A 55,571-nucleotide genomic window follows, 5' to 3' on the forward strand; every position below is an offset into this window, starting at 1 on the left:
AGCCGGATGAACATCCCCATCGCCGGCCGGCGCGCCGCCGATTTCCACTCGCCGTTCGCCCCGTCCGGGCGCCTGGAACAACTCGCGATCGAGCACCTCGAAGTGTTCGACGCCGAGGACCGGTTCTGGCATCAGTATCAGATCGACGGCGATGCACGGCATTTCGGCGCGGAATGGGCCGCGTTCATGCGAGCGGCGGTGTTCCCGGCGCTGACCGGGGTGCTACCGGCGGACCGCCGGTTGGTCTTCGCCGACGCGCTGGAGGCCGGCGTCGCGGCCCGGCTGGCGGCGGCACCCGAGCAGATCCGGATCCCGCTGGCCGTGGTGGTGCTGCACAAGCGGCCGAAGACGTACTAGCCCCAGGCGGGAATCGCCGCATCGATGAGATGCGGTCCGGGTTCGGCCACCGCGGCCCGGAACTGGTCGGCCAGTTCCTCGGCGGTGCTCGCGCGGCTGGCGGGTACGCCAAATCCTGTTGCGAGGGCGACGAAGTCGATATCCGGATTGCCCAGATCCAGTAGCGACCGTGACTGCGGCCCGGTGGCCGCCGACCCCACTCGCGCCAGCTCCAGCTGCAGGATCGCGTAGGCATGGTTGTTCAGGATCACCACGGTGATGTCGAGCCGTTCACGCGCCATCGTCCACAGCGCCGAAATCGTATACAGCGCACTGCCATCGGCTTGCAGCGCGACGACCGGCCGGTCCGGGGCGGCGACCGCAGCCCCGACCGCCACCGGCAGTCCCTGCCCGATCGCGCCGCCGGTCAACGTGAGCACGTCGTGACGCGGGGACGCCGCGGTCGCCGCGGGCAGCAGCACCCCACTGGTGTTCGCCTCGTCGACGATGACGGCGTTGTCGGGGAGCAGCGCCCCGATGACCTGGGCCCAGTTGGCGACATTGAGCGGGCCGCTGGGCAACGCCGGTGGCTCCTGCACGGCGGGCGGGAGCGCGGGTGCGGCGAGCGCGTCGGCGAGCCGGTCCAGGTCGGCCGGCTCCAGCGTCTGGATCTGCGTGCCGCGGGGTACCAGTCCGCTCGCCTTACCCGGATAGGCGAAGAACGCGACCGGGGAACGGGCACCCACCAGGATCAGATGGGTGATCCCGGAGAGCTGTTGCTCGGCTTGCTCAGCCAGGTAGGCCAGCCGCTCGATCGGTGGGACACCGGCCCCGCGGGTCAGTCTCGCCGGGAATGTCTCGACCAGTGCCCTGGCCCCGACCGCGGCCGAAATACGCGCCGCCGCAACGAGTCCGGCCTCCGTGGTCGCCGCGCCCCCGAGCAGCAACGCCGCGCCGGGACCGCTGGTCCGCAGCAGTTCGGCCACGGGCTCGATATCGGCGGCGACGTCGTCGCCGGTGGGCGCCTCGGGTGTCGTGACCACCGGGACCTCGGCGGTACTCCAGGAATAGTCGGCGGGCAGGATCACGGTGGCCACCCGCCCGGGCGGCCCCGCCGCGGCCGTGATCGCCTCATCCACCGATACCGCCAGGGCGTCCGCGGCGGCGGGCCGGAACACCAGACCTTCCGGCCACCGGGCGAGCGCCTCGATATCGGATTCCAACGGTGCGTCGAACTCCTTGTGATACGTGGCGTGATCCCCGACGATGTTGACCACCGGGCTGTGCGCGCGCCGTGCGTTGTGCAGATTCGCCAGGCCGTTGGCCAATCCTGGCCCCAGGTGCAGCAACGTGGCCGCCGGTGTGCCGGTGATCCGGGCATAACCGTCGGCGGCACCGGTGGCCACCCCCTCGAACAGGCACAGCACCGCGCGCATCGCGGGAGTGTGATCGAGCGCCGCCACGAAATGCATCTCCGAGGTCCCGGGATTGGCGAAACAGACCTCGACTCCGCCGGCCAGCAATCGGCCGATCACCACATCGGCACCGGTGTTCACCGGCTCCACCCTAGTGCGGAAGCGCTTGCCCCGGTTGCGGAATGAACGGCGGCAGGCCGGGGATCGTGGGGATCGGTGGAATGGTCGGGATCGTCGGGATGACCGGCGGCTGCGTCACCGGCGCCTCGGTGGTCGGCTCGGGTGACGGTGCCGGCGGCGGGGCCGCACTGGTGGTCTCCGGTGCCGGCGTCTCGGTGCTGGGCTGCGACGGCTCCTGCGTCACCGGTGCCTGCCGGGTGACGGTCCGGGTCTGCGCCGGCGCCTCGGTTGCCGGCGCGGGCACCTCCGCGGGCGTCGGCTCCGACGGGGCCGCCGACTGCGTGGCCGGGTTCGCCGTCGCCGTGGCCGTCGTGGTCTGGGGGGCGGGCGTCTGCGCCTGATCGGTGCGCATCACGAAGACGACCGCGGCCACACACACCGCCAGCACGACGGCGGCCCCGGTGCCCAGCAGCAGCGCGGGCCGCCGGTACCAGGGATCCGGTTCGGCGGCCGGTTCCTCATGGTCGGTGAAATGCACCTCGGGCCTGGGCGGGATCGGGTTGTCGACGACGAACGGCTCCGGGTCGGGAATTTCGTCGGTGTCCTGGGACCAGGCCAAGGCGCGGAACGTACTCGACATCGCCGGGTCCCCCACCGGCGGCGGCGCCATCGCCGCCAGGGGTGCCACCGCGGTCGCGCCGTCATCGGCGGGTCCGCGGGCGGCCCGGATACCGGCCCCGATCGCGGCCGCCAACTCGGGTTGTGGCATCGTCACCACCGGCGCCCGGAACCGTTCGGACAGGGCCGCCGTGACCGCGGGAATGCGCGCACCACCGCCCACCGAGGCCACGGCCACCAACTCTGCCGGCCGGATCCCGCTGCGTTGCAACGTGTCCTGCAGGACGGCGAGAAAGTCGGCCAACGGTGCGCGCAGCACCGCGTCCAGCTCGTCCCTGGTGATCCGCACCTGGGTGCGATGGCCGGGCAGATCCACCGCGACCGAGGCCGCTGCGGCACCGGAGAGTTGTTCCTTGGCCGCCCGGCATGCCATCCGCAGCTTGGTCAACGAGCCGATCGCCGACGTTCCGGCGGCATCGACCGCGCCGGGCACGCCGGCGAGCACCTGGGTGAGCAACATCTGGTCGATCAGCGCACCGGACAACTCGGAGTGGCGGACCGTCGGGGCGATCGGCTGATAACCATGGGCGGCGTCGGCCACCGTGATGCTGGTGCCCGTGCCGCCGAAGTCGCAGAGCACCACCACCCCGCGCGCCGGCAACCCCGGATTGTCGGCCAACGCGGTCAGTGCCGTGCCGGCATCGGAGAACAGCGGTGCCGTCCGCAGTTCAGGGGCAGCGGCCAGCGCGGCCCGCAGCGCGTCGACCTGTCGGTCCTGCCAGTGCGCCGGGTGACTGATACCGGTGTGCCCGCCGGCGGGGACCGCCGCACGCAGGGCGCGCAGGGCCTCGGTGAGCACCGCCTCCGCGCGGTGGGTGGATCCGTCGGCGGCCACCAATCCCACCGGATCGCCGACCCGGTCCACGAAATCGGTGAACACCGGACCCCGCTCGCGCGTCAGCACGGCCGGCCGCGTCACCGCGGCCCGACCCACCGCCACCGCCGCCAGATTGGTGGCACCAACCGACAGCCCAACCGACTCCGTCATCACACCTACCTTCGGCAAACCCTATCGGGTTGTCCATCCGGATTTGCCGGGACAGCGTTACTCGGTGCTGGTCAGCGGATGGTGCCGGCCCCTGGAATCAGCGGAAGGTCCAGCGCCGTGACCCAACCCGGCGGCAGCGCGTTCACCGCGGGAACGGCGTTGAGCGCGCGCAGACCGGTTGCCAGACAACCCGCGGCCGCCGCATCGCGACCGGAGCCGTCGGTGAACCGGAACGCGGTCTCCTGCGAGATGCTGGGCGTGCCCTCGATGTCCACCCGGTAGACGTCGTTGTCGTTACCCGTCGGCCAGTCCGGTGCCGCGTCCAGGCCGATCCGGTTGACGTGCTCGAGCTGGATACGAGTGTCACCGCGGTATCGGCCGTTGATGGTGAATCGGACCGCCGCGACGTTGCCGGCCTGGATGATCGCCTTGGCGGACTTGCGGTCCTCGGGGGTCACCCACTTCTCCCAGGTGGTGGTGATCTCGTCCAAGGTGATGCCCGCCGCATGGGCGATCATCGGCACCGTGGCACCCCAGGACATGACGAGGATGTCGCGGTGTTCCAGCAGCGGTGTGTAGTCCGGTGACTTGCCGATACCCATCTCGAATTCGTAGTCACCGGTGTAGTTGGTGTAGTCGAGCAGTTCGGAGGCCCGCACCGTGCGCACCTCCGAACACAGGCCCATCAGGGTCATCGGGAACAGGTCGTTGGCGAATCCGGGATCGATCCCGGTGGTGAAACACGATGCCGCGCCGGCCGCGCACGCCTCGTCGATCGGTGTGATCCACGACGGCGGGTTGAGCCGCATGTGCGGCCACACCCACGGTGTCATCGCCGTCGAGCACACGTCGATACCGGCCCGCAGGAAACGGGTGATGAGGTCGATATTGGCGTCGGCCTGCGCGGCGGTCGGCCCGTAGTGCACCAGTGCGTCGGGTGCCAGTGCGATCAGCGCATCGACATCGTCGGTGGCGGTCAGCCCGATCGGGGTGCCCAGCCCGCAGATCTCACCGACATCGCGGCCCACTTTTTCCGGGTTGCTCACCCCGACCCCGACGAGTTCGAACAACGGGTGCTTGACGATCTCCGCGATCACCATGCTGCCGACGAAACCGGTACCCCACACCACGATTCGCTTCATCGCGTCCTCTCTATTTCCCGTCGCTTCGCTCGCCCCGGTCCCTATTCCCCGTCGCTTCGCTCGCCCCGGTCCCTATTCCCCGTCGCTTCGCTCGCCCCGGTCCCTATTCCCCGTCAATCACCGTCGCTGCGCATCGCGTCCCGCATCTTGCGGATCTCCTCCCGGAGCTCCTCGATATGCGCGGCGGTCGCCGCCTGGTTGGCGGTGTCCTCCTCGGCCACCTTCTCCACGATCCACGACGCGAGCGTCGCGGTGACGACACCGAGCAGGCTGATCCCGGCGATCATCAGCGCGACGGCGATCAACCGCCCACTCAAGGTCACCGGCGTCAGGTCGCCGTAGCCGACGGTGGTCACCGTACTGACCGCCCACCACACCGCGTCGCCGAATGAGGTGATCTGGGCGTGCGGCGCATGACGTTCCACGTCGAGGACGGCCAAGGACGCGGCGTAGACGATCATCACCACCCCGCCCGCGGTGTACGCCGCGACGCGGCCCCGGATGCTGTGGCCCACGGCGCGCTGCAACACCTCCAGCACCACCGCCAGGCTCAGCAGGCGCAGTGGGCGGAACATCGGCAGCACGACGATCGCGAGGTCGACGAGATTGCGCAGGAACCACCGACCGCGTGGCTCGGCAAGGTAGAAGCGCGCCAGATAATCGGCGACGAAAACCAGGTACAGACCGGCCATCACGGCCCGCATCGCCATGTCGGAGAAGCCGTGCGGCTCGGCGAGCACCTGCACCGAATAGCAGCCGAGGAACATCAGCGCCACGGCGGCCATCAGCCATTCGGTCCGCTGTTCGAAGCGCTCCAGCCGGGTTTGATCAGACATCGTGCCGGTGAGCGTAGTCCCGCAGGTCAGAAGCAGCGGCGCAAGCCACCCGGCTCACAGATCAGCGGGTACTGCTCGATCGGGATCGGTAGCGGGCCCTGGTACGTCAAAGTGAACGGCTTCTTGTCCAGGGTCGCGGGCAGTCCGCAGATCTGGTTGTGCGAAATGATGCGCGTCCCGGTCAGCGTGTTGCTGTCGAACCGGAACGTCTCCATCAGCGCTTGCTGGCTGCCGTCCGGACACGTCAATCCGTCCACGGAGCTGATGTTGTAGGCCCACAGCCCATCGGTGAGCACCGCATCGCCACCCTTGGCCACCACGTTCGGGGACGAGCTGACGTGCAGGCGGCACGCGACCGGGTCGTGGATCTCGGCGCGGAGATCGCCGACCACCGGCACGCAGGACGGATAGATCGACCATTGCGCGTCCGGCAGGCCTTCCTGATGGAAGGTGTAGACACCCTGCATCACCTGCTGGTCCGCCCGCGCCGGGCCGGCAAATCCCACCAGCGCCGCGCAGAGCAGAACTGCACCGACCAATCCGGAAAAGTACTTGCTCACCGACGCAGTATTACAGGGCGCTTATGGCACGTCTCGGGTTTGTCCCGTGAGAGAGTGCCGGGCATGAGTCAGCTGAGCGGCAAAGTGGCGTTGGTGACCGGAGCGTCGTCCGGTCTGGGTGCGGCGACGGCGAAGGTGTTCGCCGAGCGCGGCGCGACGGTGTTCGGTATCGCGCGCGACACCGACCGGCTCGCCGAGGTGTTCACCGAGGTGCCCGGTGGCCGGTACGCATCGGTGGACATCGCCTCCCCACAGGAGTGCCGGCAGGCGGTCGCGGATTGCGTCGCCGCGTTCGGCCGGCTGGATGTGCTGGCCAACGTGGCCGGGTTCCACCAGATGCGCCGCACCGTCACGCTGACCGACGAGGAGTGGGACCACGATCTCGCAGTCAACCTGAACGGCCCGTTCTTTCTCTGCCGCGCCGCGCTGCCGCATCTACTGGAAACCGGCGGCAATATCGTCAACGTCGCCTCCGTCGCGGGCGTCGAGGGTGAGGTCTACTCGGCGGGCTACTGCGCGGCCAAGCACGGGCTGGTCGGCCTCACCCGGGCGCTGGCAGTCGAATTCACCAAGGAGAAGCTGCGCGTCAACGCGGTCTGTCCGGGCGGAATGCTCACCCCGCAGGTGACCGAGTTCGCCGCCCCCGAGGATGCGGACTGGGATCTGATCATGCGGATCGCCGCCCCGCGCGGTTTCATGGACCCGGTGGACGTCGCCAAGACCATCGCCTTCCTGGCCAGTGATGACGCGGCGGCCATCCACGGCGGGGTGTACCGCGTGGACAACGGAAAGGGTGCGGACTAGTGAAGACCCCGGCGAACGTATCTCCTGACGGCAACGCCGTCGTCGAGGATTCCCTCGGCACCGTCGGCAGTGTCGCGGTGGACGCCTCCATCGGCACCGTCGGCAGCGCCGCCGTGGCCGGATCCATCGCAACGCTCGGCAGCGCGGCCGTGGCGGGCTCGATCGCCACCGTCAACAGCGCGGGCGTCGCCGGATCGATCGCCACCGGCGCAAGTGCCGGTGTGGCAGGCAGTTTCGCCGTGTTCGGCAGTGCCTTCACCATCCTGTGCGTGGCGCTCATCGGCTGCGCGGCGTGCCTGGGCTGCGTCGCGTGCCGGCGATGCCGGGCCTGCGTGGGGTGCGTGGCATGTGCCGACTGCGTCGGCTGCATCGGATGCGTGAACTGCTCGGGCCTGCGCGGCGCCGTCGGTCTGCGCGACGTGCACGCCTGAGCGGGCGCTACATTCCGCGCCGGCGGCCCATCAGAACCACCAGCCCGACCGCACCCAGGCTCAGCACCGAGCACGCCACCGCGGCCGCGATCAGGTAGACCTGGTTGCGATCCAGAGCGCTCTCGGCCGCACTGGCGGTGTCGGCGGTACTCCCCGAGACGAGCTGCATCCGGTAGTCACCCGGCAGCGGCGCCTCCCGCGGATCGTCGAGCCCGGGGAACTGCTGGGTGCGGTGCACCTCGAATTGGCGCTCCCCACTACCGGACTGGGTCCACACACCCCAGGCGGGTGTCACGCCGTCGAGCAGGACCTTGCGCTCGCCGTAGCGGGTGTCGTCGCCGACGTCGACGACGCGCTGCACCCGGAACGGCTCGTACACCGCCGATGAGTACCGCACCTGGACGGGCACGTTGTCATACCGCAGCACCGGTGGCGGAGGCGGCGGGGGCGCCAGCCCGACCGCGGGAATGTATCCGCCCCCGAGGAAGCTGCCGACCGCGACATTGACCGCCGTGTTCAGCGCGTTGACCACCACCGCGGTGAAGCTGTATGCGGCCAGGTCTGCGGCGTACATGATGACCCGCTGCAAAGGGTTGATCTGCACGATCCGCGGCGAGTTCTGGTAGATGTACACGACGCGTACCGGATCCCGGTAGGGGTTGAAGATCATCGGACGGTAGTACTCGTCGTACTGCACCCAGTCCGGCCGCCATTGCCGCACCTTGCGGTCCCATTTCAGCCCGTCGTCGTGGCGACTGTCGCCCCGTGGCTGGAAATCCGGGCGATTCCAGTCCCGGTTGTCCACCCTGCTGTCGTCCCGATCGGTCACCTTCAGCGCCACCGCGAGTGCGGCGACATCGTGCTGCGGGGCGGGTGCCGGCTTCTCCTCGACGGGCGTGGCGTGACGCGCCAACTCGACATCGGACTCGGGGGCATCCAGCGTCTGCGGGCGCAGGGTCTCGATGGGTCGGGCGACCTTGGCGACGGTCGACGACGTCTCGGTTTCGGTGGGCTTGCCGGTCGCGGTCGGGGTGGCCTCCACCGCGGCGGGCAGCGTGGTCTCGGGCGCCGGAACCTGCGCGGTCGGCGTGACGGCGTCGGGCGTGGGCGGCTCGGTCACCCGATCGACCGGCGCCGGGCGGTCCTCCGTGCGCGACACCGGGGGTACGGAGGTGGGCTCGACCGCCGTCTCGCTCGCCGTCGGCGTCGGGGTGCGCGTCGGCTTTGAGGTCGAGGTCGAGGTCGAGGTCGAGGTCGGGGTGGGTTCGGCGACCGTGGTGGTGCTGGGCTTGGGCGCGACGGTGGTCTGCGGAGTCGGAGCCACGGTGACGGGGGCCGGCGCGACGGTCGGCGACGGCTCCTGGACCGGCGTCTGCACGACGGGGGCGGGCGGGGTGGTCGTCACCTCGGGAGTCCGCGCCGGCTTGGGTGCCGGTTGTGTTGCGGCCGTGGGCACTTCGGCCTCGACCGTGGGTTGCTGCGAGGGGGTGTCCCGAGGCACGGGTACCTCGGCGACCGTGGTCGTCGGCGCCGACGGGTCTGCCACCGCGGGCGCCAGTCCCGAGGTCAATGCGGTCAGCGATATGACCACGGTCGAAGCCACTCCGGCGACCACGTGCCGTCGGGGCAGAAATTCGCGCGTTGCACCCACCGTGCATCCACTCCTCTGAAGGTCCAGGGAGCGTGGCATTCCAGCCACAGCTGCCATGTTGCAGCCATCTCCCCCGACACTGGCCCGGGGCCAGCAGCTGTCTCGCATGGTTCATCGCCGCGCACGAGGATGCGTTACACCGGCTACGTCACAGTGCCGACTCGACCCGGCGGGAACAAACGCACAATGCAGACTGTTGGCGCGCGGGCGCATAAACTCAGGCTGTGCGGACAGGCAGACTACCTGCGCCAGTGACGATTTCCGCTGCGATTCTGCTGGCGAGCTGTGGCGCGCACCCCACCGCGGCACCACCGGCCCCGACCACCGCCGATACGCCGACATCGCACTCCGCGCCGGTGCCGGCGCCGGCACCACGCACGCTGCCGTGGTTCAACCTCCAGGTCGGCGACTGTGTGGACCAGATCCCCGCCGTGGACGAAGGCGCGGTCGAGGTGACGCTGGTGGACTGCGCGGCACCGCATCGAGCCGAGGTGTACCAGCGCGCGCCCATCCCGGTCGACGCTGCTGTCACCGAGGTGGCGAATCAACGCTGTAACGACGCCCTCACCGCGTACACCGGGGCGTCCGGCGGCTATACCGTCAGTTACCTCATCGACTCGAATCAGGACCGTACCGCCGACAATCCCCTGCCGAGCATCGTCATCTGCCTGCTGCAGGATGCCGGCGGCGGCGCGCTGACCCGATCGGCACACGGCCGCTGAGCGTCACTCCTTACCGATCTTCTTCTTGACCACCAGCAGCGGCAACAGCAGCGTGGCGACGGCCGTCACCAACCACACCACCACCGTCGCGGCGACCCACGAGCCGGCACCACGGATGCTCAGACCGTGGGTCAGCACCGAGGCCAGCAACAACGCGACAAATGTTGACACCAGGCCGATTCCGCCGAGAAACGCCGAGGCGTACCGGGATGCCATCTTGGCGATGAACGGCGACAGCACCGCCTGCGCCAAGGCGAAGACCACCACCGCGACGACGAATCCACGCCACGACACCGATACCCCGGACACCAGCCGGTCCGCGGCCAGCAAACCGATCGCCGCCGAACCCAGGAAGACCAGCGTGTTCAGCAGTAGTCGCACCATGTCGACGATGGTAAGGGGCCCCGCGGCTTTCGGAGTGAAGATAGGTCCCCGTTCCGGTAATTGACGCCTATGCTGCCCGACATGGCCGACTTCGCCCCCTCCCTCGCCCCGGATCTGGACCAGATTCCCTCCGCCGAGGGACCGCTGCCCAGCGCGGACGATCTGGCGGGACGGCCGTACGCGCTACCCGTCGATATCCTCGGTGAACTGCACGGGCCGCTGTTCTACGCCGACTACAGCGGCTTCCGAAAGCTGTACGCGTGCTCGACGGCGTTGGTCGAGGAACTCTGCGATGAGGGACGGTTCGCCAAGAATCTGACCCCGTCACTGGCCCGGGTCCGTCCACTGGCCGGCGACGGTCTGTTCACCGCGTTCTACGCCGAGCCGAATTGGCAGAAGGCACATGACGTTCTGCTACCCGGGTTCAGCTACGCCGGACTACGCAACTACCACGAGGCGATGCTCGACATCAACCGCCGGATGATCACCGGTTGGGACGCGCAGGCCGGGCGGCAATCGGTGAACGTCTCCGATGACCTGCAGAAGCTCGCGATGGACACGGTGGCGCTCGCCGGCTTCGGAGCCCGTTTCGATTCCTTCGACCACGACGGCCTGGCGCCCATCCCGCAGAGTTTCACCGCTGCGCTCGGCGAACTCGGAAAGGGCGGAGACACACCGCGATTCGAGGCCGAGCTGACCACCCTGCACACCTACTTCGACGAGTTGATCGAGGCGCACCGCAACGGCGGTGAAGACGCCGCCGACGATCTGCTCTACCTGATGCTCGGCCGCGGACCCGGCAGCGAACCCGTGCTGGACCAACAGAACATCCGAAACCAGATCATGACGTTTCTCATCGCCGGACAGTTGACGACATCGGAACTGATGCCCAACACGCTCTACAACCTGGTGCACCACCCGGCGGTGCTCGGCCGGGTCCAGGCCGAGGTCGATGCGGTGTTCGGTCCCGACGACGACTACCTGCCGACCTACGACGATATCGGCAGGTTCGGCTATCTCCGGCAGGTCATCAACGAGACACTGCGGTTGTCGCCGCCGGTGCTCAGCTTCGATCGGATGGCGCTGGCCGACACCGTCATCGGCGGCAGGTATCCGATCAAGAAGGGCGAAGCCGTCAGCGTGCTCACCGGGGCGTTGCACCGGCAACCGCAATGGGGCGACAACGTCGAACTGTTCGACCCCGACCGGTTCGAATCCGACCGTGCCGCCGCGCGTCCGGCCGCGCTGTTCAAACCGTTCGGCACCGGAGCCCGGTCGTGCATCGGGCGCCAGTTCGCGCTGCACGAGGCCACCATGACCATCGCGCGGATCGTGCACCGCTACCGGCTCATCGATTCCGCGCACTATGTGCTGCGCTGGGACGGCCCGCTGAGCCGCCGGCCGGCCGGTTTCCGGCTCGACCTGGTGCGACGCACCCCCGCCGACCGCAAGCCCGCCACCGCGGCTGACGTCCAGGACACCGTCCAGCGCACGACGACCGGTTCGGTATCGGCCCTCAAAGCCGGTACCACCGTGGCCGTGCTGCACGGCTCCAATCTCGGCACCTGCCGCGCACTGGCCAAACAGCTGGCCGAGGAGGGCACCGATATCGGTTGTGCCACAACGTTCGGCCCACTCGATGATGCCACCGGCGGGCTGCCCGAAGCCGACGCGGTGGTGATCGTCGCCTCGTCGTACAACGGTCAGCCGACCGACGACGCACGCGAGTTCCTTGCCTGGCTCACCGGGCCGGACGCCGCGATCGACGGCGCCCCCTACTTCGCGGTGCTCGGCGTCGGCGATCACAACTGGGCCGACACCTATCAGGCCGTGCCGAAACGGATCAACGAACGCCTGACCGAACTGGGCGGCACGTCCCTGGTGCCGTTCGCAGCGGCGGACACCTCCGGTGACCTCAACGGCACGCTGGAAGAGTTCTCGACTGCGCTGTGGTCGTCCATGTCCGCGCTGTTCGGGGACCCGGATGCGGTGGCGGTGACCGACAGCGAGGAACCGCTCTACGATCTGCACCTCATCGTCGGCCCGGTCACCGCCGCCATCGACACCCGCTTCGGCGTGTGCCCCATGACCGTCTTGGAGAACACCGAACTGGTCAGCGACGAGACCGCACAGGGGCACGCCAAACACTTTGTCCGCGTTGCCCTGCCCGAGGACGTCGAATACCACACCGGCGACCACCTGACGGTGCTGGCGGACAATCCACCCGAACTGGTCGACACCGTGCTGGACCAACTGGATATCGACCCGGGGTTACGCCTCTCCATCAACCCGCGCCGGACCTCGCGGCGGCTCATCGCCCTCGACCGTGAGGTGAGCGTGCGTGAACTACTCACCCACTTCGTCGAACTGCGCAAGCCGGCGACGCGCAGCCAGTTGCGCCGGCTCGCGGCCGCCAACCCGTGCGTCCCCGAACGCCGGCGTCTCGAAGAACTCGCCGAGGCGACCGAACCGTGCGCCCTGAGCCCGATCGAATGCCTCCTGGAATTCCCGGCCTGCACGCTGACCGGTGCCGACCTGCTGGAACTGCTGGAGCCGATGACACCGCGGCACTACTCCATCGCCTCGTCGTCGCGGCTCTCCCCGAAAGTCGTGGCGCTGGTGGTCAGCGTCCTCGACGCCCCGGCTCGATCCGGGCGTGGACTGTTCAAAGGCGTCGCGTCGAACCACCTGGCCACGCTGGGTTCGGGGGCACAGATCCGCGCCCGCGTCGATCAGGCCCGGCAGGCCTTCCGGGCCGGTGCCGACCCGGCCAAGAACGTCATCCTGGTGAGTGCGGGGACCGGCGTCGCACCGTTTCGCGGGTTCCTGGGCGATCGGCTGGCCGCCCGTCAGGTCGGCGACCCGTATGCACCGGCTTTGTGCTTCTTCGGAGTTCGCGATCCTGACGTGGACTACATCTTCCGCGAGCAGTTCGACATCGCCGAAGACCTGGGAATCGTGCGGATGCGCCCGGCCTTCTCCCGGGCACCGGAGAACGGCGTCCGCTATGTCCAGGACCGGATCGCCGCCGACGCCGACGAGGTGTGGGACCTGCTCGGCGATCCCGCCAAGGACACCCACGTCTACATCTGCGGCGACGGTGCCCGGATGGCCCCGGCCGTACGGCAGGCGTTTCTCGACATCTATTGCGCGCGTACCGGTGCCGACGAGAGCGCGGCGCGCGACTGGCTCATCGGCCTCGTCGAGTCCGACCGCTACGTCGAGGATGTCTGGGCGGGCTGAGCATCACAGCCGGCGCATCTCACGTCGCATGCAGGCATCGTTCATGTACGCCGGCCGCGCGCAAGGATAGCTCCGACGGCTGCGCGCCGGGCCCTGACCGGGCAACTTCGCCCGCGTCAGCCACCCGACGGCGTGCTGGATGTATCTGCGCCACAGCAACTTCAGACTGACAGCGCCGGATGCCCCGTCGGCGGTCATCGACAGATCCGACATGGCGGTCCCCAAACGTCGTGGTGGACGTGTAGTGAAGTGTTGCCCACCTTGATGTTCCGAACGTATGGGGAAGTCGCCGTGCGGTGACGCGTAGACGACTACTTGATCGACGCGATCAGGCGGTGAGCTCCGTCACAACGCCGCTTCGGCGCCACAGCCCGGCGACGCAGCCCGGCGACGCAGCCGGAGCAGGATCAGTCAGGGGGGTGCGCCCGCACCGGGGCCGGGCCGGCCGTGCTGCGCCCCGACGGATGATGTGGCGTGGTCCGGTTCCTCGGCGGACCGGCAGGGTTGGCAGGCCTGCCTGACCGGCTGGGCCGCCAGTTGGTCGTAGCTCACCATTGCCTGACCGTATCTGGTACGAAAGAAACGACCTCTACGCCATCAGGAGAGTGCCAGCACGTGCCCGCCCCTACTTCGGTGACGGACACGTCCCCGCCCCAACACCAGCACAGCGGTATCCCGAAATGGATCCGCACCTTCGCCATCCCGATCATCATCGGCTGGATCGCCCTGGTCGCCTTGCTCAGCGTCGTGGTGCCGCCACTGGAAGTGGTCGGACAGATGCGCTCGGTATCGATGAGCGCGCAGACCGCGCCATCGGTGATCGCGATGAAGCAGGTCGGCAAGGTGTTCGACGAGTTCAAGTCGGACAGCGCGGTGATGATCGTCCTGGAGGGCGAGCAGAAGCTGGGCGCCGATGCCCACCTCTTCTACAACGATATGGTTGCCCGGCTGGAGGCCGATACCAAGCACGTCGAGCACGTGCAGGACTTCTGGGGTGACACGCTCACCGAGGCGGGGGCGCAGAGCCCCGACGGTAAGGCCGCCTATGTGCAGGTTTACCTCGCCGGCAACATGGGCGAGGCGCTGGCCAACGAATCGGTGGAGGCGGCCCAGAAGCTGGTCACGGCGGTGCCACCGCCGCCCGGCGTCAAGGTCTTCGTGACCGGGCCCTCCGCGCTGGCCGCCGATCAGCAGATCGCCGGTGACCGCAGTGTCCGGATGATCGAGATGGTCACGTTCGTCGTCATCATCACCATGCTGCTGCTGGTCTACCGCTCCATCACGACGGTGCTCATCGTCCTGCTGATGGTGGTGCTCGAACTCTCGGCCGCCCGGGGTGTGGTGGCCTTTCTGGGCTACCACGATCTGATCGGGCTCTCCACCTTCGCCACGCAGCTCTTGGTGACGCTCGCGATCGCCGCATCCACCGACTACGCCATCTTCTTGATCGGCCGATACCAGGAAGCCCGAACCCTGGGTGAGGACAAGGAGTCGGCCTACTACACGATGTTCCACGGCACCGCGCACGTGGTGCTGGCGTCGGGCCTGACCATCGCCGGGGCCATGTTGTGCCTGCATTTCACGAAGCTGCCCTACTTCCAGACCCTGGGTATCCCCATGGCGGTCGGTATGACGGTGGCCGTCGTCGCGGCGCTGACCCTCGGCCCCGCGGTGGTCACCGTCGCGAGCCGGTTCCGCAAGCTGCTGGAACCCAAGCGCGCCATGCGCATCCGCGGCTGGCGCAAGATCGGGGCCCTGGTGGTGCGCTGGCCCGGGCCGGTGCTGATGGCCACCATCGCGCTGTCGCTCGTCGGCCTGCTCACGCTGCCCGGCTACCGCACCAACTACAACGATCGCAACTACCTGCCCGCCGATCTGCCGGCCAACGAGGGCTATGCGGCCGCCGAACGGCATTTCTCCGTCGCGCGGATGAATCCCGAATTACTGCTCATCGAATCCGACCACGATCTGCGCAATTCGGCCGATTTCCTGGTGATCGACAAGATCGCGAAGGCGATCTTCCGGGTGCCCGGGATCGGCAGCGTGCAGGCCATCACGCGTCCCGACGGTAAGCCGCTGAAGTTCAGCACCATTCCGGCCCAGATGAGTATGGGCGGTACGGCGCAGCAGATGAACGAGAAGTACATGGAGGACATGTTCGCCACCATGCTGAAACAGGCCGGCGATATGGACACCACCATCGGCACCATGAACCGGATGATCACGCTGATGACGGAGATGAGCGCCACCACGCACAGCATGGTGGGCAAAAGCACCGACATGGCCGTCGACATCGCCGAGTTGCGGGACCACATCGCCGATTTCGACGACTTCCTGCGCCCCATCCGCAACTATCTGTACTGGGAACCGCATTGCTATGACATCCCGGTGTGCTTCGCCATGCGCTCGGTGTTCGACGCCCTGGACGGTATCGACGCCACGACCGATCAGTTCCAGAACCTGCTGCCCGATCTGCAGCGGCTCGATCAGTTGATGCCGCAGATGCTGGCGACCCTGCCTGCGCAGATCTCCACCATGCAATCCTCCCGGGACATGATGCTGCGGATGTACCAGACGCAGAAGGGCATCCAGGATCAATCCAACGAGATGCAGGCGAACCAGTCCGCCATGGGCGACGCCTTCAACAACTCGAAGAACGACGACACGTTCTACCTGCCGCCGGACACCTTCAACAACGCCGATTTCAAGCGCGGTATGAAGAGCTTCATCTCCCCCGACGGAAAGTCGGTGCGGTTCATCATCTCCCACGCCGGGGACCCGTTGACCGCGGACGGCATCAAACTCGTCGACGATATCAAGGCGGCCGCCAAGGAAGCCGTCAAGGGCACCCCGCTGGAGGGTTCGCGGATCTACCTCGGTGGTATCGCGGCGGCCTTCAAGGATATGCAGGAAGGTAACAACTACGACCTGATGATCGCCGGAATCGCGGCGTTGACACTGATTTTCGCGATCATGCTGATCATCACACGCAGCCTCGTCGCCGCGGCCGTCATCGTCGGCACCGTGGTGGTGTCTCTGGGGACCTCGTTCGGCCTGTCGATTCTGTTGTGGCAGCACATCCTGGGCATCGAGCTGCACTTCATGGTCATGGCGATGACCGTCATCGTGCTGCTGGCCGTCGGCGCCGACTACAACCTGCTGCTGGTGGCTCGTATGAAGGAGGAGCTGCACGGCGGTATCAAGACCGGGATCATCCGCGCCATGGGCGGCAGCGGGTCGGTGGTGACGGCGGCGGGCCTGGTGTTCGCGTTCACCATGATGTCGATGGCGGCCAGCGAGATGACGGTCGTGGCGCAGGTCGGTTCGACGATCGGCTTGGGTCTGCTGTTCGACACGCTGGTCATCCGGTCGTTCATGACCCCGTCGATCGCCGCGCTGATGGGTAAGTGGTTCTGGTGGCCGCAGGTGGTGCGGCAGCGTCCGGCCCGCAGCATCCCGGCCTGGAAGAAGCGCGAGACACCTGTCGACGTCTCCTAGCACCTGGTCACACCGAGAACCCCGCGCAGGCACGGCGTGCCTGCGCGGGGTTCTCGATCAGCGTCTTGTCGTCAGCGCGGCGGGCACGGCGCCAACGGCGGGCAGGGAACCGGACCAGGTCCGCCAGGACCCGGACCGGGGCCACCGGGACCAGGGCCGGGGCCACCGGGACCGGGACCGGGGCCACCCGGGCCCAGACACGGCGCGTTGGGCGGGCAGGGCGGCGGCGGGCCTGCGCTGGCCGCACCCAGGCCGAACACGCCGGACAATGCCAGGCCGCTGGAAAGCACCGCGACGCCAAGCATCTTCCGTGATCGATTCACGTTGATATCTCCTTCGGATCGGTAATCATCGTGCGACTACCGATCCTGACGCCCCGACATGGGCACAGGCTTAGGTTTCCTTGGTGGCAGGTATGGATCCGCGGCCGGTGTTCACACAAGGTAGATGACGAACGCCGCCCCGAACAGCACGACGAGCCAGGCATCGGTGGCCGATCTCAACCACCAGGGGGCGGTTCGCACCTCCATGAAGTACCGGATGATCAAGCGGGACTTGACCAGCGCCAGCGTGAGGACCACCGCGGTGATCGGCACGCTGGGTGCGGCGGTCCCCGAATGGGCCGGGGCGAGCCACCAGGACCCGAGGGTGATGGCCACCAGGGCCACCCAGGCCCAGGTGATCATCCGTGCGGCTGCGGTCATCATCACCTCATCACGTAGAACAGGGCGAAGATGATCACCCAGAGCAGATCGACCATATGCCAATAGATTGCGCCCGCTTCCACCATCGACGCTCGTCGCCGGCCGGGGTTGCGCAACTCGCGTACCAGCACGCCCAGCACGATGAGCCCGATCAGTACGTGTACCAGGTGCACACCGGTGATCACGTAGTAGAAGGAGAAGAACATCTCCGAATTGGTATGCCCCGCAGAGAGCTTGAGGAACCATTCATAGCCCTTCAGCGCCATGAAGAGCACGCCGCCGGCACCACCGGCATAGATCAGCCTGACCGCGTGCTCATGGCGGCCCGCGCGGGTCTCGAGTACCGCCCGGGCCACCAACCACGAACTCGTCAGCAGGATCACGGTGTTGGCCACGCCGAGGGTGATGTCGAGATGCTGGGCGGCGGCCAGGAATTCGCCCTCGTTCATGGTCCGATAGACCAGGAAGACAACGAAGTAGCCGGCGAAGATGACCATATCGCCCAGGACCATCACCCACATGTCCCCGTCACCGGGCAGCCGGCGCTGCACCGGGGACGGTTCGGTCCGGGTCATGAGTTCGCCTCTCGCGCCGCGGCCTGACGCAGGAGCGCGATCAGCGCGACCAGCCACACCGAGAAGACCACCACCGCCCACCAGAAGGCGATCGACCCGTTCCAAGCGAACGGACCGGACCTGAACACGAACATCTGGGTGGCGATGATCTCGGTGATGATCTGCCAGATGCTCACGTAGGCAAACCATTTCGGGAAGATGTTGTTTCGGTCGTACAAGATGGCCACGGCCAGCACCAGGTAAGCCACCGAGAAGCAGCCCAAAGATCCGTTGTACGAAAGCATTCCGAGGTCGTAGAGCAGGCTGATGAGCTCCGGGTCGCGGTCGGGGCGAAACGCAGCGGTCAGGAAGCACACCGTCACGAGCAGGAAGCCGGGCACCGCACCTACGCCCATCCCGCCGATGTAGCCATAGGCGAAGACCGATCCCACCGACATCCGCTTCATCTGGTAGGCCACCAGCCCGTTGGTCATCGCCGCACCGCCGAGCAGAACCAGCAGCACGGTGAACCCGATCTGGATGGTCAGGTGGTGCGCGGTGAAGAAGGCGACCTTCTCGGCCGCGGTGACGTCGGGCCGCGGTGGCGGGGTCACGCGTGTCAGGACACAGATGATGACCCCGAACAGCCCATACCAGGCCGGGAAGAACCAGGTCATCAGCCAGACATCGCGGTTCCCGCCGCCGGCGCGAACCGGTGCGGTCAGCACACTCATGGTGCGATCACGCCGTCGGCGACCGCCTGTCGGTGCAGCGCGGCCCGCAGGACGAAGAACATCACCAGGACGAATGCCGCGAAGGCGCCGTTGCGAAGCCAGAATGACAGCAGCCCATCCCAGGCCAGCGGCCCGGTGCGGAAGACGGCGGCGCCCGCGGCCGGGACCATCGCGACGGCGGTGGCCAGCGCGTAGTGACCCACCCAGCGCGGGAACACCGGATCCGCACGATCATCGAAGTACACCGCCAGTGCCAGGAGGACGAACTGGCTGACCACCATGCCGACGGGGGCGATGAACACGATCCATGCCAGGTCGTTGAGCAGCATGATCAGGTCCGGGTTGCGTTCCGGCCGAAAAGCCGCCACCAGGAAGAAGATGTTGGACAGCGCGAAGATGGTGGCGCCGCTGACCACCGCCGTCAGGTAGCAGTACGCGAAGACGTGGCTCTGCCCTTTCATCCGTTTCATCTGCGCGACGATCACCATGAAGAACGGCAGCACCATAATCCCGCAGAGATTGAAGGCGGCCTGGCTGAACCGGATCAGGGCGGTGTGGTCGGCGTAGAACGCGGCAACGTCGCCGGCCGTCATCGTCGGCGACATCGGCGGCCAGAATCCGGGAAACGCCAGCGCCGCGATCAGCAGCACCGCCCCGACCGCCGGCCCGGTCCACAGGCTCACCCACTGCGCCTTGATATTCCCGGCTTTCGGCAGGTCTTGGGCCTGCTCGAGGATCTGCATCACGCCTCCACTGACTTGACTCAGGGCTTTTCTTGTCGGATCGGCACACCGGTGATCACCGAGTCATGTTCATATGCACGGTATCCGGCAAACTCCGCGATGGGAAGAACTTTCTGAGTAGAGTCAGTTTAATGCTGAAGCAGAAGGGTTTGCAGACCCGCGAGCGACTGCTGGGCGCCGCGCTCGCCGAGTTCAAGCGCGCGGGGATGGCCGGGGCGGATACCACGGCGATCGTCGCCGCCGCCGGCGTCGCGCACGGCACCTTCTTCTTCCACTTCCCCACCAAGGAACACGTCCTGCTGGAACTGGAGAAGCGCGAGCAGGACCGGATGGCCGCCGAACTGACCCGATTCTTCGGCACCGCGCACAGCGTGCACGACACGCTGGCCGAAGTCGTCCGGGCATTGGAGACGATAGAACGACGGCTGGGCCGCCGGTTGTTCAAAGACTTTCTGGCCCTGCATTTCTCCACCACGCGGCCACCATCGGAGGAGTGGACCAACTATCCGATGGCGGTGGCCGTCGTCGAAGAACTCGACCGTGCCCGCCGCCGCGGGGAGATACCCACCGACGTCGACGTGCTGCACAACGGGGTGTCGTTTCTCCTCGGCCTCTATGCGTTGCTGCTCACCCTCCCCGAAGCCGCCGAGGTCCGCCAACCTGCGATCGACGAATACCTCACCACCTACGGGCACGGGTTGCGCGTGATCTCCGGGACCCGGTAAACAGACCGGCGAATAGACGTTGTCGTCAAAACCGAGCGGCGACGGGCGCCGCACCTGACAATGAGCACTGCCAACACCACGCGCAGGCGGGGCTGCCCCAGATCGAAGGAGAACGTCATGAGCCGACGTACCACCGCAGCGTTGTTCGCGGCGGGGTTCGCCACCGCCGCGGCATTGATGCCACTGGTCAGCGCGCCCGTCGCCGGTGCCGATGTGTGCGCAGGCGCCGACGGCAGGCACTTCGCCGCCGGGGGTTGCACCAACATCGCAGGTGACGCCGTCGCAGGCGCGGCGATCGCCGCGGCGCACGTCCCGTACGTGCCCGGCGAGGTGCCCTGTTACACCGTCGAGGGTGTGCCGTACTTCACCCCTCCCGGGGACCCCTGCTGAGCCGAACCACGCTGCGCGAACAGTTGTTTGGTGAGGCTAGGTTTGCTGGCGACCGGCGGCCGGACTGCTTAGTCTGACGCTGTGTCACATCCCGCCGAACCGCACATCGGGTCCGTTTCGTCGAAGCTGAACTGGCTGCGCGCCGGCGTGCTCGGTGCCAATGACGGCATCGTCTCGACGGCGGGCATCGTGGTGGGCGTGGCCGCGGCCACGGTGGAACGCGGCCCGATCTTCACCGCCGGTATCGCCGGCCTCGCCGCGGGCGCGGTGTCCATGGCCCTCGGTGAGTACGTGTCCGTGAGCAGTCAGCGCGATACGGAGCGCGCCCTCCTGAGAAAGGAGCGCGTCGAACTGCGCGACGATCCCGAAGCAGAACTCGAAGAGCTCAAGGCCATCTACGCCGCAAAAGGCCTGTCCGAGGCCACCGCCCAAGCGGTCGCCGCCGAGCTCACCGAACATGATGCGTTCGCCGCACATGCCGAGGCCGAACTCGGCATCGATCCGGACGAACTCACCAGCCCCTGGCAGGCAGCCCTCTCCTCGGCCGCGTCCTTCATCACCGGTGCCCTGCTGCCGCTCCTGGCGATTCTGCTGCCACCGCCGAGCCTGCGGATCCCGATCACCGTCGTCGCCGTGCTGATCGCGCTCGCCCTCACCGGATCCGTCGCGGCGCGCCTCGGCGGCGCCGGCCGACAACGCGCCATCCTGCGCAATGTCGTGGGCGGCGGCCTGGCACTTGCCATCACCTATGGCATCGGTCTGCTGGTGGGCACCGCCGTGGCGTGAGCTGGCGACTCCTTCGCCACCGAGCCTGACTACTACAAGATATGTAGTATGTCGTCCGGATGATCCGGTCCTACGGAAGGCCTACTGTTGTCGACATTTCAAGGGCTGCCCGCCCATGTTCTGCTGGTGCATTTCGTCGTGGTGTTGGCGCCACTGACGGCCGTGCTCGCGATCACCTGCGCCCTGTGGCCCGCGGCCCGACGGCGCCTCACCTGGCTGGTGGTCATTCTGGCCGTGGTGACCACGGTCCTCACGCCACTGACCACCGAGGCCGGCGAGTGGCTGGAGCATCAGACCGAACGCACCCCGCTCTTGCACGAGCACGCCGAACTCGGCGACACCATGGTCTATTTCGCGATTGCACTGCTCATCGGCGCGGCCCTGCTGGCCGTCGTGCACGTAGGGGAATCCCGCGAGCGCCCGTTCACCCCGGCCCTCACCTGGGCCATCGCGACGCTGGTCGTCATTGCCAGTGTCGCCACCACCGTTCAGGTGGTGCGGATCGGCGACTCAGGTGCCAGGTCAGCCTGGGGAGACAAGGCCACGGCCGACGCAGGCGAGTGAAAGCTGCTGCGGTTCAGCCGATCACGGTGGACAGCGGCTCGCCGCGCTCAGGTGCCACGTGGTCCTGGGCGATATCGGCAGCCAGATAGGTTTGCACGCTGATCAATACGGCGATGACCGCGGCGAGCGCCAGCAGGTACCGGCGCTGACGAGGCGGTGCCTCATGTGTCAGCGCGAGGACTCTCGCCCGGACATCGCTCGGACGGCCGGTGATACGGCACCCGGGCGCCGGCTGAGCATGCGCACACAGCAGCGCCGCGCGGGCGATCGCCCGTGCGGCGTTGCCTCGGCCACCCCGTGCGGCGTGCTCGTCGGCGCTGCGCTCGACCGCCAACCGCACCACCCGGGTCCACGGTCGCAGTAGCGGATTGATGCACGCCGCGAGTTCGACTGCCTGGACGTGGAAGTGGTGGCGCTGTCGCAGGTGCGCTCGCTCGTGGTCGATCACCGCACGCCGCTCCGCCGCTGTCATCACCGCGGTCAAGCCCGTGGTGAGCACGATCAAACCCCCGGCCCGCCCGGGCACGGCGAACGCGTCCGGGCGGTCGTCCTCGACGATCACCACCGCGCCGTCCTTATCGGCGGCGCCACATCGGATGGCCCGTCCCGCCCGCACCGACATCCGTACCCGCAGCAGGTGGCGGAGCGCCAAAAACAGGAGACCCGAGCAGATCCCGGCCAGCGCCAGACCCCCGGTCCGGCCGATGACGTCGGGTTGGCGGAGCAGAATCGAGGCACCGGCGATCATCGAGGTCCAGGTACTGATCGCCAGCATCAGCGCCAGAGTCGCCGCTACGGGTGCTCGCCAATACGGATGAAATCTGTCGGCGAGGGCGGGCAACACTGCGGTGAGTGCGATCGCCAGGGCCCACGGCGCCCCGAGCAGGATCCAGATGGTCACCGGCCCTCACCGTCGATCTCGTGACGTGACAGCACTTCTCGAAGCAGCGCCTCGTCCTCGGATGACAAGCTTGCGACGAAGCTGCTCAGCACGTCTGCCCGGGCATGCCCGCCGTCGAGCTCACGACGCATCCGCAAGGCAGCCTGCAACGCCGGAAGGTCGCCCGGCGCGGCGGCGAGCGTGTACCGGTGCGAGCGGCCGTCACGGTCCCGGGTGACGGTGCCCTTGCCGGCCAGTCTCGTCAGCACCGTCATGACCGTGGTGTACGCCAGACGCGCCCCCAGCTCGGCGCGCACCTCGGCCACCGTCATGGCGTCGCCGCCGGCGAGTACGGCGATGACAGCGTCTTCTAAGTCACCCGGGTCTCTGCGCACCTGTCGCTCCCTTCCGGACCAGCATAGGGAGGCTGCGGCAAGGACACGAAGTAGGCGTCCAGCACGCGCCGGCGACCTGCGGCCGCGGCGGTCTTTCGGGAAGCGAGGTTGAGGCGGTCGATGGTGCCGATCAACAGCACGTCCGGGTCTCGACCGGGTTCGGCCGCCCACGCCGCCTGTCCCGCGGCGGCGTAGCCGTGGCCACCGTGCTCGACGGTGACCACTTCTTCGTTGATCACGTCGCCGTCGATCCAGTCGATCACTCCCGGCACCACCGCCAGCAGACCGACGATGCCCTCGGTGGTGCGGATGGCGCGTAGTTGATCCTGGGTGTGCCAGCCATCGAGCTCTGCGGCAGTCGCGGCCGAGATATTTTGAGCCAGAGCGGAATCCAGCTGTCGGTACCGGTCCGCGACGATCGCCATGGCGGTCTCGGCGCTGCCGAAGGGCGCCAGCCACACGTTCGGGGACGGCGAGGTCATCTCGCGGTAGGCCGCCACGTAGACGCTTTCGTCAAGCACGACCCCCGCTCCGCCCAGCCGCCCCGGGGCGGTCCGCACCCTCAGGCACAGGGGTGCGAACATCGCCCATTCCTGACTGACGCACACCCGCATCCGGTTCAGGTCGTCGAAGCTGTGCGCGATGATCTCGACGAAGGGCCGGGTGATATCGCGGCCGTAGAAACGGATTCCACCCAGCAGCGTTCCGGCTGAGGTGACGATGTGGCGGTGTAGATAGTCGGTGGTTCGCACCCCGGGCAGGTCGACGTGATCGGAGAACTCCCGGGCGAAGGCGAGGTCGTGTGTGCGGGCCACCTGGCGGGCGAGCCATTCCTCGAGCAGCGTCCGGCCGCGCCGCCCGTAGAGAGCGTCGGCGATATCGACTTCGTCGCGAAGAGAGGGCCAGGCCGCAGACATCACATTCAGTGAAGCCCAGCAGGCCCGGCCCCCTCAACCGAATTTCGGCGCAGCGGGGTGTCAGAACCGGGTGACGAAACTCAGTGCCGCGTCGGCCACGTCGCGCCAGCCATTGTCGACCACCAAGGAATGTCCGCGACCGGCGAATTCGACGAATTCGGTCACGTTGGGGTTCTTCTTGTACTGCTTGTAGGAGGCCTTCGCGACCGCCGACGGAACGGTGTGATCCAACTCGCCGGAGATGACCAACAGCGGCCCCCGCTCAGGGTTCTTGGTGTTCACCTTGGTGGCCGAGGCCGGGTTGAAATTGGCGACGGCCGCCTGGAACAGGGGTCGACCCGGACCGGCGACCGAATACCGGTCATACAGCCGCTGCGACTCCTCCTCGGATACTGCGTTGCCGAAGCCGTACCGGAACTGCTTGGGCGTCAGCGCCACCGCCCGGCCGTAGTTCAGCGGGTTACCCAGCACGGGGAACGCCGAGCGCAACGCCGACAACGGCAGGGGAAGGACCCCGCGGAACGGCGCAGGATCGATGGCCACGGCAGCCTTGGCCAGGCCGAGGCCGGCGAGCTTCTGGGTGATCAGGCCGCCGAAGGAGTGCCCGATGACGATGGGCTTGCGATCCAGGGCGCGGATCACGTCGGCATAGTGATCGGTGATCTCGGCGACCCCCTTCCCGACGAACACCGACGGATCGCGGCGCGCGTCGGCGGTGGTGGCCGGGTCGTCAGGCCAGCCCGGGGCCAGCGTCACGAAACCCTGCTCTTCGAAGAGGGTGCGCCAGTTGTCCCAGCTGTCGGGCAGCAGCCACAGGCCGTGGACGAACACGACGGGCTGCGCACCCGAGCGGTTCGCGCGGTCGATCTCGTTCTGTTCGCGTGCGGTGATGGTGGTCATCGACTTCTCCTCTAGTAGAAAGAACGGTCGTTCTTCCTACCTGAACCGTCCCGGCTCGGCGGGTATTCCCCGAAAGAGAAAGAACGTTCTGCCTCGGGCGTACCGTGTGGTCATGGAATCCAGTGCGCCGGTGTCGGAGGCCCGTGAGCGGCTTCTGCGCACCGCAACCGACCTCTTCTACCGCGAGGGCATCCATTCCGTCGGCGTCGACCGCATCCTGGCCGAGGCCGGTGTCACCCGCGCCACCATGTACCGGCATTTCACAGGCAAAGAAGACCTCGTCGAGGCGTATCTGGCGGCCGAGGACCAGACCATTCGCGGTTATTTCGCCGCCGCCGAGTCGGCCGGTGGCGATACCGACATGCTCGAGCTGGTCATCGACGGTATCGCCGAGGACATCGCTCGGTATCACACCCGCGGATGCCCGTTCATCAACGCGGCGGCGGAGTACCCCGATCCGGACAGCCGTATCCGGCGGCTCATCGCCGAACACCGCGGCTGGTTTCGCGGCGCCCTCGAGGACGCCGCCGCCGGGCACGACAACCCTGCGGAGATCGCCTCGTCGCTGGCCTTGCTGCGAGACGCCGCACTGGTCGGGGGCTATCTGGACGGAGTCGCGCACACAAAACCCGCGTTCACGCGTGCTGCCAGGCAGGCGGCGGGGCTACCACCGGAACCCCGGTCATCTCAGGTGTAGATGCGCACGAAGCGGGTATACGATCCGTTGTCCACTGCCACAACATGATTGAGTGTCGTGATGGGTTACCCGTTCTCCCCCGATGAGCCGCGCACCAGCGGAAGCCGGGACATGCCGCCGGTACCCAGGCTGTGGATCGCTTTGGCGGTCACCGCAGCGACCGTGCTCGCGCTGGTGCTTGTCGTGCTGACATGACGTCGCCGTCGCCCATACTGGTCGGGTGACGTCAACCGCCGTAGCCTGGGTCGTCGTCGGGCTGGCCTTCGCCGGCCTGATCACCCTCACCGTGCTGCTGATCGTGACGCACAGCAAGCTGAAGAGCACGCGAAGCGAACTCGAGCGCGTTCGGCGCGAGAGTCCCCGTCGGCGCCGGCCTCGCGGACTGGCACCCGTCGCGATCAAGACCGTCTGGCAGGCAGCGGACTCACTGATCAACAAGGGCGTCCGCGCCACCGTCCGAAATTCGATCGAGGATCTGGCGGGCTGGGCCCGGGTGGAACGTCCCGACCTGGCCCGCCTGACCGCCGACGGCCAGGCCGTCATCGTGTTCTCCGATATCGAGGGCTCGACCGAACTGAACGACACGCTGGGCGACCGCGAATGGGTGAAACTCCTTGAGCGCCACAATAAACTCTTCTACAAGCAGGTCGAGAAGTTCGGCGGACACGTGGTCAAGACCCAGGGCGACGGGTTCATGATCGTCTTCGCAGATCCGCGTCAGGCCGTCCGCTGCGGCCTCGGCGTCCAGCAGGCGCTGAATGCCGATCCGCAACGCTGGGACGATATTCGCGTGCGGATCGGCATCCACATGGGTACCTCGGTGCGCCGTGGCGACGACCTGTTCGGACGCAACGTCGCCATGGCGGCGCGGGTAGCCGCGCTGGCCGAGGGCGGTGAGGTGCTCATCAGTGAGCCGGTGCGCGAAGCGGTCGGCAAGCTGCCGGGTGCCGAGTTCGGGCTGCCGCGCGAGGTCGAGCTGAAGGGCCTGCAGGGCAGCCACACCGTGTACGCGGTGTCCGCGAGCGACTCCCCTGCGCTGGAGAGCGCCGAGGACCGATCGGGACGGGCGTAGCGTCGCGCTACATCCGAAGCGTCACACCGAGCAGGGCGATGAGGCCGAGACCGGCGATCAGGGCGGCGACGACCGAGGCGATCGAGTAGCGCATCGGACCGAAATCCGAAGAGAGTGCTCGCATTTCCTGTCGATGCTGAACCCAGCCCAGGATCAGCGCGGTCAGCCCCACCAAGATCATGGCCACCCCGACGACCTGGGGGCTGACGAAGGGTTCGCGCAGCCGGCCGCTGTCGGCGGCACTCCGTCCTTGCGCGGCGTCGATCGAGTTCACCGGAACATACGGTCGAGGGTGAGCAGACCTCGACACATTGGAACTGCGCTCGGAGTCAGCGGCCGAATAGGCGGCGGTCGGTGCAGTGCAGGTTGTCGGTGTTGAAGCACTTGTCGGTCCAGCCGTCCGTCGTGGACAGGTACCAGCCGGCCGCAACCGCGGCGGCCTGCTTGTTGGCCGGGGCGATCGCGGGTGTGACCTTCGCCTTCTTGGCCAGCCTGTCGAGGAAGTCGTAGTGGTCGACCAGGAGCAGGGTTTCGATGACAAACGCGGTGGCCACATCGGCATCGCGGATGGCGAGCAGGTTGTCGCCGTTGTCACGTTCGCCGCCTTCGGCCAGGTTCGACGACCCGCAGTAGACCGTGGGGGCGTTGCCGTTGAAGCCGCACACCACGTATTTGTGATGGATCTCGTGGAACCTGATACCGGGCACCTGATGAAACGGCGCCGGCAGTGCGGTCTCGCCCGGTTTCCCCGTGACCAGCACTCCACCTTGTTCACCCACGCCGTAGAGCGTGACGCCCTTGGGAGCGTCCGAGATCCCGAAGCTGAAGATGCCACGGTTGACATGGAGCTCGTTGAGCGCGTCATAGACGCGGTGGCTCCCACGACCACTGATCTGCATCACCGCGAAGAACACCGACCCGATCGTCGGCGCGGCGACTGCCGCCTCGGCGTCGATGCGGTCGACGATGCCCTGCAGGATCTCATCGGCGAAAGGCCCGGCGTGCGGGGAGAACGTCGCCGTCGTCACCGGGACCGGGCCTGCCGCGTCGCCCCAGACGAATGGCTGCTTGCCCCAAGTGGATTCGGCGAATGCCTTCCGATCCGTGTCCGTATCCCAGGATTGCTTGAACACACCGGAGTAGATGTCGGCGACGTTGCGGTCGTCGAACACCAGCACATGGTTGGCGTTGACGTAGACACCGGTGATGGAGAAGTTCGTCGACCCAGTCAGCACTGTGCGCGCACCCTGCTCGTCGGAGACGATGAACACCTTGTCGTGGGCGTAGCGCTTGAACTTCTTTCGCTTGATGGTGTCGGGGTCTTCGGCGCGGGCTCGGAACGCCGTGGCGAAGGCGTCCTCTGGCGAAGGTTTCTCGGCGGTGCCGGTGTGCAGGGCCGCGTTGTCCAGGATGATGCGCACGCGGTTCTGCTCGCCCAGCGTCAACAACGCCGCCACGACGGACGGTTCGTCGAGGTCGTAGGCGAACACGTCCAACGTCAGGGTCGGATCGGCAACCACCTGGTCGAGCAGGGCACGTCGGGCGGTGAAGCCGAGCCAGTCGTATTCCTGCGCGTAGGTGTAGGTGTGGCCATCGTTGTTGGTTCCGGCAGTCTGTGAGATGTCGAAGGTCAGCGGCGCACCGGGAGGCGCAATGTGGACGTCGTCGCCGAAGTGCCGGACGAACGCCTGCAACTGGACGTAACCGCGGGTGAATGCCACCGTGAGGCCGCCCTTGACGAAGGGGCCGACAGGTACCTGCAGAGAGAGGCTGGCATCGGGGTCCAGCGCGGTCAGCGCACCGGCGTCGGTGAAATAGCGCGGGGTCACCACGTAGGTGTACGTGCCGAAGGCAGGCTGACCGCCCTGATGTACCAAGCCGGGGACATGGACCCAGCGGAACTTGTGGATCGGGGCGTTGGCACTGGAGAACTGATCCTCACCGGGAACTTGGGCGTGAGCGGGCGATTCGCGCAGCCGCAGATTGTTGGTCACGTAATACGGATGCGCAGCGCCGGGCGGATCTACCTGGATGCTGAAGCCGCCCAGGTTCTTTCGGGCTTCCTCGGTTTTCACGTTGAACGCCAGCAGAGATTTCGCGTCGCCCGTGTACGCGGTAAACGTCATCTGATCGTCTTCAGCATGGACTGTGGCCATGGCTCCCCCACATCTCGGCAAGACGGGCGCAGCACCGCCCTCGTGGGCAACACCCGCGGCCCGATAGACCGCAGACATCGTCGCGCCGAGCGGTCAGCGGCAACAGAGTAGTGGCCTATCAATCTGGGGGCAGTCAACGGTCCCAGGGCGCGGACTCGTCCATCTTCGCGTAGTACTTGGCCAGGTGGCTCTTCACCCGGTCCACATCTTCGCTGGGAAGATCCACGCCGCCACGCGAACCCTGCATCACCGCACCGGCAGCCATCACGGCGCGAGGCACCGCCGTCAACCGCCCGTCGACGACGTCGGCAATGAGAAGTTTGTACGCACCGAAGTCCTGCTTGCGATCCTTGTCGTACCAGACGTGCGCATCGCGGTACTTCTCGTTCGGTTCGTCCTCGGCGTCAGCCCACCTGCGAATACGTTTCTCGGCGGCGTCCCCGTCCCACTTACGCTCTCGATTCCCCAGAGGAAGATCTCCAAAAGCTGTCACTGACATCGCTTCTCCCTTCGAACGTGCCATCCTGGCTCCGCGGCCACGCGGTGTCCTTATCGCTGTGCCCGTCGGGCCGAGGCGCCAAACGTGCGGCCTGCGCCAGGTGCTGCTATCCCTGTTATCGCAGGCCAGGTTTGCCTTCGGCGCTCACGGGTATTCGGCCATGGTGGTTCGTGCGAGCCTTCGTGGCGTGCGTTCGAGCGCCGACGGTTCACCCGCGGGGCGATCAAGCCGCGCTTGGCTGACCGCCGCAGTTCTTCTCGTGGCGCTGGGGCTGTTGTTGACCCGCTGTCCGGCCAACCGCGACGGACCGGCCGGCCAACTACACCAGGCCATGCAGGACGGTGCCGCCGGTGCACGCAGCAGCGCACTGGCACTCGACCTCTACGAACGACGCAGGTCGACCAAGCAGCTGACGAGCGTCCAGATCAGCGATGCACGAGATGACGCAATCAAGTCCTATAAGACGGTGGCCGAACTGCGCCCTACCGATTCCACGGACTTGGCGCGGCAGAAGCACCTGCTGGACGGCATCAACACGCTCGTCGTGGAACTCGACTCCGCTTCTGCGGTGGTGCGCGGCATCGACAACGACGCATCCCTGCCCGCCGCGCGCGACGGGCTGTTGGCCGCCGCGGAATCCCTTGAAAAGGGCTATCGCTGATGAAGAAGATCTTCGCGGTAGCCCTGGGTGTCCTGACTGCGATCGGCGGATTCCTCGATATCGGCGATCTGGTGACCAATGCCGTGGTGGGTTCACGCTTTGGCCTCGCCCTGGTCTGGGTGGTGGTGGTCGGCGTGGTGGGCATCTGTGTGTTCGCGCAGATGGCCGGTCGGGTCGCCGCCGTCAGCGGTCGCGCCACCTTCGAGATCATCCGTGAGCGGCTTGGCCCACGCACAGCCGCAGCCAATCTGAGCGCCTCCCTGTTGATCAACCTGATGACCCTGACCGCTGAAATCGGTGGTATTGCACTGGCATTGCAGTTGGCCACCGATGTCGGGCGGATGATGTGGATCCCCGTGGCCGCCTTCGCCGTCTGGCTGGTGGTGTGGCGGGTGAAGTTCAGCATCATGGAGAACGTCACCGGTCTGACCGGGCTGTGTCTGATCGTCTTCGCCGTCAGCGTGTTCGCGCTGATGCCCGACTGGGGCGCGCTGGGTCATGCGGTCACCCATCCCGTCATCCCCACCTCTGAGTCGTCGGCGACCTACTGGTACTGCGCAATCGCCCTGTTCGGGGCCGCAATGACCCCGTACGAGGTGTTCTTCTTCTCCTCCGGAGCGGTCGAAGAGCGTTGGACGACCAAAGATCTCGGAACCTCCCGGTTGAACGTCATGGTCGGGTTCCCGCTCGGCGGCCTGCTTTCGGTGGCCATCGCGGCGTGCGCCACCCTCGTGCTGATGCCCGCCGGCATCGAAGTGACGTCGCTATCACAGATCGTGCTGCCGCTGCTGGAGGCGGGCGGCAAGCTCGCTTTGGCTTTTGCGATCGTCGGTATCGTCGCAGCCACCTTCGGAGCGGCGTTGGAAACCACGCTGTCCAGTGGCTACACCCTGGCCCAGTTCCTGGGGTGGCGGTGGGGCAAGTTCCGTAAACCGGCCGAGGCAGCCCGCTTTCACACCGTCATGTTCGTCTCGCTGGTCTTGGCGATTGCGGTCCTCTACACCGGTGTCGACCCGATCATGGTGACCGAATACTCGGTGGTGTTCTCGGCGATCGCGCTTCCCTTGACCTACCTGCCGATCCTGATCGTCGCCAACGACAAGCAGTACATGGGTGAACATGTCAACGGAAGGGCCACCAACGTGCTGGGCTCGGTGTATCTGGTAATCATCGTGGTCGCCGCGCTGGCAGCGATCCCCTTGATGATCGTGACGGAGGCAGGGCAATGACCATTCTGGATGCGCGCCTGCATCTGCTCGACCGACAGCTCGTCGACGCCGACGGCGATCCGGTGGGCATCGTCGACGACCTCGAAGTCGACGGAATCGAACCCGGGACGCCCATCGCGGCAGGTGCGCGGCCACCCCGAGTGACCGGCGTGTTGTCCGGCCATGTCTTGGCGACCAGGATCTTCGGTGGGACACCACCGCGATCGCGGCTCCTGATGATCAACTGGGACAAGGTCGTTCGCGTCGGCGTCACTGTCGAGATCGCCCCCACAGACTCCCTGACCCAGTTGCACTGGGTGGAACACTGGCTACGCGACCACATCATCGCGCGCATCCCAGGAGGCCGGCATGCAGCTCAGTGAACTGCTCGGTGCGACAGCGGTGGATGCACAAGGGGATCGAGTGGGCACCGTGATCGACGTCCGGCTACAACTTCCCGACAATCATCGCGCCGTCCCGGAGTTGCTCGGCCTGATCATCAGCCCCCATACCGCGTCCTCCTACCTGGGCTACGAACGCACCGGGGCCCGCGCGCCATGGATGCTCTCTGCTCTGGCACGGTGGCGGCACCGCGGCACCTTCCTTGCTGAGTGGCCCGATATCGGTCAGGTCGACCATCACCGCATCACCCTGCGTCCCGACTACATCCGCCATGACCCCGCGTTCGGCTGAGGACCAGGGCAGTTCTGCCCCAGTGAGTAGAACGGCGTTGCTGGTCATCGACATGCTCAACGACTATCGGCACCCCGACGGGGAGGACCTGGCCCGCTCCGTCGCCGGGATGGTCGACCCGTTGGTCGCCCTGGCGCGAGAAGCAGACAAGCGTGAGGACGTCGACGTCATCTACGTCAATGACAACCGGGGTGATTTCACCGCTGATCACAACGCCATCGTTCGCGCCGCGCTCGACGGAGCTCATCCTGAGCTGGTGCGCCCGGTGATACCTGCGGAGGGAGAACTCATACTCACCAAGGTGCGCCATAGCGTGTTCTATTCGACGGCATTGGATTACCTTCTCGGGCGACTCGGCACGCAACGGCTCATCCTGACAGGTCAGGTGACCGAGCAGTGCATTCTCTACAGCGCGCTCGACGGGTACATCCGGCACTTCGACGTCGTCGTCCCGCCCGACGCGGTCGCCTGCATCGATACCCGACTCGGTGCGGCGGCCCTGCAGATGATGCAGCGCAACATGGACGCCGACCTCGCGCCGAGCGACCGCTGCCTCCCCTGAACTGTCACCGTAGTTGCTGGTCCCAGCCGCCGTCGGTGGGGTGAGCCAGGTTGGTTCGAGGCTGGAATCAGGTTGCGGCTTGATGTACGTCGGTGATCAGGTGAGTCAGTAGCGATGAGGCAAGCTTCCATTCGTCTGCCTGGCGGATCCAGCGTTGGGTGTAGTGCCCGTAGCCGGTGACCGATATTCCGTTGTCGAACACGGCTCGGTCTTGCACGGCCCAGATCACCCGCGCTTCGTCGGCGTCAAGGTCGATTTCTGGGGTGTGGACCTGATGTACGGTCTTCGCTCCGGCCACCAAAGACTGCAGCAGCGCCAGCGTCTCGTCGCGGCCCACGGTAATGACTGGTTCGGAAGCGCCGTCACTCATGCCGAATTCGATGTCGGGAGTCATCAACACCGCCAGGGCGTTCCAGTCCCGCGTATCGAGTGTGCGGCAGTATGCCGCCTTGGCCTGGGTCAGTTCGTAGTAGGCGATTAGCTCCTCGTGCGCGGTCATGCGACAGCCAGTTCGAGATGATCAAGCCGACGCACGAGGAGGCTAGGCAACCAGCGCCCCGTGTGGGCTGCATCAATATGCTTCGTGCGTTGCAGCAGTTGACCGATCACGACGGTCGCTTCCAGCCTGGCCAGGGCTGCACCCACGCAGAAGTGCGCTCCCTTGCCGAAGGTGAGGTGAGTCTTGCCGACTGTCCGATCGAGCCGGAATTGGTTGGGGTCTGTGAAGTGGGCGGGGTCACGGTTGGCTGCTCCCCACATCAGCAGCAGTCGTGAACCGGCTTGCAGGTCAACGCCACCCAGTTCGGTGTCGGTGACGACGTGGCGATAGTGACCCCGAAACGGTGGTTCGAAGCGCAGCACCTCTTCCAGGAATACGCCGAGCAAGTCTGGTTGCTCGCGAATTTGATGCTGGATCGTAGGGTGCGTCGCCAAGATCCAGGCCGCCGAGCCGATGAGCGAGGCCGTGGACTCGCCTCCGGCGCTGAACAGGGTGATCATCATTGCCAGCGCGGTGAATTGGTCCAGGTCGCCTGTAGCGGATGCCGTGGCGAGGTCGCCGAGCAGGTTGTCTTGTGGGTTCGTGGCGGCCTCTTGGAATAGTTCGGCGATGTATCCGCTGAGTTCCATAACTGAGATGCCGGCAGCGGTCAGCTGTTCTTGGGTGACCAGCCCTTCCACGAATTGAGTGGCAGCATATCCCCACCGAATGAGCTTGTCGGTGTCCTCGTCAGGGACACCGATGATGCGTCCGACGATCATCATCGGCAGACGGTTGGCCATCGCGCCCATCCATTCGATGCGACCGCCCTGTACTCGGGTGCCCCATATCTGCGTCGAGGTATCGGCGACAAAGGACTCGATGGCACGTATGCGCTTGGCTGCCAGATGCGGTAGCAACGCTTTGCGGTGCAGGGCATGAGCGGGATCATCGGCGGTGGCCAGCGCCTGGGTGGCGCCACCGAGTTCACCCATCGGGAAGGTCCCCACCGTGCCATCGACGTTGCGCATCATGGTGGCGGTGAGATTTGAGGAAAAGTCAGTGCACCGCGCTACGGCCTCATTGACGGCCTCCCACCCGCTCACCGCGTAGAAACCCGAGTCACCGATGCGGTGGACGGGCCCCTCTGTGTGCATGCGCTCATAGAGCGGATACGGATCCTGGATGAACTGATCATCGAACAGCGCCAGCCCCAGTGTCCCCGCCAGTGGTGTCATCGGTTCAGGCTGAGGATCTCAGCCCAAGTGGTCAACAGATCGCGACGAAGTCGATACGGGCAGTCACCAAGGTCAGTGGTCGGCGTCTCAGCTGTGCACGCTGAGCTGGCCAGATAGCAGATAATCGGTAGCTTTCCGTCTCAGACCTGAGATTATGGCTCCGAGGCGATACAAGGAGAGCGGCTGGGTGGCGAGACAGGATTGGGTCGTCGGTGGAGATCGCCGGGCCGCGGCGGCCGAACGCATCTACACCGCCGCTGCCGAGCTCATACTCCGAGACGGACTGGACGCCTTGGACGTCGATTCGTTGGCCGAGCAGGTGCACTGTTCGAGGGCAACCATCTACCGCTACGCCGGCGGTAAGGCACACATTCGAGACGTCGTGCTGCTGCGAATCGCCTCCGGCATCACCGACACCGTCCGCGCCGAGGTCAAAGGCCTGACCGGGTCGCAACGGGTCGTCACCGCGATCAGCTCGGCGCTGAAGCAGATCAGGTCCGACGCGATACGACGATTGATGATGACGTCGAGCAAGGCGCCCGCGCTGAGCGACCTGCATTCCTCGCCGATGCTCGGTGCCTTGGCCGCCGAACTCACCGGGATCACCGATGATGACCCAGCAGCAGCGTTGTGGATCGTTCACGTAGTGCTGTCGATGGCCTACCTGCCGGTCGGGGACGAACAAATCGAGGCCGAAATTCTGCACCGGTTCATTGCCCCGGCGTTCGAGGCCCCGGCGTTCGAGCTCCAACCGGCCCGCGCATCATCAGCCAATGTTGCACCCGGTGCGGGGTCGGTGGGTCGCGCTCCACTAACAGGGCGAACTCGATCACGTTGAGTATCGACATGGTGCAACCACCAGCAGTGGTGTCGAAACACCCACTGAAATGGGGCTGTTGAAGTGGGGCGGGCGGGGCTCGAACCCGCGACCAAGGGATTACGAAACGGCGTTGCTGGTTACATCCGGAAGTATCCGGTCTTTCCCTGCAGTGCTTGCGATTTCGTTGCAAGCGCCCTAAGTCGGTTCCGGTCCGTTCCAGACGATTCTGAGACATTGCCGCTGAATAAACGATGAGCTAGAAGCCACAACACCGTAGACGCGCGGCGATTTCACGAGCACGTTGAGGACTTCAGAAGATGAAGAGCAACCTCTCACCTGGCGTTTTCGGTTGTTGACGGGAACGGGCGGTTTCCGATAGATCGGCCTTGAACAGGCCTGATACATAACAGTCCAGCCTGCTCCATCAGCGCCAACTGCGGACCCACGCTGCCAACATGATCACCACCGATCTTTGACGTGCATCGCCAGGACGCAGCTGCTCACCATCTGCTGTACCCCACGGGATACCCCGAAAGACGACATGACGGCCACAAGCAACATTCGGGGGAAACGGTAAGCAGGCGGACCACACTGGTTACGGCCAGGAAACCGCTGATTCAAAGATGCTTCGCCACTTCGCCCTCCAGGGAGAAGTGTCCCCTTTCGCCAAGCTGATTCATGAAAACCACTGCGTCTTGCCGCAAGCGCTCATCATCAGACGAAACGGCCCGCGCGATAACGACAGCAACCGCCTCCCGCGTGAGTTCAAAAAACACTATGTCCGACTCTTCACGGCCATCGAGCACAGACCTCAGGATCTCGAAGGTGGCGCGCGGATCAAGAGCGGCCGCTGAAGCAAGCTCCTTACCAATCATGTGAGTTTCGGAGCTGACTTCAGGACACAGCTCCAGAGCTTGTTTCAAACGTGGAAGCCACCACTCCACCGGGAACTTGCCGCTCTTCACAAACCAACAGAAGCCCGAGAGCTCATCTCGATCACTGGGTTCAACCTCAACGTGAGCAACTCGCGAGTCCCACAGTCCCGCCATGCGGTCGCGGATTGGCTCATCGACGGTCTGCGCATGCATGAACGCCCATCCGAGGTGCCCCATGGCGTCACCGCGCACCTTTGGCGGAACCGCGGAGAAGAATTCCTGAGCAAGGGGGGCATCTTCGGTGCTGTGTCCCCGAATAACTGCGTTAATCACCCAATCACCGATCCGCCCGAGCGGTTCGGTTTGCGTGCGCCACCCGGCAACTACCGGTTCCTTGGCGCGGATTGCACCGATCATCGGTGACGAGAGCAGCCCATACATAGCTGCGTTGTAGTGATGGGCAGTAATCGCCGTCGTGAGTGCGATTTGCTGCTGCACTGACAACTCCACGTCGGAACCGAATACCTCAGGCACGATCGTCTCTACCCACTCTGGGTCGGCCAATAAGAGCCTTCCTAGACCTTCTCCAACGACCGCGTGCGCAGCGCCGTGCATATCGTCTCGTGCCAGTTCGTCAGTAAGGGTCGACTTCGCCGATTGGTACCAACTGGCGTCCTTGCCGTGCGCCATCAAATAGATTAGCCCGCGTATACCGATCGGCCACTGCCAATTGAGCGAGGTCGTAAACGCATCCATGTCGCCGCCAGCGGTCCCGATGTACTCATGCCATGCAACCTCATCCGAGAACGACCCGATCAGCAGTTCCGCCAACTGCCGCATCGTGTCGTCCGGCGGGGTAAGTCTGGCGTTCGGCTTGACCAGTTGTTCAAGAAGTCGAACGGCACCCTGTTTGGCGTAGCGAAAATCTGGGTCGTCGTCACCGCGCCCCCCTTCGGTCGGGAAAGGTGATTCCTCACCGTGCGCCAGCACGGCCCCGAGGACCTCGAGGAGCTGGGGCCAATCTGGCTCAACACCAGCCTTCGCGGCGTCCTGCCAGCCATTCAAGATCGCTCTCAGGTATGTAGGGCGCAACCGTCCGACAAGGTCGCCCACTCCGGCGAGTGCTTTCGGCCTCGATGCCAGAAGCGCCGTCAGCTCGCGCCCCTGCCCCTCATGTGAGGGCTCGGGCCCCCAGCCGTGCCCTGAATCGTGCCAACTTTCGAGATGGTTGACCAACTCAACCGGAGACATCGCGGCCATCTCATCCAAGGTGAGAGGGCTGTTGGGCCCATACCAGCTAGTGACGATCGGTGTCGGCTCTAACGGAGCGTCTATAACGCCGTACCTTGCATCCAGATCCGCCAACGTCGTTTGCATCGAAGGCGGCAGTGCCACGGCGCCGATGGACGACAACCAAAGATGCTTCCAACGGTCTACGGATTCCTTGACCTGCTCACTAGCCTCCGCAGTTTCTACGCCGTCCTCAACCAGGCGTGCCCAATTCCTGTCGCCCTCCGCCATAGATCGTTCGTCGAAGAATTCAGGCAACTCCGAAAGCATTTCTTCGGACACAGTCGCGACCGCACGCGCCAGTTCCGCGTAGTCAATCCGGCACGAGTAATGAAATGAATCTGCATCGAACAGAAGTCCCCGCGCAACGCCCACCAGTCGTTCCATTTGCTGGTCAGATATGTCGAGTTGCCGAATTGCCTCTGCCAGCGAGAACAGCGCAATCTTCCGACCGAGGATCATATTCCTTTTTAAGAGCGAGTCCCTGGTCCCCTCCGCGTCAACAAGCATCGCCTTGATTGCCAAGTCTCTAACTGCATCAATCAGTGCCTGCTCGATGTCTCCGTGCTCATCGTCCCGCTTGCGAATAGATTCACGCGAGAAGTAAGTGATGTCCCGACTCTTCGTCAGCTTTCCACTAATGCGCTCGTAAGTAGTAAGCCAACGCAGAACAATCGCGCAATGCTCAGCCTCGAGCACTGCAACCAGTCGCGATAACCCAGATTCGTACCAGTATTCCTCCAGCATCGCTCTGGGCCTGCGCCCATCCTTCCCCGCAACCGGCTCAAATACTAGGCGCGCCAGCCATTTCCCAAAATCAGTCTGCCTACCTTCAAACAGGTTCACCGCGAAGCCCACGATGTCCCTTGGGTCCGTTCTCCATCCCAAGCCAGTCGATTTCCACTCCTTAATGAGCGGCTGAAGACGAGCGGCCTGATCGGGTGGGATCGTCGCGCCGATAGCAATCGCACCCCGCCTAACCCAGGCGTTATTGCTTTTGCCGAGCTTGAGTAGCACATCGACTACAGCCTCCGGCACGTCCTTCGCTACACGAACTAGGTATTCGATCTCTGGCCAGTAGACATCTCGAATCAGACCGTCGTCCGCAACTTCCGGTTCGGGAGGGTTACTGAAAACTCCTTGTTTTGCGAGTGGTTCCACCCACAGAGGGTTCTTGAGCCCTTCAAAGAATGCGCGCCTCAACTGCAGAGTGGGGATTTTTCGCACCACCTCTCTGACCTGCTCTTCGGTGGGCGCCTTAAAACGTGGGGTCACTCATCCTCCTCGACCAAAGCGTTAATATCATCCAGCAATGGGCCCAGTGACCTTAGATTGTCGAAGAAAGCGGCTGTTCGGACTCGAATGACGTCTGCCACAACTTCAATATTGGCGAGCACCTGAGCGTCTGATGGTAAGGGTTTACCCGCATCGTGATTGCGGTCGATATGCGTCCACCCAAGGAAAAAACGATAGGTCTCCATCCACTGATTTACAGCTGGATGCTTCCCATTTTTTCCACCAGTAACTAGCGAAGCTGTGTTAAGCCGATTTCGGCTCTCTTCTTTGGCCGCGGTCGATATTATCGAGTCAATTGCGCGGGATACCTCCTTCGGCACAGGCACCATGTCCAGGTCTTCGTTAAGGTCTACCCCTGGATATTTCCGTAGCAATTCTGGCAATTTCTTTGTAAGACCACTAGACGTCGGATTTTGCCGCGGGATCGAGTCTACCGCAAGCGCCGAAGGTAAACCCGCCATCAACTCGCGCATACAATGGCAAACCAATGAAATGCGCGCCGCCTCACACCCCTCCTCCGCATCGCTCTCCAAGATTCGCAGCGCAGTCCGATACATGCCAGCAAGGCGCGGACTACGCTCCCGCAAAATATCAACAATGCCCCACTGGCGTTCAGCCAGTTGCGCACTTACAGGTTCCACCATCCGCCCTTAGTCCCACTATCACTCACACATTCGCCATTGAGGCCCCAAGGAATGATCGCGCATGAATCACGGATTCGCCGGGATTTCACTCCCAGTGCTCGTAGCCCAGCCGGTGTCGCCACACGCCAGGGTCAACACCCACATCTCAGAACTTTAGATTCGGACACTGCACGGGGTTCTGTCATCGCTTACAAGAATGCCCAGGTAACCTCGTCTCAAAAGAAGTTTCAAAAGTCGTGTCTCAAATCTAGCGTTTTTGATACTTATGCGACATGATCTACCCATGACAACTACCGCTGTTGGCGCACAGCTTGGATACGCCCGAGTGAGCACCGGGCATCAGTCGCTCGATCAGCAACTCGATGCTCTCGTTTCGACCGGAGTCGATCCCGCACGGATTTACACCGACAAGTTGTCCGGCACCTCTACGCACGAGAAACGTCCAGGCTTGGCCGCACTGTTGGACTATGCACGACCTGGAGACGCAATAGTGGTGGTCGGGATTGACCGACTGGGACGCAATGCAGCGGAGGTAATGACCACGATTCGAGAATTGGGTGAACGCAGCATCATCCTGCGCTCGCTGCGAGAGGGTATCGATACCTCCAATGCCACCGGTCGAATGGTCGCCGGTGTGCTCGCCAGCCTTGCGGAACTGGAGTTAGAACTCGGCCGCGAGCGGCGTGCGGCAGCACGAGACGCCCGTAGGGCACGCGGGCAGCACATTGGACGGCCCAAGGCGCTGGACTCGACTAAAGCTGCGTTGGCGCGACGAATGCACGCCGCAGGCGAATCTGCAACCACGATCGCAGCCGCTCTGGGCGTTTCACGGGCTACCGTGTACCGCGTGCTGGCCGACCAGGAACCTGACACCACCCAATGACGAATGATGGCGTACCGGAAGTCATCGATTCCGAAACATCTGCCCTCCGTAGCCTATTGATCGCCCAATATGGACCCGAACTCGATTTCATTGGCCTGGCCGCCATTGGACTGACCCGGCTCGCATGGCGTAGTGACGAGCACGGCCTGATCGAAGAAGCGCACCACCGTATAACCGACGGCGAGATGTTCGCCGCGAATGTGGCGACCACAAGGCTCTTTCGCCAGCACCTCGAGTCATACCCTCACGTCAACTGGCAGCTCCTAGCCAACGAAGTCACGCAGGAGGAGCGGCTCGCCGCCGGTCGCACTCTTGCAGACCTACTAGGCAAGACGCGATACAGACGATGGGCAAGATGGGCAAGCAAGTTCATTGCCGCGATTGAACGGGTGATCGAACACGATAGCCCTGAGTCTGTTCTGGTGGGACTGGCGGTTGCAGGGAAGGCGTACGACCGGTGGTGGTCCGGTCCCCAATGGCCTTTGGTTGTCGATACGTTCATTGCGCAAATAACGTCCGTGCCCCCGCAGGTATCAACTTCCGAGCTTCGGGCGGACCTTCTTACTGCGCCTGATTTGATCGCCCCCTCCGTGCTGGAGTGGTGCGTCGACGTTCAGCAGATTGGCGCTACCCAAATGCCTGACTAGCACCAGAAACCGAACACCTGCGGGGGCCCGAGCGTTAGCACGTGTATGCCGTCCCGACTGCCTGGGGGACACCCCTACCCGCGTCCTAACCGGACACTTCGCGCATATCAAAGCTTCTCTCCGCAGCCCTCGCGCCCACCGAACTTACAATTACAATTCAGAATCACGATGCGCCGCAATGCATCGCGCTGCTATGGATACTGATTCGGCTCCGCAGTTCCCCGCAACTCACTTGCAGTAGGCCCGTAATCATAGCTGCTTCTACCTGCGAAAACGCAGAGGTCCTCTTGACTCTGCTTTACGCTTCGCCGCTCATTAAGCGTTAGCCATGTACCGTGCACGTCTTCCCGACGGCACCCAGACCTCCCTGCCACGCGTGGGAAGGAAGCACCAGGCACCGTGCGTTTGAGGAAGGATCCAGTAACCCCTTTTGTTTCGCCAACCGGATTGCCTGGGACACACCAGTCGGTGCTTTGGGGAGCCACCCTCCGTCAATTCCGGGTGCGCCGAGTGACTTGGCGATTTCACCTGGCGGGAAGACTGCGTGGCCGTTGGCGACCGAACGAGCAACAGCAAGTGCCCACACACGGAACCAGTCAGGATGGTTCTTGTGATCCAAAGCATGCTCATCCCAGGGAGACTGGTAGCTCTTCTTCCAGGAATTGATCCCTCGCTTGGGCAGTGTCGGCATCAGCACCATCTGCTCTTTGTCTCCTTCGCTGTTGTTGTGGCTCAACCATTGTCGGCTGGACTTGCTGTATCTAAGCAAGGGTTCAGCGTGGATTACGTGGAAGGAAAATCGCTTTGACCTGTGTTTGCGTGGACGGTGTTGAATATTTTCTATGACTCATACGAACGACAAGATCTGGCTCAGCAGGGTGGAACTCGCTGAGCGCCTGGGCATCCCGGCAAAGACCCCAGCAGAGTGGGCCTGTAAGAAGATAGGTCCGCGCTACGCACGATTTGGCAAGCACGTTCGCTACCGTCTCGCTGATGTCCTCGAGTGGGAAGACTCGGTGATGTCGGCCCCGCCAGCGACAATCACCGCTGACTAAGTGCTCGAAGCTAAGGAGATGAAGTTGTCAGGTCGGCCTCCGTTACGAATCGGGCAGCACGGCAAAGTCAGCCGGACGCAACTCGGCGGCGGCGTCTGGGTGGCACGGTGCCGAATCCGCGATGCGGACGGCGTAACCCGACTGATTGAGCGTCGGGGTCCTGCTGACGACTACGACAAGTACGGCAAGCTTGCCGAGGACGCGCTACTTGAGGCTCTGAAGGAACGACGAGCACCAAGCATGTCCGACACAGTGGGGCCGGAAACGTTAGTCATGACCCTGGTGGACCGCCATCTAGAGCGGTTATCCGAGGATGGGCGCTCCCCCGTCACCATCGACACCTATCGGTTCGCTGCCGACAAGCTACGGAAGTTCCTTGGTGGCGTTCGGGTCCGTGAGGCCCACACCGCGCGGATGGACGCGGCCCTGCGATCAATGCGGACGGCACATGGCGCGACTATGGCCAAGCAGTCCAAAACCATCCTGAGGGGTGGTCTCCAACTCGCAGTAATGGCCGCTGTCCTCACTGCTAACCCGGTGCGCGACGTCGACTCCATCCGCCCCAAGGCCCGCCCCAAGGGTGCGACAGCCCTGACCCCCGAACAGCTACGGCGCGTATTGACCGGGGTACAAACGTCCTCCTACAGCCGTGAGAACGACCTGGCAGACCCGATCACCTTGTTTGTGGCGACGGGCCTGCGCCGGTCCGAACTGTTGGCTCTGCGGTGGGAGGACTTCGACGAGTCAGCAAGCACCCTGTCGGTAACGGGCAAGCTTGTCCGCGCCAAAGGTCACGGACTCGCCCGAGTCGAAGACACCAAGACAGCGTCGGGCAAGCGCACCGTCGCACTGCCGATGTTCGCAGTGGAGATGCTCACAGTCCGTCGGGTTCGGGACTACCTCGGTGAGCAACCCATGATCTTTCCGTCCACGGCGGGCACCTGGCGCGACCCGAATAACTTCGGCAAGCAATGGCGTCGGGTCCGCGAGGAGCTTGGTGTACCCGAGGTCACCACCCATTCATTCCGCAGGACGGTCGCCACCCTGATAGACGACGGTGGCCTGTCCGCGCGGATTGGGGCGGACCAACTTGGGCACTCCAAGGTGTCCATGACGCAGGACCACTACATGGCGCGAGGCCGGGTCCACACCGAGGTAGCCGACCTGTTGGACCGTGCCATAAGCGATGAATAAACGATGGATTGCTTCCAAAAATCTCCAAAACAACCTCTGAAGTGGGGCGGGCGGGGCTCGAACCCGCGACCAAGGGATTATGAGTCCCCGGCTCTAACCAACTGAGCTACCGCCCCAACCGCGCATCGCGCGACAGGCATCTTCCCACGAACCGCTTCGCCACCTGAAGTGCGGGGTGCGGAGCCCACGTGAAGATCGTCAGCCGAACACCGGCATCCCGTCGGCGCCGAGCCGGTAATGCTCGACGCCGTCGGCCACCCGTGGCGCGTCGCCACCCAGGGCCACCGCGATCTTGTTGGTGGCGTTGCGCATGACGTCGAGGGTGATCTCGACGGCCTGCTCCACCGACCAGTGCGCCAACACCCCGGCGGCCGCGTCATCAAGTGATGACGGTGTCCAGACGAGTGCATCGACGTAGCGCAGCGCGGCCTTGTGCGCCGCCGACAGTTCCGAGGACCCCTCATACTGCGCGATCTCGGCGTACAGCGGCTCCGATCCGCCGGCCTCCAGTGCGCCGGTCTCACGCAGTGACGTGCACAGCCGGCAGTTGTGCTGGGTCGCACCGCGCAGCCGGATGATCTCGGTGGTCAACGGATCCAGCCCGCGCAGCGCGCCGACGGCCGAGGTGAAGCGGTTCAGTAACGCGTCCGCGGGATGCGTCTGGTTGTCCCAGGCCTCCGGCTCGCGCACCGGTACCCCCAGGGCCGTCAACCCCGCCGCCACCCGCGGCCCGAAGTCCGCGACGAACATCAGCGCGGCGATCCCGAGAACCTCGGCGCCGAACGTCGTCGTCAGGGCCGACCGCTGCTCCGGCGTCACGGCTGCGACGTCGGCACTGAACTGCTCGGCGAACTCGACGAGCAGCCCTTCGGTCTCCGACTCCGGCTCCGTCGGCGCCTCGTACGGCAACGGCGTCAGACCCATGGTCTTTGCGCAGGTCTCGCGGGTGACTGAGTTCACACGCAGCAAGGACGGCGGGGACAGCGCGATCAGTGGCGTCAAAAGATCCTGCACAACCGCGATTATCACGTCCCACATGCCGGGCAGGGGTGAAAGTCCGGAATCAATGCCAGCTCACCTCAGCACACTCTTGGCCGGCTCCCAGAAACCAGCGGTATACAGTTTTTATAGTTCGTATCCAAGGAGTACCTATGGGAACCGAGAATGCGGCCACGCGAGTGGCATCGGCGCTGCGCACGGACATCCTGCAGGGCGATATCTCCCCGGGCGCCAGGCTCTCCCAGCAGGACACCGCGGCGCGATTCGGCGTCAGCCGCATCCCGGTGCGCGACGCCCTTCAGATCCTCGCCGGCGAGGGACTTGTCCGGCCGAGCACGAATGCCACCGCCGTGGTGGCTGGACTGTCGGTCGCGGAGCTACAGGAACTCTACGAACTGCGCGAAGCCATCGAGCCCTTGGCCACCCGACTGGCTGTCCCGAATGTCGGTCGCGCCGAACTTCTTTCGATGCGAAAACAGCTCGACATCATGGACTCCCAGGTCGACGCCCGGGTCTGGTTGAGCGCGAATGCGGCCTTTCACGCGGCCGTCTACCGGCAGGCGAATCGTCCCCGCATGATCGAACTCGTCGAACAGCTGCGCTGCCAGACCGATCGCTACATGTACATCCATCTGGAGACCATCGGCCAGACGGAGCATCTCAGTGTCGAACATCGCGACATCCTCGCCGCAGTGGAACGCGGTGACGCCGCACTGGCCGCCGACCTCACGCGCGAGCATCTGGCGACCTCACACGATTTCATCCTGACCTACCTGTTGAAAGAGCAATCGGAGGTCAACGGATCTGGCGGGCGATCATCATTTCCCTCTTCGACCTAGCTGCCAACGCAGGTGACGCCATGTCGGCAGACCGGGCGGCGGTCCTCAACGCCCTGAAGTCATTGCAGCCCGCGCATCGCGACCTGATCCGTCGAGCCCACCATCTGGGCTCGACGACCGAGCACATCGCCGCCGAACTGGGTATCGACGAGGCCACCGTCAAGCGCGAGTTGCACTGCGCACTACGGGCGATGCGCGACCTCCTGCCGAATCGTCACTGCGCCTGACTGACCGATGACATGTGGAAGTCCGGGATCCGTAGCGACGGCATGGTTGCCCGGGTGGCCCAGTCACCCCACTCGCGCGGCAGGGTCGGCTCGGCGATCCCGGCCTCGGTGGCGCGGCGCAGCAGATCCAGCGGACTCTCGTTGAACCGGAAATTGTTGACCGCAGCACGCACTTCGCCATCCTCGATCAGGTACACGCCGTCCCGGGTCAGTCCGGTCAGCAGCAGCACCGCCGGATCAACGGTCCGGATGTACCACAACGTGGTCAGCAGCAGACCCCGCTCGGTACCCGCGATCATCTCCGCCAGCGACGCGCTGCCGCCCGTCATCAACAGATTATCCGCCGGGACCGACACGGGCACACCGAATTCCGCAGCGGCCGACCGTGGATAGGCCAGCGCGTTGATCACCCCGTCACGCAGCCAGTCGACCCGGCCGATGTCGAGACCGTTGTCGAAGACCGACACCCGCTCAGAGGAACTCGGCACCGCCACGAACGGCTGGCACTCCTGGCCCGGCGCCCGCGGATCGGAGTAGAGCGTCAGCCCCAGGTCGGTGAGCTTCTCCCCCACCCGGGTACCGCCGGGCGCCGACAGCGCGGTGCGCCCCTCCTGCGCCCCGCGGCCGTCCATGCTCCACCCGAGGTAGATCAGCATGTCGGCCACCGTGGACGGCGGCATCAGCGTCTCGTACCGGCCCGCGGGCAGCTCCACCGTGCGCGCTGCCCAGTCCAGACGCGTCGAAAGTTCTTCCAGCAGTGCATCGGTGGGTACGTCGAGGTAGTCGGGAGTGCCGACCCCGGCCCAGGCGCTGGCGCCGTGTCGCTTGGCGTTGATCTCCACCGAGCCCGTCGGCTGGGTGTAGCGCCGGCGCCGGCCGGTCGAGGTCGCGACCAAGGTCGTCTCCAGCACGTGCCGCGCGTACCCGTACAGCGTGTCGGCCCCATGGAAGCCGCGCGCCAAACTTGTTGCCACATCGGCGAACACGTCGGCACCGGTGACGGGCACCGGGGCATCCCAGTCCTCGGGGGCACCGTCGCCGGGCAGCGTCGGCGCGGCGTCGCTGGCTGCGGGCGCCGATGCGGCCGCGTCCTGCGAGGCGGCGACCAGCCCGGCGATCGCGGACTGGTCGACCTCGGAAGAGGTCACCGAACCGACATGGGCCGCGTCACCGCGGCGCACCACCGAGATCACCGTGGTGGTGCGCCCACGGGATTCCCCGTTGGTCGTCATGGAATTGCCGGCCCACCGCAGGGCGGCGTCGGAACGGTCGGTCACGATGACGGTGGTCTCGTCGGCCTTGCCGCGCTGGGCCGCTTCGGCCAGCGCCGCGTCGACGACGTGCTGCGGGCTGATCATGCGCGGCCGCCTTCCGCTTGGGTGTTCAACACATTCACGCCGCGGAACAGGGCCGACGGGCATCCGTGACTCACCGCCGCCACCTGACCGGGTTGCGCCTTACCGCAGTTGAACGCCCCACCCAGACGCCAGGTCGACGGCCCACCCACGGCCTCCATCGAGCCCCAGAAGTCCGTGGTGGTGGCCTGATAGGCGACATCGCGCAGCTGGCCGTCCAGCCGGCCGTCGGTGATCTTGAAGAAACGCTGACCGGTGAACTGGAAGTTGTAGCGCTGCATATCGATCGACCACGATTTGTCGCCGACGATGTAGATGCCGTTGCGCACCCGGGCGATCAGGTCCGCGGTGCTGAGGTCCTCGGTGCCGGGCTGCAGCGACACGTTGGCCATCCGCTGGATCGGCACATGGTGCGGTGAATCGGCGTAGGAGCAGCCGTTGGACCGCGCCACTCCGAGCCGGGGCGCGAACACCCGGTCCAACTGGTAGCCCACGAAGATGCCGTCACGCACCAGATCCCAGCTCTGTGCCCGCACGCCCTCGTCGTCGAAACCGATGGTGGCCAAACCGTGTTCGACGGTCCGGTCCGCGGTCACATTCATCACCGGCGAGCCGTAGGTCATGGTGCCCAGCTTGTCCGGGGTCGCGAACGAGGTGCCCGCATACGCCGCCTCATACCCGATGGCCCGGTCGTACTCGGTCGCGTGCCCGATCGACTCATGGATGGTCAACCACAGGTTGGACGGGTCGATCACCAGATCCGTCGGGCCGGCGACGACGCTGGGCGCCTTCACCTTTTCGGCCAGCAGCGCCGGCAGCTCGGCCAGCTCCGTGGTCCAGTCCCACACGCTGTCGTCGGTCACGGCTTCCCACCCGCGCGCCGTCGGTGGCGCCAGCGTCCGCATGGTCTCGAATGTGCCCGCCGCGGAGTCGACGGTGACGGCCTCCAGCTGAGGCTGCACGCGCACCCGCTGCTGGGTGGTCGAGGTACCGAACGTATCGGCGTAGAAACTCTGCTCCTTGACCGCCTGCAGGTGCGCCGAGGCATGGTCCACGCCGTCGGCGGCCAGCAGTCGCTGCGAATACTCGGCCAGCCGCGCGATCTTGTCCGCAGCCGACACCGTGAACGGGTCGATCGCGTAGGCCGACACCCACTGCAGATCCGGGTACACCGGCTCGGCCGCGAGCTCGATGCGCTCGGCGTTCAGCGGCGCCAGGGTGGTGGCGACGCGGACCGCGCGGCGCGCGGTGTCGGCCGCGGTGCCGGGGTCCAATTCGGCGTGGGAGGCGAAACCCCACGTACCGTCCACGATGACCCGCACCGCCAGCCCGACCTCCCGGGTCACCACCGAGGATTCCAGCTCGCCGTCGCGCAGCGCGATCTCCTCGGTGGTGATCCGGTGTATCCGCAGGTCGGCGTAGCTGGCACCGGCCGCGCGGGCGGCAGTCAGGGCGGCGTCAGCCAGCACCTGGCGGGGCAACGCGAGGAAGTCGGGATCGACGCTTCGAGCAGTCACGGCTTCCTACCGTAGTGCCAGGATCCTCAGCGCATGTGTAACCCGTAGGGCACCGCCGAGACGAGTGTCACGACTTGGGTGCGACCGGTAGGCAGCTGATACTCGCGCCGGTCACCCGGGCGCGCGCCGCTGATGGCTTCTCCCAAAGGGGATTTCGCGGAGTAGACCTCGATGTCGCCGTAGTAGGCGCCCCGGACCCCGAGCAGGAAGGTGTCGGTTTCGCCGGTGTCCTCGAACCTGACGGTGAGCACCATGCCCAGCTCGGCGACCCCGTCATTGGGTGGATCCACCCCGACGACGGCGCTGGCGAGCATGTCGTGGATCTGCTGGATGCGGCCCTGCTGCGCACGACGGATGGCGACAGCATTGCTGTCGGGCTCAGCACTGTCGTCGTCCTCGGCCCCCACCGCACCCCATCCCCGCAGCACCGCCAGTTCGCGGATCAGGCGGTCGTGGGCCTCCGGGGTCAGCCATACCGGCGTGATGGTCGTCATGCGGACCACTCCTTCTGGGTTCGGTGGTTTGTCGTCAGGGGCGGGCCCTTGCACTCCGCCCCTGACGACGGGAAATAGTCGATGTCAGCACTGCTGATACCGCCATCATGGGGTGCGCGGGAAGGGCGTGCGCTGCGAGATCCGACAAATACCGAGACTCAGATTGTCGAGAATCGACAATCAACCGCGTTCAAGGGCCGCCAGTTCGATCATCATGGCCAACCGCTTGCCCGAATCGTCGACCTCGACGGTGGTCACCTCGGCCATCTTGCGCAGCCGGTAGCGCACGGTGTTCTCGTGCACCCCGAGTTCGGCTCCGGCCCGGGCGGGATCGCCCTGCGCTGCCAGCCACACCCGCAACGTCGTCACGTACGGGGTGCCGTGCACCGCGTCGTGGCGGAGCAGTTCGGCGACCGGACCACGACTGGGGCCACGTCCCGCGCCGGCCGCAGCACGTAACCGGCGCAGCACCAGGGCATCCCATGCCTCGTCATAGGCGGGTGGCTCGGCGTCCGCGGCGTCCGTCTCGTGCAGCGCGAGGCATTCGTCGGCCTCCCGGCGTGCCGCCGCCAACTCGGCCGCCTCCGCGGGTCCGCTGATCCCGGCCAGCACCGTCGTGCGCTCGGGAAGCGCGGCGCTCAGTGCGGCCAGCCACTGCCGGGCCGCATCCACCTGCTCGCCCGGCAGCACGGTGTACAGCGTGTTGTCCGCGAGCGCGCTGCGGCCCGGTCGCGACCAGCCGAAGCCTGCCGTCGCCTGCTCGAAGGCCACCAACAGGGCGGTGTGGCGGTCCGGCTCCAGCCGCGCGCGCATCGCGATGACGCGCAACGGTCCCGGTGGCAGCCCGACCCGGCTGGCGACCGTCGCGGCTTCGGCGCTGCCGTCCAGTAACCGCAACACCGAGTCCGATTCCACCTGCCGCTCCAGGTCGGCACTCGCCCGCGACCGCAGCAGGTGCAGCGCGACCACCCGCGCGCCGTCGGTCAGCGCGGCCCGCGCCGCACCCGGTAATTCCGCCGGGCAGCTCACCCACACCGATCCGAGCAGCTCGCGGCCCACCCGTGCCGCGACCACCATGCGACCGGTCATGCCGAGCTCCGGATCCGGTGCGAGGAACAGTGGCTCGCCTGACTCGGCGAGATGGGCGAACACACCACGTCCGGCCAGCGCCGCCTGCAACTCGGTGGGCTGCTGCCTGCGCAGGATGGTCTGCACCCGCGCGTCGTCGGCGTCCTGTTGCATGCGTGAGTAGGCCAAGGTCTGCGAGTGCCGGTCCTCGATCACCACCGCCCCGCCGATCGCCGCCGCCAGGCTGTCGGCGAGGGCGAACAGATCCGTTGGGCCACGCCCTGATTCGGTTTCGCGTCCCTCCAGTACCAGCCCGTACACCACCGCGGCCAGCTCGCTCCACGGCAACGCGGGATCCACCAGCAGGACCGCGATCCCGTCGGGCAGCGCGGTATCGGCATCGGGTGGATCGCACCGTGCCAGCACCACCGTCGCGTGGGCGTCCGCGGCCCAGCGCAGCGCCTCCGCCAACGACGAGGCGCCGAGGGCCAGCAGCACATCGCCGGTCACCGCTTCGGGCACCACCACACTGCGCAGCTCGGTCGAGCGCGACACCTCGCCCAGCCGGGCCGCCACGCCGTACCCGCCGACCACGTTCACCAGGCGATCCAAGGTGATCACGACCGAAGCTTAGCCAGCGTGCCACCGCATCGGTCGCACCGACCACCGGCTTTAATGAGGACATGTCCGGGCGCCGTTCCACCGTGCTGGGGTACGCGCTGCTGGCACCCAGCCTCTTCGGCGTGGTGACCTTTCTGCTGCTGCCCATGCTGGTGGTGGCGTGGCTGAGCGTGTATCGCTGGGATCTGCTGGGTCCGATTCGGTTTGTCGGACTGGATAATTGGCAGTCGGTGCTGACCGATCCGACCTTCGCGATGTCGTTGTTGGTGACGGTGGCGTTCATCGCGATGGTGGTGCCGGTGCAGACGCTGCTGGGCCTGGCCGCGGGCGCGATGCTCGCCAGGGGGTTACCCGGCACCGGGTTTCTGCGGACGCTGTATGTGCTGCCGTGGATCTGCTCGCCGCTGGCGATCGGCGTGCTGTGGCGCTGGATCCTGTCCCCCACCGACGGCGCGCTGAGCGCCGTCGCGGGGCGGCATATCGAATGGCTGACCGATCCCGGCCTGGCGCTGCCGGTGGTCTCGGCGGTGACGGTGTGGACCAACGTCGGCTACGTGTCGCTGTTCTTCTTGGCCGGCATTCTGGCCATCCCACGGGCCGTGCATGACGCGGCCCGCACCGACGGGGCCGGCAGTTGGCAACGCTTCCGGTACATCACGCTGCCGATGCTGCGACCCACGATGTACTTCGTCTCGGTGACCGGTGTGGTGAGCGCCGCCCAGGTGTTCGACACCGTGTACGCCCTCACCGGCGGCGGTCCGCAGGGCCGCACCGACCTTGTGGCGCATCGCATCTACGCCGAGGCGTTCGGCGCGGCGAGTGTGGGGCGGGCCGCAGTGATGGCGGTCGTGTTGTTCGTGCTGCTGGTCGGTGTCACCCTGGTGCAGCACGTCTACTTCCGGCGGCGGGTCAGCTATGACCTCACGTAACGCCCTGATCTACGCGGGACTAGGGGCGGGCGCGTTGGTGACGCTGATCCCGTTCCTGCTCGGGTTGATGACCTCGTTCACCTCACCGCAGCAGTTCAATACCGGCTCCGCACTGGCCTTTCCGGCTCCGCCCACCCTGGCCAACTACGCGACGCTCGGCGATGCGGGTTTCGGCCGCGCCCTGGTGGTCACCGCACTGGTGACCGCCACCGTGCTGCTGGGACAGCTGGTCTTCTCGGTGCTGGCCGCCTACGCGTTCGCCCGGCTGAGTTTCCCGGGACGGGACGCGGTGTTCTGGGTGTACCTGGCCACCCTCATGGTGCCCGCCACGGTGACGGTGGTGCCGCTGTACCTGATGATGGCCGAGGCCGGGCTGCGCAACACGTTCTGGGCGCTGGTGCTGCCCTTCCTGTTCGGCTCCCCGTACGCGATCTTCCTTCTGCGCGAGCACTTCCGGGGCATCCCCGCCGACCTGATCCACGCCGCGCGCCTCGACGGCGCCAACACCCTGGATGTGCTGGTGCATGTGGTACTCCCGGCGAGCCGGCCAATTCTGGCGACGCTGGCCATGATCACCGTGGTGTCGCAGTGGAACAACTTCATGTGGCCGCTGGTGATCACCAGCGGCCCGCGCTGGCAGGTGCTCACCGTCGCCACCGCCGGTCTGCAGTCCCGCTTCGACGCGCAGTGGACGGTGGTGATGGCCGCGACAACGGTGGCGATCGTGCCGCTGTTGGTGCTTTTCGTGGTGTTGGGCCGGCACCTGATCCGCTCCATCGTGGTGACGGGGCTCAAATGAGGCCGCGCTTCTCCAGCTTGTTGGCCACCGGTATCGCCGTCACCGGCGTGCTGCTGCTTGTCGCCGCCCTGCTGTTGGGCCGCACCTCCGAGTCCGGGAAGACGGTCGTCACCGTGCGGTTGTGGGACGACCAGGTCGCCGCGGCGTACCGGCAGTCGTTCGCCGAGTTCAACCGCACCCACCCCGATATCGAGGTGCACGTCAACGTCGTCGCCTACGCGAACTACTTCACCACCCTGCGCACCGAGATCGCCGGCGGCGGTGCCGACGACATCGTCTGGATGTCCAATGCCTACGTCGCCGAGTACGCCGACAACGACCGACTGCTCCCGGTGGCCCCCTCCACCGACTGGGATCCGTCGACCGTCGCGCAATTCACCCGCAACGGAACACTCTGGGCGGTACCGCAACTCACCGATGCCGGCATCGCGCTGTATTTCAACGCCGACCTGCTGGCAGCCGCCGGGGTGGACCCGGCCGAGCTCGCCGACCTGCGCTGGGACCCCGGTCAGCGGGACACCTTGCGGCCGCTCCTGGCCCGGCTCACCGTCGACGAAAGCGGGAACCGGGCCAACGCACCGGCTTTCGATCCGCAGCGGATCAGACAGTGGGGTTACAACGCCGCCAACGATATGCAGGGCATCTACCTCAACTACATCGGATCGGCCGGCGGCATCTTCGCCGACGGTGACCGGTTCGCCTTCTCCAACACGCAGGCCGCCCAAGCCTTTGAGTACCTGGTCCACCTGATCAACACCGACCATGTCGCGCCGTCGGCCGCGGACACCAACAACAACGGCGACTTCTCCCGCAACCAGTTCCTGGCCGGGCGGATGGCCCTGTTTCAGTCCGGCACCTACAACCTGGCGGCCATCGCCAGACAGGCGACCTTCCGGTGGGGTGTGGCGATGCTGCCGCTCGGGCCCGCCGGACGGGTCAGTGTCACCAACGGGATTGCCGCGGCGGCGAACTCCGCGACCCGCCATCCCGAGGCGGTACGTGCGGTGCTGGCGTGGATGGGCAGCCGCGACGGCAATGCCTTCCTGGGCGCCGACGGCTCGGCGATCCCCGCTGTGCTGGATGCCCAGCCGGGCTACTTCGCGCACTGGCGGCGCCAGGGTGTCGACGTCGCCCCGTTCTTCTCGGTGCTGCGCGGCCCGCGCATACCGGCCCCCGGTGGCCTCGGTTTCGCCGCGGGCTATCAGGCGCTGCAGCCCTATTTCGACGAGATGTTCCTGGGGCGGCTGGCCGTGCCGGAAGCGCTCGCCCGCGCCGAACGGGCCGCGAACGCCGCCGCCGCACGGTGATTCGCTAGAGGCTGGTGGCCAGGAAGGTGCAGGCCTCCAGATACCCGGCGACGCCGCACACCACCGCGATCGTCACCAGCGCCACATAGTCGGCCGCGTGCGGCCGGGAGGGATACGCCGAGATCTGACCCACCCCACCGCGCGCGACAATCGCATCACCCATCTCATCGGCGCGGCGCAGGGAGACCGTCACCGCGGCCGACATCAGGTCGACCAGTTCGGCGGACCACTGTTTGCGGCGGGCCCGGCGTGACTCCGGCCGTGTCCGGGGCCGCAACCTGCGGGCCGCGTAGAGGACGCTGAACTCGTCGATCAGCATGGGAAACGCGCGCAACGCCAGCGCGAGTGTGACCGCCCAGTCGTCGACCGGCATCCGGAGAAACCGCAGCGGCCGGCCCAGCGTCGAGACCGCCGGGGCGACCTCGGCGACGTTGGTGGTCCACGACACCAGTGCACCCAGCCCCAGCAGCACCAGCGATACCGCGGTGATCCGCAGGAAGTTCAGCACCCCGCCCAGGCCGAATTCGACTCCGGCAAGGTGGATATACGGCGAGCCCCCGGCGAAGGACGCGGTCACCCCGCCCAACAGCAGGATCAGCCACAGCCAGCTGGGGATCGACGGCAGCGCACCGCGCGGAATACGGGCCAGCACCGCCGTCACCAGGACCACGACCGCGACGCACGCGATCGGCAACCAGCCGGGATAGAAGGTCAGCAGCACCCCGAGTGCGGCGACGGCGATCAGTTTCGTTCCCGCCCAGAGGCGATGGATCGCCGTGTCGCCGGGCACCGGACGCAACAGCACCACCGGTCTGCGTGACCCGCTCATGCGACACCACCGGAAGCACTCGAGACGGCCGGCACCAGTTGGCCGTCGCGCAGATGCAAGGTGCGCGGGCAGAGCTCTTCGAGACCGTCGAAATCGTGGGAGATGACCACCACGGTGAGACCGTCGCGGCGCAGCTGCTCCAACAGCCGCAGCAGGCCGCGGGCACTGGCGGCGTCCAGCCCGGCCAGCGGCTCATCGAGGATGACGGCCCGCGGCGACCGGGCCAGCAAGCCGGCCAGCACCACGCGACGCATCTGCCCGCCGGAGAGCTGATCGATGGGACGCGAGGCCAGGGCGGGTTCCAGCCCGACGGTGGCCAGCGCGGCCAGCACCCGGGTGTGGTCGCGCGAGGAGAACCCCGCTGCCGCGGCGATCTCACGGTCCACCCGGCCGCGGATCAGTTGCAACCGGGCCGCCTGGAAGGACAGCGCCACCGCGCCGACCTGTTCGGACACCGGACGGCCGTCGAGCAGGCAGCTGCCGACGGTGGGAAGGGTCAAACCGGCCATGATCCAGGCCAGGGTCGACTTGCCGGACCCGTTGAGACCGTGGATCAGGACACCGTCGCCCTCGTTGACCACCAGGTCGATATCCCGCAGAGCGCTTTTCTCCCAGGGGGTTCCGGCAGCGTAACGATGGCCCACCCCGCGCAGCTCCAGCACCGGTTTGTCGCTGCGTGCCACCGTGCCGCCGGCGGGGACCGACGCCGTCTGCACCATCTCCGACCCGCCGGCCAGGTTGATGGCACGGTCGGCCGCCTCGGCTTCCCCGTTGTAGTGGGTGATGTGCACCAGTGACATCTGGTGGTGGCGGGTCAAGCCGGCCAGCACCGTCATCAACCCGTCGCGGCCGACCTGGTCCACCATGCTGGTGATCTCGTCGGCGATCATCAGCGCGGGTTCGCGGGCCAGCGCGGCGGCCACCGCCAGTCGCTGTAGTTCGCCACCGGACAGTCCGCCGGTCTCCCGTTCGGCCAGACCGTCCAGACCGACCTCGGCGAGCAACCGCGGCACATCGATCTCGGTGCCGACCGGCAGTCCCCACACCACATCGTCGGCCACCCGGGTGCCCAGCACCTGACTCTCGGGGTGCTGCATGATCACCGCGGTGCCGCCCGGCGCGCCGAGCCCGACCGCACCCGGCCGTTCGACCGTGCCGCCGGTGGGCTCGCGACCCGCCAGCACGAGCATGAGCGTGGTCTTGCCCGATCCGTTGGCGCCGGTGATCGCGACGTGCTCGCCCAACTCCACCGTCAACGACACCGGGCCCAGGGCATCACGACCGGTACCCGGGTACCGGAACACCACATCGCGCAGCCGCAGCGGCACCGGAGCCACGGACCCGGTCTCGGTGGGCACGTCGAGTTTGTGCACATCGGGCACGCCCGCCAGCCTGCTCAGCACCCCGGACAAGGCCCACCAACCGATGAGGCTGACGATGACGATCGCGAACACGCCGTAGGCGCCGATCAACAACGGCCAGTACCGCAGTGCGGTGGCGAAGATGTCGACCATCTGCG

General features: G+C 66.0%; 59 protein-coding genes and 1 tRNA gene (2 of these 60 running past the window's edge). 28 read left to right on the forward strand and 32 right to left on the reverse strand.

What is annotated here, in order from left to right; all coding sequences use genetic code 11:
* Positions 1–357 carry the 3' portion of a class I SAM-dependent methyltransferase gene (locus H7J86_RS21215; RefSeq protein ID WP_267293284.1) on the forward strand. 732 nt of this gene lie to the left of the window's left edge, so the window shows 357 of its 1,089 coding nt (coding positions 733–1,089); its start codon lies off the left edge, out of view; its stop codon occupies positions 355–357.
* Here the strand turns inward: H7J86_RS21215 and H7J86_RS21220 are convergent.
* The 5 genes from H7J86_RS21220 to H7J86_RS21240 form a co-directional block, all read right to left on the reverse strand.
* Positions 354–1,892 (reverse strand): acetolactate synthase large subunit, encoded by a 1,539-nt coding sequence (locus tag H7J86_RS21220; protein WP_267293286.1) that lies wholly within the window; start codon positions 1,890–1,892, stop codon positions 354–356. The two genes, H7J86_RS21215 and H7J86_RS21220, sit on opposite strands and share 4 nt — an antisense overlap.
* A 10-nt stretch (positions 1,893–1,902) precedes the next feature.
* Positions 1,903–3,537 carry an Hsp70 family protein gene (locus H7J86_RS21225; RefSeq protein ID WP_267293288.1) on the reverse strand — a complete coding sequence of 545 codons (1,635 nt, stop codon included), beginning with the start codon at positions 3,535–3,537 and terminating at the stop codon, positions 1,903–1,905.
* Between the two features lie 71 nt (positions 3,538–3,608).
* Entirely contained in the window at positions 3,609–4,679 is a 1,071-nt protein-coding gene (locus tag H7J86_RS21230; protein ID WP_267293290.1) for an NAD(P)H-dependent amine dehydrogenase family protein, read from the reverse strand.
* A 113-nt stretch (positions 4,680–4,792) separates the two neighbouring features.
* Positions 4,793–5,515: a potassium channel family protein gene (locus H7J86_RS21235; RefSeq protein WP_090353643.1), complete on the reverse strand. Its 723-nt coding sequence runs from the start codon at positions 5,513–5,515 to the stop codon at positions 4,793–4,795.
* A 26-nt stretch (positions 5,516–5,541) separates the two neighbouring features.
* The gene (locus H7J86_RS21240) at positions 5,542–6,075 is read right to left on the reverse strand and encodes a hypothetical protein (RefSeq protein ID WP_267293292.1); all 534 of its coding nucleotides are present in this window, start codon (positions 6,073–6,075) and stop codon (positions 5,542–5,544) included.
* 63 nt (positions 6,076–6,138) lie between these two features.
* Here H7J86_RS21240 and H7J86_RS21245 point away from each other — a divergent pair, with 63 nt between their 5' ends.
* Together H7J86_RS21245 and H7J86_RS21250 are read left to right on the forward strand one after the other, a co-directional pair.
* Complete coding sequence (locus H7J86_RS21245) at positions 6,139–6,879, forward strand: SDR family NAD(P)-dependent oxidoreductase (RefSeq protein WP_267293295.1); 741 nt, start codon at positions 6,139–6,141, stop codon at positions 6,877–6,879.
* The gene (locus tag H7J86_RS21250; RefSeq protein ID WP_090353639.1) at positions 6,879–7,310 is read left to right on the forward strand and encodes a hypothetical protein; all 432 of its coding nucleotides are present in this window, start codon (positions 6,879–6,881) and stop codon (positions 7,308–7,310) included. The genes H7J86_RS21245 and H7J86_RS21250 overlap by 1 nt, the downstream gene beginning before the upstream one ends.
* A 7-nt stretch (positions 7,311–7,317) precedes the next feature.
* Here H7J86_RS21250 and H7J86_RS21255 read toward each other — a convergent pair whose 3' ends face one another.
* Positions 7,318–8,913, reverse strand: coding sequence for a hypothetical protein (locus H7J86_RS21255; RefSeq protein WP_267293297.1), 1,596 nt, complete (start codon positions 8,911–8,913; stop codon positions 7,318–7,320).
* 299 nt (positions 8,914–9,212) lie between these two features.
* Between H7J86_RS21255 and H7J86_RS21260 the strand changes: the two genes are divergently transcribed.
* A complete protein-coding gene (locus H7J86_RS21260) occupies positions 9,213–9,683 on the forward strand; it encodes a septum formation family protein (RefSeq protein WP_235632659.1) in 471 nt (156 codons plus the stop codon).
* Positions 9,684–9,686: 3 nt separating this feature from the next.
* On the opposite strand, the gene H7J86_RS21265 is transcribed toward H7J86_RS21260, so the two are convergent.
* On the reverse strand, positions 9,687–10,067 hold the full coding sequence (locus tag H7J86_RS21265; RefSeq protein WP_090353632.1) for a phage holin family protein: 381 nt from the start codon (positions 10,065–10,067) through the stop codon (positions 9,687–9,689).
* Between the two features lie 81 nt (positions 10,068–10,148).
* On the opposite strand from H7J86_RS21265, the gene H7J86_RS21270 reads away from it, so the two are divergent.
* Complete coding sequence (locus tag H7J86_RS21270; RefSeq protein WP_267293300.1) at positions 10,149–13,310, forward strand: cytochrome P450; 3,162 nt, start codon at positions 10,149–10,151, stop codon at positions 13,308–13,310.
* A 411-nt stretch (positions 13,311–13,721) separates the two neighbouring features.
* On the opposite strand, the gene H7J86_RS21275 is transcribed toward H7J86_RS21270, so the two are convergent.
* Positions 13,722–13,865 (reverse strand): hypothetical protein, encoded by a 144-nt coding sequence (locus tag H7J86_RS21275; RefSeq protein WP_267293302.1) that lies wholly within the window; start codon positions 13,863–13,865, stop codon positions 13,722–13,724.
* Positions 13,866–13,943: 78 nt separating this feature from the next.
* On the opposite strand from H7J86_RS21275, the gene H7J86_RS21280 reads away from it, so the two are divergent.
* A complete protein-coding gene (locus H7J86_RS21280) occupies positions 13,944–16,808 on the forward strand; it encodes an MMPL/RND family transporter (protein ID WP_267293304.1) in 2,865 nt (954 codons plus the stop codon).
* 7 nt (positions 16,809–16,815) lie between these two features.
* Here the strand turns inward: H7J86_RS21280 and H7J86_RS21285 are convergent, their stop codons facing one another.
* The 5 genes from H7J86_RS21285 to H7J86_RS21305 all read right to left on the reverse strand — a co-directional run bounded on the left by H7J86_RS21285 (position 16,816) and on the right by H7J86_RS21305 (position 19,543).
* On the reverse strand, positions 16,816–16,995 hold the full coding sequence (locus H7J86_RS21285; RefSeq protein ID WP_267293306.1) for a hypothetical protein: 180 nt from the start codon (positions 16,993–16,995) through the stop codon (positions 16,816–16,818).
* Between the two features lie 247 nt (positions 16,996–17,242).
* Positions 17,243–17,512: a cytochrome C oxidase subunit IV family protein gene (locus H7J86_RS21290; protein ID WP_267293308.1), complete on the reverse strand. Its 270-nt coding sequence runs from the start codon at positions 17,510–17,512 to the stop codon at positions 17,243–17,245.
* A 2-nt stretch (positions 17,513–17,514) separates the two neighbouring features.
* Complete coding sequence (locus H7J86_RS21295) at positions 17,515–18,087, reverse strand: cytochrome c oxidase subunit 3 (protein WP_187096145.1); 573 nt, start codon at positions 18,085–18,087, stop codon at positions 17,515–17,517.
* A complete protein-coding gene (locus tag H7J86_RS21300; RefSeq protein ID WP_090353621.1) occupies positions 18,084–18,800 on the reverse strand; it encodes a hypothetical protein in 717 nt (238 codons plus the stop codon). The genes H7J86_RS21295 and H7J86_RS21300 overlap by 4 nt, the downstream gene beginning before the upstream one ends.
* Positions 18,797–19,543, reverse strand: coding sequence for a hypothetical protein (locus tag H7J86_RS21305; RefSeq protein ID WP_187096146.1), 747 nt, complete (start codon positions 19,541–19,543; stop codon positions 18,797–18,799). Before H7J86_RS21305 ends, H7J86_RS21300 begins: the two co-directional genes overlap by 4 nt.
* A 131-nt stretch (positions 19,544–19,674) precedes the next feature.
* On the opposite strand from H7J86_RS21305, the gene H7J86_RS21310 reads away from it, so the two are divergent.
* The 4 genes from H7J86_RS21310 to H7J86_RS21325 all read left to right on the forward strand — a co-directional run bounded on the left by H7J86_RS21310 (position 19,675) and on the right by H7J86_RS21325 (position 22,008).
* On the forward strand, positions 19,675–20,268 hold the full coding sequence (locus H7J86_RS21310; RefSeq protein ID WP_267293310.1) for a TetR family transcriptional regulator: 594 nt from the start codon (positions 19,675–19,677) through the stop codon (positions 20,266–20,268).
* Positions 20,269–20,385: 117 nt separating this feature from the next.
* Positions 20,386–20,658 carry a hypothetical protein gene (locus H7J86_RS21315; protein WP_267293311.1) on the forward strand — a complete coding sequence of 91 codons (273 nt, stop codon included), beginning with the start codon at positions 20,386–20,388 and terminating at the stop codon, positions 20,656–20,658.
* Positions 20,659–20,739: 81 nt separating this feature from the next.
* Positions 20,740–21,444: a VIT1/CCC1 transporter family protein gene (locus H7J86_RS21320; protein WP_267293312.1), complete on the forward strand. Its 705-nt coding sequence runs from the start codon at positions 20,740–20,742 to the stop codon at positions 21,442–21,444.
* Between the two features lie 87 nt (positions 21,445–21,531).
* Positions 21,532–22,008: a DUF2231 domain-containing protein gene (locus tag H7J86_RS21325; protein WP_267293314.1), complete on the forward strand. Its 477-nt coding sequence runs from the start codon at positions 21,532–21,534 to the stop codon at positions 22,006–22,008.
* 13 nt (positions 22,009–22,021) lie between these two features.
* Here the strand turns inward: H7J86_RS21325 and H7J86_RS21330 are convergent, their stop codons facing one another.
* From H7J86_RS21330 to H7J86_RS21345, 4 genes are read right to left on the reverse strand one after another with little or no spacing between them, the layout of a single operon-like run.
* On the reverse strand, positions 22,022–22,909 hold the full coding sequence (locus H7J86_RS21330; protein WP_267293315.1) for a M56 family metallopeptidase: 888 nt from the start codon (positions 22,907–22,909) through the stop codon (positions 22,022–22,024).
* Complete coding sequence (locus H7J86_RS21335) at positions 22,906–23,283, reverse strand: BlaI/MecI/CopY family transcriptional regulator (protein ID WP_090353610.1); 378 nt, start codon at positions 23,281–23,283, stop codon at positions 22,906–22,908. Before H7J86_RS21335 ends, H7J86_RS21330 begins: the two co-directional genes overlap by 4 nt.
* Positions 23,259–24,200 (reverse strand): hypothetical protein, encoded by a 942-nt coding sequence (locus tag H7J86_RS21340; protein ID WP_267293316.1) that lies wholly within the window; start codon positions 24,198–24,200, stop codon positions 23,259–23,261. Before H7J86_RS21340 ends, H7J86_RS21335 begins: the two co-directional genes overlap by 25 nt.
* Positions 24,201–24,260: 60 nt before the next feature.
* A complete protein-coding gene (locus H7J86_RS21345) occupies positions 24,261–25,100 on the reverse strand; it encodes an alpha/beta hydrolase (RefSeq protein ID WP_187096152.1) in 840 nt (279 codons plus the stop codon).
* Between the two features lie 112 nt (positions 25,101–25,212).
* On the opposite strand from H7J86_RS21345, the gene H7J86_RS21350 reads away from it, so the two are divergent.
* From H7J86_RS21350 to H7J86_RS21360, 3 genes are read left to right on the forward strand one after another with little or no spacing between them, the layout of a single operon-like run.
* Entirely contained in the window at positions 25,213–25,797 is a 585-nt protein-coding gene (locus H7J86_RS21350; protein ID WP_267293318.1) for a TetR/AcrR family transcriptional regulator, read from the forward strand.
* A 60-nt stretch (positions 25,798–25,857) separates the two neighbouring features.
* Entirely contained in the window at positions 25,858–25,992 is a 135-nt protein-coding gene (locus H7J86_RS21355; protein ID WP_267293320.1) for a hypothetical protein, read from the forward strand.
* Positions 25,993–26,017: 25 nt separating this feature from the next.
* Complete coding sequence (locus H7J86_RS21360; protein ID WP_267293322.1) at positions 26,018–26,869, forward strand: adenylate/guanylate cyclase domain-containing protein; 852 nt, start codon at positions 26,018–26,020, stop codon at positions 26,867–26,869.
* 7 nt (positions 26,870–26,876) lie between these two features.
* Here H7J86_RS21360 and H7J86_RS21365 read toward each other — a convergent pair whose 3' ends face one another.
* The 3 genes from H7J86_RS21365 to H7J86_RS21375 all read right to left on the reverse strand — a co-directional run bounded on the left by H7J86_RS21365 (position 26,877) and on the right by H7J86_RS21375 (position 29,524).
* Positions 26,877–27,143, reverse strand: a complete 267-nt coding sequence (locus tag H7J86_RS21365) for a hypothetical protein (RefSeq protein WP_267293324.1) — start codon at positions 27,141–27,143, stop codon at positions 26,877–26,879.
* A 55-nt stretch (positions 27,144–27,198) separates the two neighbouring features.
* Positions 27,199–28,995: a phospholipase D-like domain-containing protein gene (locus H7J86_RS21370; protein ID WP_267293326.1), complete on the reverse strand. Its 1,797-nt coding sequence runs from the start codon at positions 28,993–28,995 to the stop codon at positions 27,199–27,201.
* 163 nt (positions 28,996–29,158) lie between these two features.
* The gene (locus H7J86_RS21375) at positions 29,159–29,524 is read right to left on the reverse strand and encodes a hypothetical protein (RefSeq protein WP_267293328.1); all 366 of its coding nucleotides are present in this window, start codon (positions 29,522–29,524) and stop codon (positions 29,159–29,161) included.
* 187 nt (positions 29,525–29,711) lie between these two features.
* On the opposite strand from H7J86_RS21375, the gene H7J86_RS21380 reads away from it, so the two are divergent.
* From H7J86_RS21380 to H7J86_RS21400, 5 genes are read left to right on the forward strand one after another with little or no spacing between them, the layout of a single operon-like run.
* Entirely contained in the window at positions 29,712–30,185 is a 474-nt protein-coding gene (locus tag H7J86_RS21380; protein WP_267293330.1) for a hypothetical protein, read from the forward strand.
* Positions 30,185–31,414 carry an Nramp family divalent metal transporter gene (locus H7J86_RS21385; RefSeq protein ID WP_267293332.1) on the forward strand — a complete coding sequence of 410 codons (1,230 nt, stop codon included), beginning with the start codon at positions 30,185–30,187 and terminating at the stop codon, positions 31,412–31,414. Before H7J86_RS21380 ends, H7J86_RS21385 begins: the two co-directional genes overlap by 1 nt.
* A complete protein-coding gene (locus H7J86_RS21390) occupies positions 31,411–31,776 on the forward strand; it encodes a hypothetical protein (RefSeq protein ID WP_267293334.1) in 366 nt (121 codons plus the stop codon). Before H7J86_RS21385 ends, H7J86_RS21390 begins: the two co-directional genes overlap by 4 nt.
* Complete coding sequence (locus H7J86_RS21395; protein WP_267293336.1) at positions 31,763–32,086, forward strand: PRC-barrel domain-containing protein; 324 nt, start codon at positions 31,763–31,765, stop codon at positions 32,084–32,086. Before H7J86_RS21390 ends, H7J86_RS21395 begins: the two co-directional genes overlap by 14 nt.
* A 22-nt stretch (positions 32,087–32,108) precedes the next feature.
* Complete coding sequence (locus H7J86_RS21400) at positions 32,109–32,648, forward strand: cysteine hydrolase family protein (protein ID WP_267293338.1); 540 nt, start codon at positions 32,109–32,111, stop codon at positions 32,646–32,648.
* Between the two features lie 67 nt (positions 32,649–32,715).
* Here the strand turns inward: H7J86_RS21400 and H7J86_RS21405 are convergent, their stop codons facing one another.
* A complete protein-coding gene (locus H7J86_RS21405) occupies positions 32,716–33,147 on the reverse strand; it encodes a nuclear transport factor 2 family protein (RefSeq protein WP_267293340.1) in 432 nt (143 codons plus the stop codon).
* Entirely contained in the window at positions 33,144–34,364 is a 1,221-nt protein-coding gene (locus tag H7J86_RS21410; protein WP_267293342.1) for a cytochrome P450, read from the reverse strand. Before H7J86_RS21410 ends, H7J86_RS21405 begins: the two co-directional genes overlap by 4 nt.
* A 187-nt stretch (positions 34,365–34,551) precedes the next feature.
* Between H7J86_RS21410 and H7J86_RS21415 the strand changes: the two genes are divergently transcribed.
* Positions 34,552–35,202: a TetR/AcrR family transcriptional regulator gene (locus H7J86_RS21415; protein ID WP_267293344.1), complete on the forward strand. Its 651-nt coding sequence runs from the start codon at positions 34,552–34,554 to the stop codon at positions 35,200–35,202.
* 599 nt (positions 35,203–35,801) lie between these two features.
* Here the strand turns inward: H7J86_RS21415 and H7J86_RS21420 are convergent.
* Positions 35,802–38,624: a hypothetical protein gene (locus tag H7J86_RS21420; protein ID WP_267293346.1), complete on the reverse strand. Its 2,823-nt coding sequence runs from the start codon at positions 38,622–38,624 to the stop codon at positions 35,802–35,804.
* Complete coding sequence (locus H7J86_RS21425; RefSeq protein WP_267293348.1) at positions 38,621–39,289, reverse strand: hypothetical protein; 669 nt, start codon at positions 39,287–39,289, stop codon at positions 38,621–38,623. Before H7J86_RS21425 ends, H7J86_RS21420 begins: the two co-directional genes overlap by 4 nt.
* Positions 39,290–39,572: 283 nt before the next feature.
* On the opposite strand from H7J86_RS21425, the gene H7J86_RS21430 reads away from it, so the two are divergent.
* From H7J86_RS21430 to H7J86_RS21440, 4 genes are all read left to right on the forward strand, one after another.
* Positions 39,573–40,172, forward strand: a complete 600-nt coding sequence (locus H7J86_RS21430; protein WP_267293350.1) for a recombinase family protein — start codon at positions 39,573–39,575, stop codon at positions 40,170–40,172.
* The gene (locus H7J86_RS21435; protein WP_267293352.1) at positions 40,169–40,819 is read left to right on the forward strand and encodes a hypothetical protein; all 651 of its coding nucleotides are present in this window, start codon (positions 40,169–40,171) and stop codon (positions 40,817–40,819) included. The genes H7J86_RS21430 and H7J86_RS21435 overlap by 4 nt, the downstream gene beginning before the upstream one ends.
* Before the next feature lie 842 nt (positions 40,820–41,661).
* A complete protein-coding gene (locus H7J86_RS33425; protein ID WP_308204856.1) occupies positions 41,662–41,874 on the forward strand; it encodes a helix-turn-helix transcriptional regulator in 213 nt (70 codons plus the stop codon).
* Between the two features lie 24 nt (positions 41,875–41,898).
* Positions 41,899–43,068: a site-specific integrase gene (locus H7J86_RS21440; RefSeq protein WP_308204862.1), complete on the forward strand. Its 1,170-nt coding sequence runs from the start codon at positions 41,899–41,901 to the stop codon at positions 43,066–43,068.
* A gap of 42 nt (positions 43,069–43,110) precedes the next feature.
* Here the strand turns inward: H7J86_RS21440 and H7J86_RS21445 are convergent.
* Both H7J86_RS21445 and H7J86_RS21450 read right to left on the reverse strand, forming a co-directional pair.
* Positions 43,111–43,184, reverse strand: a tRNA-Ile gene (locus H7J86_RS21445).
* An 82-nt stretch (positions 43,185–43,266) separates the two neighbouring features.
* Positions 43,267–44,106 (reverse strand): carboxymuconolactone decarboxylase family protein, encoded by an 840-nt coding sequence (locus tag H7J86_RS21450; RefSeq protein WP_267293356.1) that lies wholly within the window; start codon positions 44,104–44,106, stop codon positions 43,267–43,269.
* A 113-nt stretch (positions 44,107–44,219) separates the two neighbouring features.
* On the opposite strand from H7J86_RS21450, the gene H7J86_RS21455 reads away from it, so the two are divergent.
* Together H7J86_RS21455 and H7J86_RS21460 are read left to right on the forward strand one after the other, a co-directional pair.
* Positions 44,220–44,906, forward strand: coding sequence for a GntR family transcriptional regulator (locus H7J86_RS21455; RefSeq protein ID WP_267293358.1), 687 nt, complete (start codon positions 44,220–44,222; stop codon positions 44,904–44,906).
* 20 nt (positions 44,907–44,926) lie between these two features.
* A complete protein-coding gene (locus H7J86_RS21460) occupies positions 44,927–45,133 on the forward strand; it encodes a sigma factor-like helix-turn-helix DNA-binding protein (RefSeq protein ID WP_187096157.1) in 207 nt (68 codons plus the stop codon).
* Here H7J86_RS21460 and H7J86_RS21465 read toward each other — a convergent pair.
* The 4 genes from H7J86_RS21465 to H7J86_RS21480 form a co-directional block, all read right to left on the reverse strand.
* The gene (locus H7J86_RS21465; RefSeq protein ID WP_267293360.1) at positions 45,121–46,491 is read right to left on the reverse strand and encodes a metallopeptidase TldD-related protein; all 1,371 of its coding nucleotides are present in this window, start codon (positions 46,489–46,491) and stop codon (positions 45,121–45,123) included. The genes H7J86_RS21460 and H7J86_RS21465 overlap by 13 nt on opposite strands.
* Complete coding sequence (locus H7J86_RS21470; protein WP_267293362.1) at positions 46,488–48,005, reverse strand: TldD/PmbA family protein; 1,518 nt, start codon at positions 48,003–48,005, stop codon at positions 46,488–46,490. Before H7J86_RS21470 ends, H7J86_RS21465 begins: the two co-directional genes overlap by 4 nt.
* Before the next feature lie 26 nt (positions 48,006–48,031).
* A complete protein-coding gene (locus tag H7J86_RS21475; RefSeq protein WP_167162049.1) occupies positions 48,032–48,499 on the reverse strand; it encodes a GreA/GreB family elongation factor in 468 nt (155 codons plus the stop codon).
* Between the two features lie 180 nt (positions 48,500–48,679).
* A complete protein-coding gene (locus H7J86_RS21480) occupies positions 48,680–50,188 on the reverse strand; it encodes a PucR family transcriptional regulator (RefSeq protein ID WP_267293365.1) in 1,509 nt (502 codons plus the stop codon).
* 62 nt (positions 50,189–50,250) lie between these two features.
* Between H7J86_RS21480 and H7J86_RS21485 the strand changes: the two genes are divergently transcribed.
* From H7J86_RS21485 to H7J86_RS21495, 3 genes are read left to right on the forward strand one after another with little or no spacing between them, the layout of a single operon-like run.
* Positions 50,251–51,117, forward strand: coding sequence for a carbohydrate ABC transporter permease (locus tag H7J86_RS21485; protein WP_267293367.1), 867 nt, complete (start codon positions 50,251–50,253; stop codon positions 51,115–51,117).
* Positions 51,104–51,916, forward strand: a complete 813-nt coding sequence (locus H7J86_RS21490; protein ID WP_267293369.1) for a carbohydrate ABC transporter permease — start codon at positions 51,104–51,106, stop codon at positions 51,914–51,916. Before H7J86_RS21485 ends, H7J86_RS21490 begins: the two co-directional genes overlap by 14 nt.
* The gene (locus H7J86_RS21495) at positions 51,913–53,223 is read left to right on the forward strand and encodes an ABC transporter substrate-binding protein (RefSeq protein WP_267293371.1); all 1,311 of its coding nucleotides are present in this window, start codon (positions 51,913–51,915) and stop codon (positions 53,221–53,223) included. The genes H7J86_RS21490 and H7J86_RS21495 overlap by 4 nt, the downstream gene beginning before the upstream one ends.
* A gap of 4 nt (positions 53,224–53,227) precedes the next feature.
* Here H7J86_RS21495 and H7J86_RS21500 read toward each other — a convergent pair whose 3' ends face one another.
* Positions 53,228–54,052: a CbiQ family ECF transporter T component gene (locus tag H7J86_RS21500; protein WP_267293373.1), complete on the reverse strand. Its 825-nt coding sequence runs from the start codon at positions 54,050–54,052 to the stop codon at positions 53,228–53,230.
* Positions 54,049–55,571 carry the 3' portion of a DUF2232 domain-containing protein gene (locus H7J86_RS21505; protein WP_267293375.1) on the reverse strand. The gene runs 493 nt beyond the window's last position, so only the last 1,523 of its 2,016 coding nucleotides appear in the window; the start codon falls outside the window, past its right edge — the gene reads right to left on this strand; it ends in the stop codon at positions 54,049–54,051. Before H7J86_RS21505 ends, H7J86_RS21500 begins: the two co-directional genes overlap by 4 nt.

The organism is Mycobacterium hackensackense (genome assembly GCF_025822555.1).
In the GTDB taxonomy this organism is placed as follows: Bacteria; Actinomycetota; Actinomycetes; order Mycobacteriales; family Mycobacteriaceae; genus Mycobacterium; species Mycobacterium fluoranthenivorans.

What these genes read in the sequence shown, in the direction of transcription:
- H7J86_RS21225 (WP_267293288.1), bottom strand. Translation starts at nt 3,537, where the DNA reads ATGACGGAGTCGGTTGGGCTGTCGGTTGGTGCCACCAATCTGGCGGCG.
- H7J86_RS21230 (WP_267293290.1), bottom strand. Translation starts at nt 4,679, where the DNA reads ATGAAGCGAATCGTGGTGTGGGGTACCGGTTTCGTCGGCAGCATGGTG.
- H7J86_RS21235 (WP_090353643.1), bottom strand. Translation starts at nt 5,515, where the DNA reads ATGTCTGATCAAACCCGGCTGGAGCGCTTCGAACAGCGGACCGAATGG.
- H7J86_RS21245 (WP_267293295.1), top strand. Translation starts at nt 6,139, where the DNA reads ATGAGTCAGCTGAGCGGCAAAGTGGCGTTGGTGACCGGAGCGTCGTCC.
- H7J86_RS21265 (WP_090353632.1), bottom strand. Translation starts at nt 10,067, where the DNA reads ATGGTGCGACTACTGCTGAACACGCTGGTCTTCCTGGGTTCGGCGGCG.
- H7J86_RS21270 (WP_267293300.1), top strand. Translation starts at nt 10,149, where the DNA reads ATGGCCGACTTCGCCCCCTCCCTCGCCCCGGATCTGGACCAGATTCCC.
- H7J86_RS21275 (WP_267293302.1), bottom strand. Translation starts at nt 13,865, where the DNA reads ATGGTGAGCTACGACCAACTGGCGGCCCAGCCGGTCAGGCAGGCCTGC.
- H7J86_RS21290 (WP_267293308.1), bottom strand. Translation starts at nt 17,512, where the DNA reads ATGACCGCAGCCGCACGGATGATCACCTGGGCCTGGGTGGCCCTGGTG.
- H7J86_RS21295 (WP_187096145.1), bottom strand. Translation starts at nt 18,087, where the DNA reads ATGACCCGGACCGAACCGTCCCCGGTGCAGCGCCGGCTGCCCGGTGAC.
- H7J86_RS21300 (WP_090353621.1), bottom strand. Translation starts at nt 18,800, where the DNA reads ATGAGTGTGCTGACCGCACCGGTTCGCGCCGGCGGCGGGAACCGCGAT.
- H7J86_RS21305 (WP_187096146.1), bottom strand. Translation starts at nt 19,543, where the DNA reads ATGCAGATCCTCGAGCAGGCCCAAGACCTGCCGAAAGCCGGGAATATC.
- H7J86_RS21310 (WP_267293310.1), top strand. Translation starts at nt 19,675, where the DNA reads ATGCTGAAGCAGAAGGGTTTGCAGACCCGCGAGCGACTGCTGGGCGCC.
- H7J86_RS21315 (WP_267293311.1), top strand. Translation starts at nt 20,386, where the DNA reads ATGAGCCGACGTACCACCGCAGCGTTGTTCGCGGCGGGGTTCGCCACC.
- H7J86_RS21340 (WP_267293316.1), bottom strand. Translation starts at nt 24,200, where the DNA reads ATGTCTGCGGCCTGGCCCTCTCTTCGCGACGAAGTCGATATCGCCGAC.
- H7J86_RS21345 (WP_187096152.1), bottom strand. Translation starts at nt 25,100, where the DNA reads ATGACCACCATCACCGCACGCGAACAGAACGAGATCGACCGCGCGAAC.
- H7J86_RS21350 (WP_267293318.1), top strand. Translation starts at nt 25,213, where the DNA reads ATGGAATCCAGTGCGCCGGTGTCGGAGGCCCGTGAGCGGCTTCTGCGC.
- H7J86_RS21355 (WP_267293320.1), top strand. Translation starts at nt 25,858, where the DNA reads ATGGGTTACCCGTTCTCCCCCGATGAGCCGCGCACCAGCGGAAGCCGG.
- H7J86_RS21370 (WP_267293326.1), bottom strand. Translation starts at nt 28,995, where the DNA reads ATGACGTTTACCGCGTACACGGGCGACGCGAAATCTCTGCTGGCGTTC.
- H7J86_RS21375 (WP_267293328.1), bottom strand. Translation starts at nt 29,524, where the DNA reads ATGTCAGTGACAGCTTTTGGAGATCTTCCTCTGGGGAATCGAGAGCGT.
- H7J86_RS21385 (WP_267293332.1), top strand. Translation starts at nt 30,185, where the DNA reads ATGAAGAAGATCTTCGCGGTAGCCCTGGGTGTCCTGACTGCGATCGGC.
- H7J86_RS21390 (WP_267293334.1), top strand. Translation starts at nt 31,411, where the DNA reads ATGACCATTCTGGATGCGCGCCTGCATCTGCTCGACCGACAGCTCGTC.
- H7J86_RS21395 (WP_267293336.1), top strand. Translation starts at nt 31,763, where the DNA reads ATGCAGCTCAGTGAACTGCTCGGTGCGACAGCGGTGGATGCACAAGGG.
- H7J86_RS21405 (WP_267293340.1), bottom strand. Translation starts at nt 33,147, where the DNA reads ATGACCGCGCACGAGGAGCTAATCGCCTACTACGAACTGACCCAGGCC.
- H7J86_RS21410 (WP_267293342.1), bottom strand. Translation starts at nt 34,364, where the DNA reads ATGACACCACTGGCGGGGACACTGGGGCTGGCGCTGTTCGATGATCAG.
- H7J86_RS21425 (WP_267293348.1), bottom strand. Translation starts at nt 39,289, where the DNA reads ATGGTGGAACCTGTAAGTGCGCAACTGGCTGAACGCCAGTGGGGCATT.
- H7J86_RS21430 (WP_267293350.1), top strand. Translation starts at nt 39,573, where the DNA reads ATGACAACTACCGCTGTTGGCGCACAGCTTGGATACGCCCGAGTGAGC.
- H7J86_RS21435 (WP_267293352.1), top strand. Translation starts at nt 40,169, where the DNA reads ATGACGAATGATGGCGTACCGGAAGTCATCGATTCCGAAACATCTGCC.
- H7J86_RS33425 (WP_308204856.1), top strand. Translation starts at nt 41,662, where the DNA reads ATGACTCATACGAACGACAAGATCTGGCTCAGCAGGGTGGAACTCGCT.
- H7J86_RS21450 (WP_267293356.1), bottom strand. Translation starts at nt 44,106, where the DNA reads ATGTGGGACGTGATAATCGCGGTTGTGCAGGATCTTTTGACGCCACTG.
- H7J86_RS21455 (WP_267293358.1), top strand. Translation starts at nt 44,220, where the DNA reads ATGGGAACCGAGAATGCGGCCACGCGAGTGGCATCGGCGCTGCGCACG.
- H7J86_RS21460 (WP_187096157.1), top strand. Translation starts at nt 44,927, where the DNA reads ATGTCGGCAGACCGGGCGGCGGTCCTCAACGCCCTGAAGTCATTGCAG.
- H7J86_RS21465 (WP_267293360.1), bottom strand. Translation starts at nt 46,491, where the DNA reads ATGATCAGCCCGCAGCACGTCGTCGACGCGGCGCTGGCCGAAGCGGCC.
- H7J86_RS21475 (WP_167162049.1), bottom strand. Translation starts at nt 48,499, where the DNA reads ATGACGACCATCACGCCGGTATGGCTGACCCCGGAGGCCCACGACCGC.
- H7J86_RS21485 (WP_267293367.1), top strand. Translation starts at nt 50,251, where the DNA reads ATGTCCGGGCGCCGTTCCACCGTGCTGGGGTACGCGCTGCTGGCACCC.
- H7J86_RS21490 (WP_267293369.1), top strand. Translation starts at nt 51,104, where the DNA reads ATGACCTCACGTAACGCCCTGATCTACGCGGGACTAGGGGCGGGCGCG.
- H7J86_RS21495 (WP_267293371.1), top strand. Translation starts at nt 51,913, where the DNA reads ATGAGGCCGCGCTTCTCCAGCTTGTTGGCCACCGGTATCGCCGTCACC.
- H7J86_RS21500 (WP_267293373.1), bottom strand. Translation starts at nt 54,052, where the DNA reads ATGAGCGGGTCACGCAGACCGGTGGTGCTGTTGCGTCCGGTGCCCGGC.